This window comes from Paenibacillus radicis (ex Gao et al. 2016) (assembly GCF_014641555.1).
Taxonomy (GTDB): Bacteria; Bacillota; Bacilli; order Paenibacillales; family Paenibacillaceae; genus Pristimantibacillus; species Pristimantibacillus radicis.
Window position 1 is genome coordinate 67,009 of sequence record NZ_BMHY01000008.1, and the last position, 57,671, is coordinate 124,679.

The window sequence follows — 57,671 nt, forward strand, 5'->3', positions numbered from 1 at the left end:
CGCTTAGACTAACTTATTCGCCTTCCTCAACGTGTCATTGGACGATGAAATAGCTAGTTACTCAAACAAAATGTAAAAGTGCATGTTGATTTCACTTTTTCGACGCCAAATGGCCTTCAAAATGCAAAAGTACATTTGAAATGGCTAAAATGAGCCGAAATCGGGCTGTTTTCGCCAAACAACCTGCACTTTTGCATTTTGAGAGGGAATATCGAGCGAAATGAAGCGATCAAAATGTACATTTGCATTTTGACGCGGAGGAGGAGAGGTGTATAGCAAGTAGCTGGTTCGAATGCGGGCGAGATGAGGTGTATAGCAAGTAGCTGGTTCGAATGCGGACGAGATGAGGTGTATAGCAAGTAGCTGGTTCGTATGCGGACGTAGAGAGGCGTGCAGTAAAGTAACTTGCTCGTATGCAGACGTAGAGAAGAGTGGGTTATTTAACATCCTCGTATGCGGACTACAACCGGGCGCGGCATTTTTTTATGCGGGGTAACTCTATCAGGTCTAAACCGAACGAGAGCTGGCGACACTGGAGATAGAGTAGATCTTATACGTTCGGGAGGTAGATGAATACGATGATAGCGCCTAAGTTTAACGATATGGTTCGAGGAGAGCGGCAGCATTGGCCCGAGTCGCCGCAGGTGCTCCTGCAGCGTTTCATTCATAGAGTAGGGAGTGTACTGCTAGGCAAGAGAGAGACGATAAAGATGACGTTGACTGCGATGCTGGCGGGCGGGCATGTACTCTTGGAGGATGTGCCTGGCGTTGGTAAAACAATGCTGGCACACGCTTGCGCAAGAGCGCTCGGCGGTGAGTTCAAGCGCATCCAATTTACTTCGGATATGCTTCCCGCAGATGTTGTGGGAGGGGCGGTATGGGACAGCCGCAGCGGCGAGCTGATCTATCGCCCGGGACCAATCATGGCCAATATTGTTCTGGCAGATGAAATCAACCGGACATCGCCGCGCACCCAGTCCGCATTGCTGGAAGCGATGGAGGAGCGTCATGTGACGGTGGAGGGGGAGACGCGGGCATTGCCGAAGCCATTCATGCTTATCGCCACGCAAAATCCGCTGGATTACGAAGGTACGAATCCGCTGCCTGAAGCGCAGATGGATCGTTTTATGATGCGGTTGTCGATTGGCTACCCTGAGCAGCAGGACGAGCTGCGGCTGCTCGCCCAATATGCAGACGGTCAGCGCAAGGAGCCGCAGCAGCTAAGGCCGGCTGTCATGCCGGAGGAGTGGCTGCGTATGCAGAACGAAGCGCAGCTTGCTTATGTGCATCCTGAGCTGTTGGAGTATATCGTCAAAGTCGCTAATGCATCGAGACGCTCGCAGCAATTGCTTACGGGCTTGAGCCCGCGTGCCGGGCGCGACTGGCTGCGTGCCGCCCAAGCCTATGCTTATATCGAGGGACGCAGTTACGTGCTGCCCGATGATTTGCTGGCAACCGGTGAAGCGGTGCTGATCCATCGTCTGGAAGCTTATCCTGGCATGAATGGAATGAGCGCAGGAGCAAACGGAGGAACCGCTGAGACGCTGCGGCAATTGATGCGAGCGATCCCCCTTATGAATAAGTCGACTGCATCGGGGCTCAATCGCGCTGGAGGCCGATATGAATAAACGAGTTGGTGAGGTCGGCGGCGTAAGTGCGAAAACCGCAATGGACTATTTGGCAGCAGCTATGGAACCAGCCGCCGGACCTGGTGCCAAGCTGGCGGATTCGGCCGATATGTTTGCGGGGAGCCTGGCAATTCCGAGTTCTAAAAACGGCGAGACTGGGCAAAAAAGCAAAAACGATGGCACAGATGAGTTCGTCATTCCTCATCATCATCGCACCTACCGGACAAGATGGGTGGCGTGGTCGGTATTGCTTCTGTCTTGGGGAGGGAGCTTGAGCGCGCTTATTTTACGCGGCGGTGAGCTGGAAGCATTCATGCTCGCCGTGTTGAGCGTCATTATGATCATTGGAGCGGGAGGCCCGCTGCTTGGAGCTGCCGGGCTAGAGGCCGGGCGCGAGATTATGGCGCGGAAGGTTAGGGATGGCGGGGAGACGACGGTTCGGCTGACGATTAGACGATCGTTTCCCATTCCTTTGGTGTGGTATGCGGTTGGCGAGAATCTGGTCAATCGAACGGGAAACAAGGGGATGGAATTTCGCTATATAGCAGCCCCTCTTTTTCGCAAGGAGCTGACGATCGACTATTCGCTGCATAACGTCAGGCGAGGCGAGCATGTGTTTCGCGAGCTGACGGTTACGACGGGGGATTGGCTTGGCATGACAGCCATCACCCGACAAATAAGCTGCCCGGGCGAACTGCTCGCCTTGCCAGCTTTGCCAGAGGCCGGCACTATGCGCGTCGATCCCGAAGGCGGCATTGTTGTTGAACGCGGAGCCGGCGAGGGTATCGCCGGTATCGAAGGCGTGCCGGGCACGACGGCGTCGCGGCATAAGAAACGGATGCCGGGCGTAGGTCCGGAAAGCCGTCCCTACCGGCAAGGCGATTCGCCGCGCCATATTGATTGGAGAGCCGCGGCGAAGGGGCGCGGCCTCTATACGAAGCAGCATACGGCGGAGCAGCCCGCCGAGCTTGCCGTCATTGTCGACACGTCTGCCGCCGCATATGGCGGCGACGGTCGGTTGTTCGACGCCTGCGCGGCGTGGGCGGCGCAGGCTATTGAACGCGCGGCAGCGGCCGGCGGAGCGGTGCGGCTGCTTGCCGCGCAAGACGCCGCCGCCGGGGACGCAGGCGGCAGCAGTGGAGCGGGAGACGCGGGTGAGCGAAGCGCCCGCGTGGACGCTGTGGCGGTGCTGCAGGGCTCGCCAGAGGCTCTGCAAGATCGCCTGGCGAGGCTGCGCCTTGTTGGAGGCGACAGCAAGCCGGATGGAGGCCTGTATCGGCAGGAGCTTGGCGGACTGCGTCCAGGAGGAAAGCTGCACGCGTACACGGCGGATTGGAAAGAAGGCAAGGGCTGGACACAGCTTGCCGCATTGGCCAACGATCAAGGCTGCCGGCTGGAGCTTCATATCGTGACGAAGCAAGCTGTATTGACGTATGCGATGCGGGAACAGCAGCGGCTGCTGGAGACTTATGGCATTCAAATGCATTGGCTTCCTTTTCCCGAGCGGATGATGGAGCTGCCGTACACGGCGGAGGGAGGGGTCTCGAATGGGCGCTAATGACGACAATCGGCAAGCCGAGCACTCGCTTCGCTATCGGCTGCTGACGACGGTGCTTCTATTCGGCCTGCTGGCGGAGTGGATGATCCCGTGGGTGGACAACAGCGAGTGGGGAGCCATCTACCAACTGGGACCGCTGCTTGTTATTATCGGCTGCGTGCTGGGGGCAGGGTTGTTCCGGCCAACGTGGTATATGTCGCTAGCGTTTAATGGCGGGCTTTGTTTGATGAGCTTGATGTGGCTGTTTAAAAGCGGCGATGACACTGCACTGCAATGGCTGTCTCATTTTCCAGGGATGCTGTGGGAAGATATTCGCTTGATGATGGAGTACGGCCTGTGGACGATGTCTGGGGAGCTGCGTACGCTGCTCCTGTTCGTCGGCTGGGCGCTGCTTGCGCCGGCGCTTCAGGCGCTAATGTGGCTCCGTCAGCTCTCGCTAGGCTTCGCGGCGGCAACGGCGCTTTATTTGCTGACGCTGCATGTCTGGCTTGGTATGGATGTAACTCCGGGCTTACTGAGGACGACAGCAGAAGGGCTGCTGCTTGGCGCGCTTGTCGCGACGAGCAGAGCACAGCGTATTCATGGCGGTGTCCGGGAGAGGGGCTTGCGAAGCGGTACAGGCTGGCTGGCGGCTTCTGTATTCGTGGTAGCGATATGCGTTGGTGCGGGATTGCTGCTATCGGGCGGCAAACCGGCTTTCCAAGAACCGGCCGCATGGACGTCATCTTTGGCAAGCCGTCTGGAACAGACGATCATTTCGCTGGGCAGCGGCGGAAGCTCTGCCGTATTGCAGGCGAGTACGGCAAATGCGGGAATGACCGGCTATGGATTCGATGATCGGGAGCTGGGAGGCCCGCTTGTGCAAGACGACAAGGTTATTTTTACCGGTTTGTCACCCGTCCGCGCTAACTGGCGGGGCGAAGCCAAGAGCAGCTATGACGGGAGGGGCTGGAGCGATGCGTGGAGCCGCAAGACGCTGCTTCCGGTTGACGAGGCGGGGGCAGGTGATGCTTCAGAGGCTTCTGCAGGAGCTTCCGAGGAGGCCGAACAGGGTGAAAGCGTCGCGCAAACCGTAATACTTGCTTCACCTGGTCAAGGCTTGCCTTTATTTGCAGCTGGAGCTTCCGGCCATGTGCAAAACCTGGAGGCGTCTGACCCGCGCCGCAAGCTCAATACTTACGTGCGCAACGAAGCGACTGGCGCTTTGTTCGCTCCTTCAGATACGGCCAAGGTGGAGAAGTATACGGTGCAAAGCAAGCTGCCGGTAACCGATGAGGCGATACTGTCGAAGACAGGCAAATACGCCTTTGGCTCGGAGGCTTCTGTCGATGATAGCGAATTGGACATCTATCTCCAATTGCCCGATTCATTGCCGAGCCGTGTATCTGCTCTAGCAGCAGAAATTGCGGGCGGAGGCGTGACGAGCCGGTTGGATCAGGTTAAAGCGATTGAAACTTACTTGGAAAATAACTACACGTACTCGCTGGACACTAAGGCTCCTCCTGCCGGAGCGGATCTGGTCGATCATTTTCTGTTCGAGCAGCAAAGCGGCTATTGCGTCCATTTTTCTTCTTCTATGGTCATCCTGCTGAGAACGCAGGGGATTCCGGCTCGGTGGGTGAAGGGCTTTACGTCTGGAAATCCCGTGTACGAGGATGACAAGGGAATAACAACATATGAGGTGCGAGGGAAAAATGCACATGCGTGGGTTGAAGTATATTTTCCCGGTGCGGGCTGGGTACCGTTTGATCCGACACCGGGATTTAGCGGCACGGAAAGCGGACCAGTTGTCGCATCGGTTTCTGTTGGGGCATTAGGTGCTGATGGAGGCGGTGCATTGGTTACAACGACAGGCAGCGCTTCGAGCAGTATCGCAGGAGGCGGCAGCATGTCTATGTCTGGTAAGGCGACAGCCGCAAACATAGCCGCTAGAGCTGACAGTTTACTGGCTGCGGCCAGACAGGGTGGAGCAGCCGTCGCGGCTTCGGCAAGAAATGCAGCGCAAGCAATCGCCGAGGCAGCACCTGCGGCGCAGGCAGCGGTCGCAACGATGACGTTAGCTCTTGTCTGTTCAGTAATCGCCGTGTTTCAGCGGCATAGGCTGCAGTTGGCACTGGCTATGCGGCGATACAATACGGCGTATGCCAGAATGAACAGCGTCAAGCCTGGATTAGGCGCCGCTGCGTCGGAAGCGATAGGTGCGGTTGCAGCGGAGTATGGACGAGTCCGCTCTTTAATAGGGGGAGGTACGACCGTAGAGCAGCTGCGGACAACTTTCCCTGCGCCAGCGCCGCCTGGGCAAACAGCGTTAGCAGCGTCTGCTGCGAAAACAACGTCTGAGGCACAGGCATCTGCTGCACCAGCTGTGCTTGTTCCAACAGAGCCAGTGCCACCGGCTTCAGCAGCCTTCACCGAGTCAGGCATGCCTGCTCGAACAACCGCGTCATCTGCGTCCCAAGCTGCGCTTGAGCAGACGCAGAAGCGATTCACAGCGGTGTCAGCCGCGACGTGGAAGCTGCTCCAGAGCCGTATGAGCGAGCGGACGTCGCAGCAGACCGCGCGTGAATACGCGGCGGCGGTAACGGCTTCGCTGCCTTCCGCACGCGCCGCAGCGCTTGAACGCTTCATCGCCTGGGACGATGAAGCAAGATTCGGGAAGCGGGCCGGCTGGACCGCTCCGCCGCCTGAGGAGCTCGCGGAGGCGATTCACACGCTCCGCGCCCGCAAATAAAGAGAAGGGCCAAGCAATGCCGGTATAGCCGGACTGCTTGGCCCTTCTTTATTTTCACAGCTTAAGTCTCAATCCAAAACCGCTTGACTACACTGCCATCCGAATCCGTAAAGCTTACGTCCGGAATACCTCCGTTGCTCAGGATCGTGCGCTCGGAACCGATGTTGTCGGCATCACAGACGACAAGCGCCTTGCTGATGCCAAGCTTCTTTGCCTCGATCAATGCGAGCGCCAGAAGAGCCGTTGCATATCCCTTCCGCCTTTGCGTAGGACGGATGCCGTAACCGATATGACCGCCCAGCTGAAGCAGTTTATCTGTCAGACGGTGCCGGATGTTCACCGCGCCGAGAATTCCGCTGTTTTCGCCCAGCAGCCAAAACGTCGAATCCGGGACTTGGTCGTAGGGACGCGTCCCCTCTTTTTCATTATCGAGAAGAAATTGAACCATTGAACGGAAATCGGAAGGATCCTTGCCAATCACCCAAGGGACCAGATCCTCGCCGCTTTGTTTCCATTCCTCATAAAAATCAACATAAGGCAATTGCAGATCGACTGTTGGTTTTACTAAAAGCAGCTTTTCCGTCATCTCTGGTTCACTCCAATCTCTAATTTTGTTGTTTTGCAGCGGATGGCATGCATGTTGGCCCTGCCCGCGATTACAGTCCGGTGTTTGCCCCTTTTCCTATTTCCGTCTCAACCCTCTTCCAGCGTAAGGCGGTCCAAGCGCGCAGCACGCGTTCAATCGGGCCGATCTTGAAATAGCGAAGGTAGAGCTGGCTGGCAAAGCATTGGACGATGAAAATAGCAAACGCGAGCGCGATACCGCCGAGAATGCCGATTTTCGTAAACAGCCCAAGTCCAAAGCCGTAAAAAACAAATACGCAAACGATCGTTTGCAGCAAATAATTCGACATCGACAGCCGCCCGACGCTCTCGAACCGATTCATCCATCCCGACAGCCAACCCGGTCTTGCGCTGAATAGCAAGGCCAATCCTGACAGGTAGCCAAGTGCCAGAATCGTACCGCCCAAAGCGGCGATCGAACCGGCCCAGCCCAAATCGGGGAGCAAATACTTTGCTGATTTAAGCAGCAGCCCTGCAGGAATCAAAACTGCAGCAAGCATGATATAGTGCTTTTTCTCTTGCTCGGGCCGGTGAAACAGCTGCAGTTTGGCAGCGGACATGCCGAAAAGAAACATTGGTGCGACAACAATTGGAGAGATAAACAGGTTCAAAACCTGATAAAAGCCATACATACCAAGCGGGTCCGCCAGCGTTCGATGCTGAATAATTTCGGCAAAAGAGCCGCTCCCGTAAATGGCTATTGTTTTCTCATTAAACTTTTCCAAAGCGGACAGCGGGAGAACAGCATCGTTGTGTGCCCCATAGCTCAATAGAGCGGCGAGTACGGCGAACACCAAACCCCAAATGAATAGTGTGCGCGGCTTCGCCCGAAGGAACAGCAGCATGCCAAAGCCCGTCAAGCCGTAACTAATGAGGACATCGCCTTCCCACAGAAAAATATAATGGACAAGACCGATAACGATCAGAAACGTAAACCGTCTTGCCAAATGAGCGATCGGTTGCCCGGCCAAGCCGTGGCGGCGTTCTACATTTTCCTTTATTTTAACCATGCCAAATCCGAACAAAAATGCGAAAATCGGCATAAAGCTCGTCTCCACAACGATCTTCACGATTGTATGGGCTGCCGAATCGGCGGCTGACAGCGAGAAGAAGCTCATCTCCTGCATGCCCCACATCCCATACTGAAAACAAAACATATTGGCGAGCAAAATGCCCAGCAAACTAAAACCTCTAATGCCGTCTATATTCCTTAATCTGGGAGACGGATTGCTCATCTCAAATCACCTCGGATAATGTTTACGCACGTTTATCCGAATTGTTTCATTTTCCCAAATTCGAGCAAAATATTGGATATCCTTGAGCGGATTGCATCTTTTTAGGCGTTAAAAGCGGGTTTACAGCCGGAGGATGGCAGAACCGTGAAATTAGAGTTCGCAAATATTGTCGGAACCTGTCTCTTCACCTTGACTCGGTTTGAGCGGTATAGATATAATTACTACATTAATTGAGGGAGGCTCGGTAATGAACAAGCCAAATGAAATCATCGTTGTTCTCGACTTTGGAGGACAATACAATCAGCTAATCGCACGCCGCATTCGTGATTTGGGCGTATACAGCGAGTTGCTGCCATTCAACACACCGGTGGAGCGGATCCGCGAACTGCAGCCGAAAGGCATCGTGTTCTCGGGAGGACCGGCTAGCGTATATGAGGAAAAATCGCCGCTGGTCGATCCGGCCATTTACGATATCGGCGTTCCTATCTTTGGCATTTGCTACGGCATGCAGCTGATGGCGCATCAACTGAACGGTAAAGTAGAACGCGCAGGCAAGCGTGAGTACGGCAAGGCAGAGGTTGACTTCACGGCTGACAGCCATCTGATTCAAGGTCTGGAGCAGCGTCAAACGGTATGGATGAGCCACGGCGACCACGTTGTAGAGCTTCCTGAAGGCTTCAAAGTGGATGCAAGCACAGACCATGCTCCAATCGCTGCAATGAGCAATGCGGATCGCAAGTTCTTTGCGGTGCAATTCCATCCGGAGGTTCGCCACTCGGAACACGGCAACGAAATGATTCACAACTTCCTGTACAACGTTTGCGGTTGCGACGGCAACTGGACGATGGAATCGTTTATCGAGGACACGATCCGCGATATCCGTGCACAAGTTGGCGATAAAAAAGTACTTTGCGCGCTGTCCGGTGGCGTTGACTCCTCTGTAGTGGCAATTTTGCTGCACAAAGCGATTGGCGATCAATTGACTTGTATGTTTATCGACCATAACTTGCTGCGCAAAGGCGAAGCGGATGGCGTTATGGAAACCTTTGTCGGCAAGTTCGATATGAAGGTTGTCAAAATCGACGCTCGCGAGCGCTTTATGAGCAAGCTGAAAGGCGTAGACGATCCGGAGCAAAAACGTAAAATTATCGGCAACGAATTCATTTACGTTTTCCAAGAAGAGTCGGCTAAATTCGATGACTTTGAATTCTTGGCTCAAGGCACGCTGTACACGGATATTGTGGAAAGCGGAACAGCAACAGCACAAACGATCAAATCGCATCATAACGTTGGCGGTTTGCCTGAAGATATTAAGTTCAAGCTCGTTGAGCCGCTTAAAGCGCTGTTTAAGGACGAGGTTCGTAAAGTCGGCGAAGAGTGCGGCTTGCCGGAAGAAATCGTATGGCGTCAACCGTTCCCAGGTCCGGGCCTTGCGATCCGTGTACTTGGCGAAGTAACGGAGGACAAGCTGAAGATCGTTCGCGAATCCGATGCAATCCTTCACGACGAGATTGCCAAAGCCGGTCTGAAAAGAGAAATTTGGCAGTATTTCACCGCCCTTCCGAACATGAAGAGCGTTGGCGTTATGGGTGACGCACGTACGTATTCGTACACAGTCGGCATTCGCGCCGTAACTTCGATTGACGGTATGACAGCGGACTGGGCGCGTATCCCTTGGGACGTGCTGGAGAAAATCTCCGTCCGTATCGTTAACGAAGTTGAGAACGTCAACCGTATCGTGTATGACGTAACTTCGAAACCGCCTGCTACGATTGAGTGGGAATAGGCTGCAGACGTAAATTGAAAATGATTTCTCATTTACCTGCAACTGCTGGTATTTAAAAATGACTCTCTTTTATTTGTGTTTTATAACCAGATAAAAGAGAGTTTTTTGCGTTGAATGTGGGGATAATTCATTGTATCAGGTCGTCTTAAGTGTCCAATCGGTATATAAAATTCCTTTACCGCTAAATAAACTAGAAACGTAGTTTTATTGGGTACGTAAGAAGTATAATTAGTCTAATGACTTGATGAATAATGGATGGGAGAAGTGAGGAAGGCCAATGGTATTTTTAAGAGAGTTTTTTTCAAATCACATCGTGAAAAGGATAATGTTTTTAGCAATAGTCGCGCTTCTGCTGTACATACTTAGGCATATGATAAATTTATTGCTTCTATTGTTCCTGGTTACTTTTGTATTAGGGCGTTTAGAGGGATTTATTACGAAGCAACTTTCCCGGTTTATTCCTATATCTCCGATAGTCGTAAATATCGTAATCTATGTGCTCCTTATTTCCGGAGTCGTAATTGGCTTCCTGAATTATGTGCCTAAGCTCGTGGTTCAAGTTGCAGGAGTGTATAATTACAGTATAAATTTCCTGAATTCACCTCCACAAAATGAGACAGCCCAACTGATTGTAGATATGCTTGAAAAATTGGATTTCCAAAGTTATTGGGGCAATACAGTCAACTATATTTTAAAGCTTGGTAAATCGGTAGAAATGATTCTTTTCGTCATTGTGTTGAGTTTCTTCTATCTTATGCAAAAAAATAAAGTGGTTAAATTCACAGAGAAATTCGGCAGCAGTAAAATAGGATGGTTGTATAAGGAATTTAATTATTTCGGTAAAAAATTCACATCCTCTTTTGGTAAAGTGATTGAAGTCCAGCTTATGATTGCTTTGTTTAATACGGTTTTGACCATTGCTGGTTTATGGATATTAGGTTTTCCGTATCTATTTGCACTTACCATTATGGTGTTCCTGTTGAGTCTTATTCCTGTTGCAGGTGTTGTCATTTCCTTCATTCCAATAGGTATGATTGGATACCAAATTGGCGGACTTTCATTGGTCATCTGGGCAATCGTTTTGATTGTCGTCATTCATGGAATTGAAACCTATGTTTTAAACCCAAGACTATATGCTCAAAAAACGAAATTACCGATGTTCTATACGTTCATTATCCTTATATTTGCACAGCATTTCATGGGAATATGGGGATTGATTATCGGTATTCCGATTTTCATGTTTTTACTTGATGTACTTAATGTTGATCAATCTAGTGAGTAAAATCCCCTGTAAATGTTTGATGTGCATGGGCGACAATCGGTCTATGTCGATTGAGTGGGAATAAACTTAACTAACATAAAAAAACTCTCTTCTATTCGTATATTAACAAATAGGAGAGAGTTTTTTATGTTCAATGTCACTTAATGAAGCGAAATGTAAAATCACAAAAAATTCCAATCTATGGTACAGTTGATTCACGACCAGATAACAGATGGAGGATCATAGAATGAAGAATATGGACTATATCGTATGGATAGAAGCTGAGGAATGGTCTGGAACTATAAGTGATATCGATGATATGAACACAGATGTGACTGTTACTTTTGAGGATGAATCAAAATGGATCGCATCCTTTATTACATATAAAAATATGTATACTTTGGTTGAAAAATATAAAGGGACTGGCGAGTATTTGGGCGGGAAGTATTTTGATTCAAGCAATATGATATTTGTAGATGAATGCTCTCGCAAACGTATTGAAGAATTAATTGCTTATTTTATTCAAGAAGGTCAGTTTGATCATAAATTTAGCGAGTGTGACGACATTGATTATTTAATGAGTAATGATGTCGAACCTAATACAGATCAGACAAAAGTAATGGCGTACTTTATGATTTATGGAGATAAGTTCTTGCCGGATAATATATCTTCAAAGCTAGGCATTACACCAACCAAACAACATCTCAAAGGGGATATCATATCGCCGCATCCACAACTGAGAAATTCGAGAACAATGTACAGGAATGAAACCGTTTGGGAATTAAGCACAGGCTATCAGAATTCTTATGATATAAATGACCAGATAAATGAACTGCTGGATAGCCTTGAAAGTAAGCAGAATGCTCTACTTGAAATCAAGCGGAATAAGAGTACAAGTTTTATGTTTATGATAGTCATTCAAGTGAGAAATGAAGAAACACCTGCCACCTATTTGAAAAGTCGCTTCTTAAACTTTGCAACTGCTATTGGCGCTGAAATCCATTTTGACCTATATGTTTCCAATTAGTGCTTATTCTAAAAAAATGGGGTGAGACTCTGAACAATACAAAGCTGACAATCTCTATACTCGTAGTCATTATCGTATTGCTTATAACCGCGCTGGTCTTCCAGTTCATAACGTCACGAGATCAACGTAATCAAAAGGATGAGTTCGTCCTGCACCGGATGGATCAGGCAGATGTGAAACGCTTGGACGAAATGGTGCTGCGGCATCAAGAGGGAAAAGGGGATTTTCTCCTTGTCATACCGCCGATTGTGGACGGAGGGTATTGGATTCACGATATACACTCGAATGGAACCCGTGTGACTTGGACGATCGATAACACAAGGGACGGAATGAGCGGCGAACGGGGAAAACAGGAATTTCGTTGCGGCACTGTCAGCAAACAAGAGTCGGAATATACCTATGATTATGTACTTAACCAATGTGAGGGCATGGGTGAAGAAGCGGTTTATGCTCTCAGTGTATTAAAGGATATTGAACATAAATAAACATAAAAACGCCCGCTATTTGCATGAGATTCAGCAAATAGCGGGCGTTTCTTCAACCTAGTAAAGCTGTCGCACATGCATCTTCTTAAACGACAGCAACACAGCTGCAACAAGCAGGGCCAAGGCAACAAATACGCCAGACTCGCCTGTCCATAATAGCGCGTTCTTCCCTTGGGAGAAGGCGTCGAAAACGTCTTGGATGACGGCGTTCCAGCATGCGTGCAGAAGTACGGCAGGCCACAAGCTGCCGGTCGTCATGCGTACACGTCCGATCACGTAGCTCATCGAGGTGCAGCTGATCATAAACAATAGTGCCGATAACGCCAGGTTAGGACCGGAATAGTACAGTCCCATAAACATTACAGGAAGATGCCAGAGCCCCCAGATAATACCGCTAGTCAGCATAGGGGAAGGAATGCGGGCTTGGAACAGTCGGGTCAGCATATAACCTCTCCAGCCAAGCTCCTCGCCGAAACTAGTGAGGATTCCAATAACGGTACCAACGGCCATTTGCGCGACTAGAAGGCCAATGAATTTTACGACAGGCGATGCTTTAATAAAAGTGTCCGGCGCGACAAATTCGACGAGTCCCGTTGCCCAGGCGGTTCCATAGGCGACCAGTCCAATCATAACCGGGAATAACAGAATGAACGGAAGACTCTTAAAGAAACGGCGCCCTCCGAACCGCAAGGAAATATCGGCTGAGCCTTCGCGCATTATTATGCGGGCGAAGATTGAAGCCAAGGCCGGTGACCACATGAGCAGCAGTACCGACATTGGGGTTTGCTTCGATACTAGCATATAACTAAGAATGGAGAGCGGGATGAGCATTGCAAAAAAGTAAAGTAGTCCCTTCCGGGCTCTACGGATTTGTTCATCGTTTCCCTCCCGTGGTATGGGGGTGAAGCTGCCAGTCGTTGTGTTCATCATTGTGCTCCTTTTTTCGAGTATGTATTTCCAAGGAGTAGTATATCAATCGCCAGCCCGAGATTTGAACAACTGGAGACCAGTCTTTTGCCCCGCCCAAAGCCCAGTCCTCCGTGCGATTCGAGTCGAGGCTCTTCCTTCCGGACGGGTCGCTTTGCTATAATTAGACCATATCAGTGGCAAGGCAGATCAGCGGCAAAGGGAGGGACCGGAATGAAAGGACATCCAACCGTTATACGGGATCATATTAAGCTTCCGTCCTCTTTTCCGATACTTATATCGCAGACCGAAGGGGTGAGCCCGCCCTTTCAACGGCTGCATTGGCATACGGCTCTTGAAATCAACTATATTGTAAAAGGCAGCGGCCACTACTTAATCAACGGCAACCGCTGCGACTTCCAGCAGGGCGATATCGTACTGATTAATTCTAATGACTTGCATCGTGGCTTTGAAAATGAAGGGCTTGTCATGCTGATCGTCATGTTCGATCCTGCCTATTTAGCGTTGGAACAGCGGTATGATACGGAGCTGCTGACACCGTTCCGCGAGATGGGCAGCCGCTTTGAGAATGTTCTTGATAGAAGCCATCCGATGCTGGGGCGCATCGGCTCCGTTCTATTGGAGATGGAAGGCGAATACAAGGCGAAAGAGCCGCATTACGAAGTGGTCGTTCGTGCGCAAATGCTTCGGTTTCTCGCGTTCGTTAATCGCTACTTTGCAAAGGCGGACGGCATGGGAGCGAGCCAGTCGAGGGGGATGGAGATTATCCGCCAGACGCTGCGCCGAGTCGAGGATTATATCGGTCATCCCTGGACGCTTAAGGAGCTGGCAGAGACGGCCCATCTCAGCCCCTCTAGATTTAGCGCTTTATTCGTACAGACGGTAGGTACTTCACCGATGGACTATTTGATCCAGCTGCGGCTCTCTCATGCGGTTACACTGCTGGAGACGACGGATGCGAAAATTATCGAAATCGCGGCGGAATGCGGCTTCCGTAATTTATCCAATTTCAACAGGCTGTTCAAGCAGCATATCGGGAAATTGCCTTCGGAGCTCCGGCTTACCCTCAATTAACAGTAAGATAGTATTAGAACATCGTTCTTTATCATTAGAGAACGGTGTTTTTTTGTTTTAGAATAAAGGTATAGAAAACACGAAGGGAGCGTGGGCTTTATCCTTTTTCTAGGAATAGACGCCGGCGGAAGCAAGACGCATGCTTTGTTGACAGATGAAACAGGGCGCGTGCTTGGCCGCGGTTACGGCGGAAACGGGAATCACCAGACGGCTTATGCCGAAGCGAAAAATAGCATCGAGAGAGCTTGCGCAGAAGCGCTGCAAGCGGCTAATGCAACCAAGGAAGATATTACGTTCGCTTACTTCGGTCTTGCCGGAGCAGACCGCGAACCGGATTATGTTATTTTGCGTCCCATGATCGCTTCGCTTGGCTATGAGCGTCATGCGATTGCTTGCGATACGATGATCGGCATGCGCGCGGGAACGAAACGTTCTTATGGCGCAGTTATTATTAGCGGTACAGGCTTAAACGCAGCGGCTCGCAACGCCAAAGGCGAAGAGCTGCAATACGGCGGCTTCGGCTATTTGTTCGGAGACGGACACGGGTCGGGGAGCGATTTGGCAGTTCATGCTTTCCGCACGGCGATCCGCAGCTGGGAAAGACGAGAGCAGCCGACGATTCTGACCGAGCTTGTGCCGCATCAGCTTGGCTATCAATCGGTTCAGGAAATGTATGACGATGCGCTGGACAACGGCAAACGTCCATCCTATGAGCTTGCCAAAACGATGTTCGAAGCGGCATCCCAAGGCGACGCCGTGGCGATCCGCATTTTGGAGGAAGTTGGCTTGGAGCATGCGAATGCGGCTAATGCGCTGATCAAGCGTCTTGGCATGGAAGAGCAGACCTTTGATGTTGTGCTCGCTGGCAGCGTGATGTCGAAAGGCAGTTCCCCGCATCTAGTTGATTCGATCAAGGTTGGCATTAAAGCAGCAGCGCCAAACGCATCGGTCGTAAAGCTGACCGTAGATCCGGTTATCGGCGCGTTAATGAGTGCAATGGACAATAGCGGCATTGAAATTGATGAGCGCACAGATGCAGCGCTGCGCAGCATTACGCTTTAAATTCGAAGGAGGGCATTTCGACATGGAAAAGAAAGCATTGAAAATAGCAGTAATCGGAGGCGGCTCCTCCTATACACCTGAGATCGTGGAAGGCTTTATTAAAAAATATCCGGAAATGCCGATTCGCGAGCTGTGGCTCGTTGATATCGAGCAAGGACGTCATAAGCTTGAAATCGTAGGCGAGTTGGCAAAGCGTATGGTGGAAAAAGCGGGCTTGCCAATCGAGGTGCACCTGACGCTCGATCGCCGCGAAGCGATTGCGGGCGCTGATTTCGTCACGACGCAAATGCGCGTCGGTTTGCTTGAGGCGAGACGCCGCGATGAGCATATCCCGATCTCTTACGGAGTTATCGGCCAAGAAACGACGGGACCTGGGGGCATGCTGAAGGCACTTCGCACCGTTCCGGTTATTTTGGACATTTGCAAAGATATCGAAGAGCTAGCTCCGAATGCTTGGATGCTCAACTTCACAAATCCTGCCGGCATCGTAACCGAAGCGGTACAAAAGTACAGCAAAGTAAAAACCGTTGGCCTGTGTAACTCGCCGATCAACTTCCAGAAGTTTCTGGCGAAGCAATACGGCGTGACAGAGGGCGAGGTATTGCCTGAATTCGTCGGCATCAACCACTTGCACTGGGTAACGGCAGCTTATGTACACGGTGAAGACAAGCTGGAGGAAATGATCAACGGCGGTAAGGATTATTCGGCGACCAACGTTACAGCATTTGACTGGGACGCGGATTTCCTCACCTCGCTTAATGCAATTCCGACCTACTACCTTCGTTACTTCTATATGACGAATACGATGTTTAACGAAATGAAAACCTCACTGGAGAAAAACGGTACACGCGCAGACGTTGTCAGCCGCGTGGAGACGGAGCTGTTCGAGCTGTACAAAGACGTGAATTTGTCGGAGAAGCCGAAGCAGCTGGAGCAGCGCGGCGGAGCTTACTATTCCGAAGCAGCTGTCAACCTGATGCACTCGCTGTATACGGATAAAAAAGACATCCAGACGCTGAACGTCCGCAATAACGGCATTCTGGACTTCTTGCCGGATGACGCCAGCATTGAGGTGAACTGTGTCGTTACGGGACAGGGTCCAATCCCAATCCCGCCGCAACGCGTTCCAGAAGGCATCAAAGGGCTGATCCATGCGGTGAAAACCTATGAGTCGCTGACGATTGAAGCGGCTATAAGCGGCGATAAAGGCATAGCGCTGCAAGCGATGGTTCACCATCCGCTCGTTCCGGACGTTGCCGTAGCGAAGCCGATGCTGGAAGAAATGCTGGAAGCGAACCGCAGCTATCTGCCCCGTTTTTTTGACGGGAAATAAGCAGAACGATTGAAGACGGCCAGTGCAGCCGGGGAGTACAAGAAATCCCAGGTTGCACAGACGACTTCAATTATTTTTAAAGCTTGACAACATCTTCTTTCCAGCCTATTGTTTAATTAAGTTTCCTAATTAATGAACGGGTTGAATGAAATGGGGTTTCCTTTTGGCAAAGAAATCGGCAAAGCAGCAATTTGTACGCATTACGAACCAAAATTTAATTATAGATACGATCCGGCAGCGGGAGAGCGCGACACGAAGCGAGCTGTCGAAGCTGCTGAATCTGAGTGTACCAAGCGTATGCACCAACGTAGATCAGCTTGTGGAGCTTGGCATTGTCCGGGAAACGGAGGACGCATCATCAGGGGTTGGCCGAAAGGCGAGCCGATTGCGGTTGAATGATCAGTTCGGTTATATTATTGCGGTCGATCTGAGCAATCCGTGTGTGACTGTAGCGATTGCGAACTTGAAGCCCGAAATTGTGCAGGAATTGAAATTTGATATCGAGCAATACGAGTTAGGGCAACTGATGGAGCTGCTGACAGGCAAAATCGAAGAACTGCTGACCCATGCAGGCGTTAGCCGTGAGCAGCTGTTGATGATCTCGATCTCGGTACCTGGACAGGTAGATGGCGAGAGCGGGCTGGTGAAATGCGGTTCCTACCTGGAATCGCTAGGAACGGTCAACTTCAGAGAACCGTTGTCCGATCGTTTTCTGACGAAGGTGCTCCTGCAAAAAGATATTAATGCCGCCATTATTGGCGAGATGAGCTTCGGTTCCGCTCAAGGCTGCAGCAACGCTGTATTTCTAAGCGCAGATGTTGGTCTTGGACTCGGCATTGTGCTGGATGGCAGGCTTTATCCCGGCAGCTTTCATGCATCGGGTGAAATTGCCGGTTATCTGATCAGAACGAGCGATGCTGCTCCGGTTCGCCTGCAGGATCAGGTATCGATCGGCGCGCTGGTACGCGACGTTCGGGCTGAACTGGCAGCTGGCGCGGCCAGCAGCTTACATCAGATTTCTGCGAGCAAGCCGGTTGGCTTCAACGACATTATGGCGGCTGTATTCGCCGGTGACGATCTGGCAGTCCGGCAGGTGAAGAAACGTGCGCAAATGCTGGCAGCAGTTGTCGTGAACCTGCTTCAACTGCTCGACCTCGATACAATCGTTCTAGGGGGCGGGTTCGTATCATTGGGGCCCGCATACACCGACACGCTCAGGGAGGAAGTAAAGGCGCTCATGCCTTTCTCGAAGGCAGCAATCGTGCACACAGCTTTGAAAACAAAAGCGGTTTTGATTGGCGGCGTGGCGATCGGTTTGGAGATGATTTTCAACGAGCTTCTGGAGGAAGCGGAATCTAATTGACTTGCTCATTAGATTTTGTTTAATTAATTAATAAAGTTAATTAATTATAGATTATGGTTGGTTCCCGGCAAGAGTATCGCCTCATTGGATACTCTACGGGTTTCAATAGATGAATGAACGAAAAGGGAGAGTTGAGCGATGAAGAAAACGGGGAGCAAGGCAACAACGGTCTTATTGGTATTAGTCGCGGTTATGGTATTCATGGCGGGGTGCGGGGGCAGCAACGGTACCGGAGGGAATAACAAGGGAGAAAACAAGAGCAAAGGTAAAGAGATTACACTCCGCGTAGCGACAAGCTTTGCGGGCTCCGACCCTTGGGTGCCGGCGTGGACGAATGCACTTCAGCAGTTCAAAGACAAACATCCCAATGTGAAAATCGTCGACGAGTCGACTCCGGTCAACAACGAAGCGCTCCGGACGAAGGTAAAGGCTGATGCCGCGACGGGCAATCTGGCGGACGTAATGTTCTACTTCAACGGCAGCGAGACGGCGATTTTGACCGAGTCTGGCGAAATCGTATCGTGGGAAGATGAGCTGGCGAAAGACCCGGAATGGGCGAAGCAATTCAATAGCGGCATTATGGATAAAGTCAAATACAACGGCAAATTGTATGCGCTTCCTTACATCGGTTTTTACGAAGGGCTGTTCTGGAACAAAACCTTGTTCGACAAGTATCAGCTGGAAGCTCCTGCAACCTACGATGCATTTATGAAAGCGGTAGATACGTTTGCGGCCAATGACATTATTCCTTTCGCGACGTCGCTGACGACCCCGTATTTGCAGGAAGCCCTCGTGCTCTCTCAAGTGGGACCTGAAGGCCAGCAAAAGGCTTACGATGCTTCGTGGGCGCCAGCATTGAACATCTTCCGCGAGCTTAGCGAGAAAAAAGCGTTCCCGAAAGATGCGCTGACGCTGGATGACGAGAAAGCGCAGGCTTTATTCTCCGGCGGCAAGGCGGCGATGATGTTCAACGGCTCGTGGACGGCTGCTGGCAACAGCAAGATTGAAGGGATTGAAATCTTGCCGTTCCCGCTCGTACCGGGCGGCAAAGGCGAGAATATGATCGTGTCGGGCTTCGGCTCGGGCTGGTATATGAAAAACAACAAGGATCAAGACAAATACGCGATGGCGCTTGAATTCATTAAGTTCATTACGTCCCCGGAGGTTGCGGGTAAATTCGCTGAAATCGGCGGCACCTATGCGGTTCAGGCGACCGCAACGAATGAAACGGCTAAGTTGTTGACCGACGGTAATGCGATGGTCGCTGCGGCGAAGGATTTCGTAATGCCGATTGACTCTTACGTGACGCGCGAATCGTATACGGAATTCACCAAAGGATTGGCCTACCTCTCCGGCGGCAAGAAGACAGCCGAGGAAGTGCTGGCCGAAGCGAAGAAGTTGAACGATAAAGCGACCAAATAGGCTGCGCTCCGAGTTCCGCTCCGGGAACGTCGTCGCGTTCCCGGACGGCACGAGGAATGATAGAAAGGGAGGCGTTCAGCCGTGATTTTCCAAGATAAACGATATATCGTACTGTTTCTGGCGCCAACGATGCTGCTGCTGGCTATATTTTTGCTGTACCCGCTGGGGCAGTCCGTCTATTACAGCTTCACAGACTGGTACAATTTCTCGAATACGAAGCATTTCAACGGTTTGGCCAACTATCGGCAATTGATTGCGGACCCGGTTGTCGGTATTGCGTTCAAAAACACATTTATCCTCGTTATTGGTGCAGTTCTGCTTCAAGCGGGGGGCGGTCTGGTGCTAGCGCTGCTGACCGACAGCATCAAGCGCGGCTTTAAGTTTTTCCGTACGGTATTCTTTTTCCCGATCGTCATTTCCGGTACAGCCATCGGTTTGATGTTCTCCTTAATTTATAACTACGATTATGGCTTGCTGAACGCGGTTATGCGGGTCTTTGGCTGGGGAGAGCAGGTATGGCTGACGGAAAAGAGCGCGATCTACCTCGTATTGATTCCGATTTTATGGCAATATGTCGGCTTTTATTTCGTTATTTTCCTGACGGGGATGTCCAAAATCCCAGAGGAAATCTATGAATCTGCTACGCTCGATGGCATTACCGGCTATCGCCGTTCGATCTACATTACGATTCCGCTTTTACGGGATGTCATCGCTTCTTGCTTGACGCTCGCAACCGCTGGGGCGCTGAAGGTGTTCGACGTTGTCTATATCGTGACGAAGGGCGGGCCGCTTAATTCGAGCGAGCTGCTCAGCACCTATATGTATACGAAAGCATTCAACGGCCAAAACGCCGGTTATGCGAGTACGATCGTCATTGCCATGATGGTACTGGGCATTGTGATTACAGTAGCGCTCAATCGGCTCGTCAAAAAAGATGCCGTCGGCTAGCCTGCTTAAGAAGGGGATACGGATATGGTGAATATGGGGCTTCGGCCAAGCGGAGCAAAGCTTGCGGTCTATGCGCTGCTCGTCCTGTGGGCGTGCACGACGATCTTGCCGCTGTTATGGGTACTGCTGAACAGCTTTAAAACGTCGGATGAAATCTTAATGCAGTCCTTTGCACTGCCGCAACACTTTAGTTTTACGAACTATTTGAAGCTGAACGAGTATGGCAATATCAATATCGTCAAAGGCTTCGTCAACAGTTTGATCATATCGGGATCTGTCGTACTGGGCGTATCGCTGTTCGGCGGATTGGCCGCTTTCATATTAGCGAGATTCAAGTTTGGACTTAAACCGTATTTCAATTATGTATTTGTCGTTTGCATGCTGCTGCCGCAATTTGCCGTCATTATACCCAACTTCGTCATTATCGAGAGGCTTGGCTTGAACGGAACGTATTTATCCGTCATCTTGCCCCAAATCGCAGGCAATTTGAGCTTCGCAATTATGATGATGACGGGCTTTATGGCTTCCTTGCCGGGCGAGCTGGAGGAGGCGGCGGTAATGGATGGAGCGGCGATTTGGAAAATTTTCTACCGCATCACGCTGCCGTTGTCGCTGCCGATCTTCGCTACAGTATCGATCATGGTCTTTCTGTGGTCGTACAACGAGCTGCTGCTGCCGCTCGTCTACTTGCCGATTCGCGATATGCAGCCGATCTCGGTATTGCTATCGCTCGTATCGAATGCTTACGGCACCGATTACGGGGCGATGATGGCGGCAATCGCGATATCCATTTTGCCGCTGCTCGTGCTTTATATTTTTTCCCAGGAAACGGTTATTAAAGGGTTAACGGCTGGCGCAGTGAAAGGTTAAGAGAAGGCTGAGAGAATCGAATGCACCCATTATTACAAACGAAGCACAATGAGGAGACACGGACAATGACAACACCAATTAACGTAATTATTATCGCGGCTCATCCAGACGAAGCGGAGATTTATGCAGGAGGGACATCGGCACTGTTCGCAGAGCTTGGACACCGGGTGAAGTTCGTCTCGCTGACGAATGGCGATTGCGGCCATTATGCGATCAGCGGACAAGAGCTGGTGGAGCGTAGAGCGGCGGAGGCTGTGGAGGCGGCGAAACGGCTCGGAGTGCTGGCCTACAGCATATTGCCGATCTCCGACGGCAGGCTGACGACCGGATTTGAGGTGCGGGAGGAGGTCATCCGGCAAATTCGCGATTGGCAAGCAGATATCGTCATTACCTTCCATCCCGAGGGTACCGGACATGTGGACAATCGGAATGCAGGAAGACTTGTACGTGATGCCGCGGATTTCATAGCGAAGGTTCCAAATACGGTGCCGGATACACCGCCGCTGGAAAGCTCGCCGTTGTTCCTGTTAATGCCGGACTATGGCAAACGCGCCTCTTACACCGCGGATATCGTCGTAGACATTGGCCCCGTACTGGAGAAAAAGCTGCTAAGCTGCGATGCCCATGCTTCCCAGTTCTATGAGTTCGCGCCTTGGCAGCGGGGCTTGCTGGATCAGGTTCCGCAAGGCTGGGAGGCAAAACGGGAATATATTCTGGAGCATTGGAGCAGCTTCTTGGACGTGTCGCCGGAGATGACTGCGACTTTAGACCGAGAATACGGCGCGCATGCCGCAAAGGTCCGATATGCCGAACCGTTCGAAATCGCGGATTATGGCAGACGCCCCGATCATGATGAACTTCGTGCCTTATTGCCAATGCTTGGTTAAAACCGAATAATACAGTAAGTTATGATGGTAACGTTCGTGAAATCTATTGACAAAAGGAATCGTTGATCTTTAGAATAAGAGACGGCAAACATATAACTTTATAACTCTTTTCGTATAATCTCAAGAATTGGCTTGAGAGTCTCTACTCGATCACCGTAAATGATCAGGCTACGAAAGGCGAGGGAAAGTCCGTCGGTCCACGGAATACTTTTCCGCGTTTTGCAGAGCCTAGGAGATGAGATTTGCGGTAGTCCGCATGTCCCAATTCCTAGGCTCTTTGTACTGCTTGCACACATTTTTGGGGGGTTATGTTAATAATGGAACGTTTCTTTAAGCTAAAGGAACACGGTTCTAACATCAGAACGGAAATTATGGCCGGTCTGACGACATTTATGACGATGGCTTATATTTTGGCCGTCAACCCGATTATTCTGACGCCAGCCGGCTTGGATTGGACGGCCGTATTTTTGGCGACGGCGTTGTCAGCGGGTATTTTCTCGATCGCAATGGGCTTGTTCGTGAACTTCCCGGTAGCGCTTGCACCTGGGATGGGGCTTAATGCGTATTTTGCATCGGTCATCATTTCATCGGCGGCGACAAACAAGCCGATCTCGATTGAAATGGGTCTGACTGCCGTATTTATTTCCGGTATCATATTCATTATTCTCACACTGACGCAAATTCGTCAGATGATGATCACAGCGGTACCAGACAGCTTGAAGCATGCCATTACCGTTGGTATCGGCTTGTTTATCGCCATTATCGGTCTGAAAGGCAGCGGCCTGATGACGATTGCGGCTACAACGTTTGGCGATGTGAAAGCAGGCGCCTACACAGACTTGGCTGGTCCTGAAACGGTTATTCACTTGGGACATCTTGCTTCGCCTGATGTGTACATGACGATTGTTGGTCTCGTTCTGATCGCAGTTCTGATGGTGCTGCGTGTACCGGGCGCCATTTTGTTCGGTATCGTCGGCACAACCGTTATTTCCTTACTTACGGGTCAAACCAATGTGAAAGAAACACTGACAGGCAAAACATGGGTTCCTGATTTCGGTAAATTGAATTTTGTACATTTCGATTTTGCAGGTGTTATTGAAGTAGGTCTGGTAACGGTTATTCTAACCTTCACGTTCGTTGAGCTGTTCGATACGTTCGGAACGCTTGTTGGTACAGCAAACCGTGCCGGTCTAATGAAAGATAAAGAAGAAGGCAAGAAACGCGTCGGCAAAGCAATGTTCGTCGATGCGATCGGCGTAAGCGGCGGCGCAATGCTGGGTACGAGTACGGTAACGGCATTCGTAGAAAGCTCTGCAGGTGTGGCGCAAGGCGGACGGACAGGCCTGACGTCAGTTACGACAGGCATTTGCTTCCTGATCGCGATCTTCGTAGCACCGGTCATTGCACTCGTTCCGGGTTCGGCAACGAATGCAGCTTTGATCATCGTCGGCGTACTGATGATGCAATCGATCAAAGAGATCGACTTCTCCGATATGGTTTATGCGATTCCTTCGTTCTTGACGCTGGCGCTGATGCCTTTCACTTACAACATTGCGAACGGCATTTCGTTTGGTGTAGTGACTTACGTATTGCTTGCAACGGTTGCTAACGTAACTGGCAAAGGCAAATACAAAGTTCACTGGCTGATGTGGATTATCGCAGCGCTCGTGCTGGGACGCTTCATTTTCCTCGGCGGAGAATAAGCGAAGCTCTAGCATAGAAGAGAATAAGCTGGAGGCGGATTGGACCGGCGCCCCGGCAGTAGAAAGAAGCGGCACCCTTCGGGCCAATGTCATTAAGTTAACTTAGCTTAATGACATTGGCCTCGGGCGCCGCTTCTTTGTTTTATAAGGAATAAATGAGGCCATACCTATTATTTGAAGAATAAAAAGTTAGTCGGCAGCTTGCGAAGCTGACCGTCCGACGGTTTGTTAATAACGCGTCCGTTCCAGACAAGAGAGGATGAACCGCCGCCGTCCAGGTTGTAGCCGTCTACCGCGCCATAACGGCGAAGGAGCAGTTGCAGCTCGGCCAGCGTAGCGCCGGAGCTTCCGCCTTCATTGCGTCCGTCCACAACGAGGACTAGCAATTGATCGTCTTTGTAATTGGCGATGACGGTACGAGGAGCACGAGCCGGACTGGACTGCCATTTCGGCGGAATCGTCGTTGACATGCCATTTTTCAACAGCACGGGAACGAAGGATGCACCGAATTTGACGTTCTTGTTATCAAGCTCCTGACGGTTAGTGAACTTGCCGCCGACTAATTCATTGCTTTCATTCAATCCGACGAAGAACAGGTCGGAATATGATGGCTCAAAGCCTCCTACATACTCTCCGTTAAGCATCGTTGTGCTGAGCGGGTAACGGCTTCCGCTGCCGTCGGCAAATCCCCCTGCATTGACACCCGCAAAGGCTCCTGTTCGTTTGACGGCTGCCAGCGTCGTCTCAGCGCCGCCGTAACGGTCGCCGCCAAGCGCCATTTGCATGGCTTCCCCGGTCTTCAGCTTCAGCTTCAACGCATAGGCTTTGAAGTAATCCGCCTCTATGTAGAACAATTGCGCTCTTATGTTCTTCGTATCGATCGTCCCGGAAGGCTTGCCGAGCTTGGAAGTAATGATCCGGTCATAGATTTCATAAGGCCGTTTGGCTTGAGTTGTCGCCTTATTGACGATTTGCTTCATTTCTTCATTCGTTTGGTTATACAGCTTAATTTGCTTTTTGATCGACTGGCTCGTCTCGGAAGCCGTCTCTTGCGCTTTGCTCAGTCCCTCTACCGCGTTAGCGGCTGGCTGAGGAGCTTGCCCTTCAGCAGCGCTTGATTCTAGCTTAGGAAAGGCGCTCTCGCCCATTACGACGGCCACGTCGGCGAACAATAGCCAGACCAGCACGCCTAGAAAGGGCGTGCAAGCAAGCAGCAGCGTACGATTTAGGTAGCGGACACTGTTGTTGTTCATTTCAGCACATCCAAGCTTTTTTGCAGTTCGTTCAGCTTCTTCTTCACTTCATTTAACTGGCTATACAGCTTATTACTATTATCCGTTTTGACATCGGCGTTATCTTTTGTAAAGGTAAGCAGCTCATTAAGCGCGTCGACCTTTCCTTCCAGACTGGCGAGGTCCTCTTTATAGCTGGCTTCCAGCTTGTCCAGGCGTTCCTCGTACTGCTTCTGCATATCGGCGATTTGCGAAGCGGTCTGGCGTTCCAGGTCGGCGGCTACTTGCCGCTGAATATGATCGCTGTAAAGCTTGGCGCCGGCGATGCCGATTAAAATCAGCATGAGCCAGACCATTATAAATAAGAAGAAATACCTTTTGCTCCTCCGAGTCCTGGGCGATCGCTCGTAGATCGAGGATGCGGCCGGCTCCAACGGTGCATGATTAGACATGTTATGCGTTCACCTCTTCTGTGTCGTGATTAGTTAGGAAGATGGGAAGTGAACGAACTGCGTTCAACCAATAGCTATACAATAAAACGGTCGAATGATGGCGAATGTTGCGGGTGTCACTACATTGTAACAAAGAAAAGCGTCCAGGTCTGCCCAGCAGTTTGTGGGATTGACTAGATGCGTTATAATAGGAGTCAACAGAGCTTGAAGGATGAGCTTATGAAGCAAGTTTGGCTTCCGTAAAAACGGGGTATATGCTTGCTTAGGTGCTTCCGTATAAACGGAGCACAGGCGTATGGTGCTTCACGAAATAACTACAAGACTTAGCATGCTTACGAAGTAAGTTTTGCTTTACAAAACTAAGCAGATGCTTACGAAGTAAGTTTTGCTTTACAAACCTAAGCAGATGCTTACGAAGTAAGTTTTGCTTTACAAAACTTTTTAGGAGGGTTCGATATATGAGTCAGCAAGTGGAACAAGCGATGTTTGCAGGCGGTTGCTTCTGGTGCATGGTACAGCCGTTTGAGGAGACGCCAGGTATTTTGTCTGTTGTATCCGGCTATAGCGGAGGACATACGGAAAACCCGACTTACGAAGAGGTATGCTCAGATACGACAGGTCATGCCGAAGTCGTTCATATTACATTTGACCCGCAAGTTTTCTCGTATGAGAAGCTGCTGAACGTTTATTGGCGCCAGACCGATCCTACCGATGCAGGCGGACAATTCCATGACCGGGGCGAATCGTACCGGCCGGCAATCTTTTACTATACAGAAGAGCAACGGGTGAAAGCAGAGGCTTCCAAAGCGGAGCTTCAGGCAAGCGGTCGTTTCGATCGTCCTATCGTGACGGAGATCGAGCCTGCGAAGCCTTTTTATCCGGCAGAGGACTATCATCAGGGCTATCACCATACCAATAAGCTACGTTATAAAATGTATCGCAAAGGCTCAGGACGTGACGCATTTATTGAGCAAAATTGGACGGTTAACAAAAATAAAGACGAGCTGAAAAGCCGCTTGACGCCGCTGCAGTATGAAGTGACGCAGAACAATGCGACGGAGCGCGCTTTTACGGGCGAGTTCTATGATCACAAAGAAGAAGGGCTGTACGTCGATATCGTCTCTGGCGAGCCTCTATTCAGCTCCCGTGAGAAATACGATTCAGGCTGCGGCTGGCCAAGCTTTACGAAACCTTTGAAAGAATCGGCCGTTAAAGAACTGACCGACACGAGCCACTTCATGGTTCGTACGGAAGTTCGCAGCACGGAAGGAGACTCGCATTTGGGTCATGTGTTTAATGACGGTCCTGGCCCGAACGGACTTCGCTACTGCATTAACTCTGCATCGCTGCGGTTTATTCCGCGGGCTGATCTGGAGAAAGAAGGATACGGGGAGTACGCGAGCTGGTTCAATTAAAGTTGGACACAGAATGAAATAAGTGTGAAATAAGTGCCATAAGGGAGAGGTTGTCGTGAATTTAGAAGAAGCTATTCGCACCAGAAGATCAATTGGGCGCCTGAAGAAAGACCCGGTTGATCGGGCTGTAATCGAAAAAATACTGGAAGCCGCAACATGGGCTCCAAGTCATTTCAATACGCAGCCATGGAAATTTATCGTCATGACTGGCGAGGGCAGATCGAAGCTGGGCGAGGGCTATGCCCGCGTTGCACTTGCGTCCTTGGACACTGGAATCGGTGCAGCGCTGGAAGAGCGTCTGGAGAAGGAACGTGCGAAAGCATTCCGCAGCCCGGTCGTGATCGCTGCTGTATGCTCGCCTTCCGACGATCCGCGGGCAACGCTGGTTGAAGAGATCGCCGCTTCTCATGCGGCCGTCCAAAACCTGCTGCTGTCGGCACATGATAACGGCTTGGCAGGCGTATGGCGTTCCGGAGATCCGATGTATCATCCGCTTATGAAGGATACGTTTGGACTTGATGCGGAGGAGCAGCTTGTCGGTTTAATTTATCTTGGTTATCCCGATATGACTCCGCCGGACGGCAAAAGAACGCCAGCTTCGGAGAAAACAGTTTGGATTGATGCATAAAACGGTGCGATAACGAGCTTTATCAAGATTAAAGCCTTCTGCAAGGGAATATGCCGACGTCAGACGTCTGCAGCCCTGCGGAAGGCTTTTTTTGTCAATTGACTGCTTCACGAAATAGATATATAGTAGTAAATACTTTGCTGTTAATTGTTTTAGTTCTAAAGTAATTCGCCCGAGCGTAAATGATAAATTAGGCTCCTGCAAATGCGAAAGGGGGGGATTGGGATGGACAGAAGCGCTGAGCTGATTGCATTCTCAGGGCAGTTCCGCAGTGTGCTTCGTTCAATTAATCAAGAATGGAACAAACGAATGACGCACAATTTATCCTATACGCAATTCAAGATGATGTACCGCCTTCATTTGGAAAAAAGGCTTAAAGTTTCCGAGCTGGCCGAATCGATGGGACTCACATCTGGCGCGATTACTGGTGTAGCTGATAAGCTTGTTGCCGAAGATTACGTCGTACGCGAGCGGGCAACAGATGACCGGCGAGTTGTCTACATTGAAATCACGTCAAAGGGCAAATTAATGATTGAAGAGCTGCTCGAATCGCAAAGCGAGACCATTTTATCATTATTTACAAGTTTGCCGGATGAAGACATTCAGCATTTGAAGCGCATTTTTGCGCAGCTGATTGCGAATATAGAGAAATTATAATCATAAGGAGAAAAGACAATCATGGAGCACTTATCAAGCAAGCGCAAGTTAACCATTATGGTCGCTATTATGGTCGCGATGTTCTTCGCAGCCATCAACCAGACGATCGTTAGTACGGCAATGCCTCGTATCATTGCAATTTTGGATGGGATGGAGCTGTACACCTGGACGATTACGATTTACATGTTGACCTCCACAATCGCAACGGTACTGGTCGGCAAGCTGTCCGATATTTATGGTAGGAAGCCGTTCTTGCTCGTCGGTATATTATTGTTCGTTATCGGCGCTTTCACTTCCGGCTTGGCTACTGACGTTTATCAGTTTATTACATTCCGCGGCATTCAAGGTGTAGGTGCCGGTATTATTATGGCAACTGCTTTTACCGCAGTAGGCGATTTGTTCCCGCCGCGTGAACGTGGTAAATGGACCGGTCTAATGACCGCTGTATTCGGCTTTTCCAGTGTTATTGGACCAACTCTTGGCGGTTACATCATCGACCATCTCGCATGGCACTGGGTATTCTGGATCTTCCTGCCGCTGGGTGTTGTCGCTTTTGCGATGATCCTGTTCCTGTTCCCGAAAACGGAACACAAAAAAGGCGAGTCGATCGATTATCTTGGTTCTTTGTTCCTGACGACGACTATCGTTCCGCTTCTGCTTGCGTTCACTTGGGCAGGCTCCAAGTACGAATGGGCTTCGACTGAAATTATCGGCCTGTTCGGTATTACGCTTGTATCATTAATCATTTTCCTTCTGATCGAAAGATCGGCTAGAAATCCGGTGCTTCCGCTTCAGATGTTCCGAAACAAAACCGTTACGCTGTCCAACGTAATCGGCTTTATTATGAACTTCGGCATGATGGGCGCACTCATCTACCTGTCGTTCTTCGTACAAGGCGTATTGGCAATCTCGCCGACACATGCCGGCTATGTCACAATGCCGATGTCGATCGGTATGGTTATTACGAGTGCAATCGGCGGCTCGCTTATTAGCAAAACAGGCAAGTACAAACGTTTTGCTTTGATCGGTATGCCGATCATGCTTGCGGGCATGGTTATCATGGTATTTATGAACAGCGTATGGATGGCCGTTCTGGCGATGATTATTTTCGGCTTAGGACTTGGTCTGGGTATGCCGGTGTTCTCGCTGACGATCCAGAACGCAGTACCGCATAAAGAACTGGGTGCGGCTACAGCAACGATGCAACTATTCCGTAACCTTGGCGGTACGATCGGTATCGCAGTAATGGGTACGGTATTGGCTTCAAGCCTGAAGCATAACTTGACCGACCTGGCTAAAACCGGACACGGTGCAGACTTGTCGAAGCTTGATCCGGCCGTTGCGGAGAAATTCGCGAAGTTCGCGAACCCGCAAATGCTGACGGACCAACCTGCGCTGAAAAGCACGATGGAAAGCTTGCCAGCTGACGTTCAGCCCATTTTCCAAAAGGTCATCGAAATGCTGCGCGATGCGCTTAGCTCCTCGTTGTCGACCGTGTTCCTTACAGGCGCACTGATTCTGGTAGTCGCGGTTGTACTGACATTCTTTATTAAAGAAATTCCGCTTCGCACATCGAATAAAGCGCCTGAAGAAGGTTCAGCCGAAGGCGACAAGCTTGTGAATGGCAAGCTTGCGAGCCAAGGCGAGTAAGAGGCAAGTAAGAATGACATTAAGGCAGTAAGGCAGTTAGAATAGTAAAGCCCGGCAGTTATCATCGCGTGCGATGATGGCTGCCGGGCTTTTTGTGTTGTCAGGCTGTTGACTGGGGGAGTGGATTGGAGTGCTTGATCGTGTTGCGAAAATAATTCCGCTATTATGTCGCCCGTTTTCTCTAAATGGAGCAAATTTCGTTCAATCGACGGCCATTTTACGATATAAGTGAAGTTTTTTCTCTATTCAGAAATCCGTTTCCGCTGTTGTGAACTTATTGACCTTAATGCAGATAAAGCGCCAAAGTGGCTGAAAATAAGGAAAGAAGACGACACTATTGCGAAAAAACGTGCCGATCGTAGCTCTACACCTACAAATAAGTGCCGATTTGCGAGCTGCTACTCAGTACCTGCAAACAAGTGCCGGTCGGCGGGAGAGCCAACGTGAATGAAATGGATGGCAGATGCGGATATAGCAGCAGCTACAGCAGCTTCTTGATCCGGAAGTTTTCCTTGAGTACATACCAGTTCTGCGGAAACGGAACGCCGAGCACCCAGTAGCTGACACCTCGGAGATTGAACAGCTTTACGATATTGAACTTGGCTTGTACGCTGCGCGCATCCTCGTACCAGACCACATGCTCATGCCCTTGCTCATCGTAGTAGTGATAATATGGCGATTGCGATTCGGGATCATAATGAATTTCTGCGCCGAACCTGGCGGCTTGAGCAACCGCTTCCTGAGGGCTGATGGAGGGTGCCCACTTATTGCCCTTTGCGTAAGGCAAAGTCCAGTCATAGCCGTACAGGGGCATGCCCATGACGATTTTGTCCGGCGGAATAACGGAAAGGGCGTATTGCAGTACTTTGACGACCTCGTTCAGCGGAGCAACGGCTAGCGGTGCTCCGCCGGACCAGCCCCATTCATAGGTCATCAGTACAACGAAGTCGACAATGCGGCCATGTGCCTCATAGTCATGCGCTTCGTAGAGCGTCCCTTTCTGATCGCCTGTCAGCTTAGGCGCAAGCGCCGTAGAGACAAGATAGCCGTGCGGGTGGAGCGTATAGACGAGCCGCTGTAAAAAACGGTTGTATAGCTCGCGCTCTGCTGGCGCAACATATTCAAAATCAACATTGAGCGTCATGTAGCCCTTATACCGCATCGTTCCGAGAATATTGGCGACAAGCTGGTTTTGAACGGTCTGATCTGTAAGTACGGCATGGGCAATGGCGGTGCTGAAGCTGCCGTCTTCGAAGTTGGTAATCACCATCGTCGGAGCCGCTTTTTGTCCATATGCCGCTTGTATAACCGCAGCATCATCCAATGCGCTTAAAGAGCCGTCAGGCTGAACGCGATAGCTGAATGGACTTATGTATGTGAGGTAGGGAGCGATATCATTCGTTATAGCGACGCCCTGCTCATTGAATTTCTCCGTGTAACCGTTAACCTCAATGACCGGCTTGACCGGTTGTGGTATACGGATGATTTGACCGGGGTAGATAAGGGCGGGATTGCTCAGCCCGTTCACGATGGCAAGCTCCTGCAGCGTTGCTCCATATCGCTGAGAGATGGACCACAGCGTCTCACCGGGCAATACCGTATGGCTGCCGGCGCTTGTCGAAATGATGACAGCCTGGCCGATTACGAGCCTGTTCGGATCTTCCAATCCGTTCACCCCGGCAATGGCCTCCACGCTCACCCCGTATTGTCTGGCGAGCTGCCAGACGGATTCTCCTCTTCGTACGGTATGTATTTGCACCCGCCGATACCTCCCGACTTGTCAATCTACTTCTACTCTATTCGGCGGGTGCGCATAATTTAACCAATATCCGAATTATTCGTTGTCTTCGTTAGGGTTCAGTTCGTCTCCAATTGATACGCCCATAAATACCCCTTTGATTCCAGCAGCAGTGCATCCGAACGTTCTTTTGGCTGCAGGATGACGCTGTTGTTGGCATTCATGATATACCCGTCGTTTATGCGCTCAATGGCGATAGGCACATCGAGCTCCATGAACAACTGCCGCATGCGGTAAATTGTATTGTACAGGTTAGGGAGAGCACGGCTTTCCTCAATATTCGGCCATAGATCATCAATGATCCGCCACTTTAAGCAAAGTTTATTTTCATGCAGCAGAAAATAGTAGAACAGCTCCTCCGTAATACGAGTCGGCCATTTCACAAGCTGCCCGCTTTTCTTGACGGATGCTTCTCCGTACAGCTGAACGTCAAGCTCTTTCTTAAGGGCAGGCTTCTCTTTCTTCCCGTAATATTTCTGAAGGCGCTCGTCAAGCTGCTTCACCGTATTAGGAGTCATTGGCTTCAAGAGATAATCGAGTGCTTGGACACGAAAGGCTTGCACGGCATATTGCTGGTGGGCCGTTGTGAATATGACCGGTACGTCAATGCCGCTCTCCACTAAGCTTTGAGCAAGCTGAAGACCTGTCATTCTCGGCATCTCAATGTCGAGGAGCAGTGCGTCTACAGTCAGCCTCGGAATTTCCTGCAGCGCCTCGAATGGCGATTCGAAACGGCCAACAATTTCAAAGGGACCGTAGGTTTCAAGCAATCTGGCATGCAGACCTAGTATCGGCTTCTCATCCTCAACGAGAATAACTTTCCACATCATGCAGTCCCTCCTTGATCGGAATCGTAATTTGAATGGTTGTTCCCTTGCCTGGCAATGCTTCGATGTCCAGACTGCCTTGAGTAAGATCAAGCACGCGCCGGCGCACATTCGTAAACCCAATGCCGACGTTAGCTGTTCCTCCCTCCATTAATTGAGCCCGGCGTTCTGTTGTCATGCCTACGCCGTCATCGGAGACCTGAATATGTAACAACGACTCATGCTTATAGATGGATACCTGAACATGTCCCGGGCCTTCTTTGTCGAATAAGCCGTGGCGAATGGCGTTTTCAACTAAAGGCTGCAAGAGCAGGCTAGGAATCCGAATGCTCTCGGCGGTGATAAGCGGATCGATGTCATAGGCGAACGTTAGCCGCTCTCCAAATCTGGCTTTCTCCACCTCAACATAAGCCTCAATGATCTCCAGTTCCTTTTGCACGGTAGAGAATTGTCCGTCCCGGCTTGTCTCAAAGATATAGCGGAGGAAGGAACTGAGCATCGTCAGAAGGTAAGCGGCACGTTCCCCATCGGTGTAGCAGAAGGAGATGATGTTGCTTAACGCATTATATAGAAAGTGCGGTTTAATCTGGGTTTGTAAAAACGCCATTTCATATTCGATCGCTTTCTGCATCGATTGCTTCGTTTGTTCGACAGCGTTCAGCCTCGCCATCAATGTCTCTTTCGAGAAAGGCTTAATAATGTAATCATTAGCGCCCGAGGCAAAGATGGTCTCAATATGTCTTGGATATTCCGAAGAAATCATCATCAGAATCGGAAGCTCCATCAGGGACGACTGTAAACGGATTTTCTGAAGCAATTCGAGACTGTTCATGCTGCCTGGGATAATATCATCAATCATAATCATTGAGATGTCCGGGTGGTTGCTGTAATAGTCGAGCGCTTCTTGCGCGGTATAAGCAATTCGTATTTTGTAGGTATCGCTCAATATGCCCCGCATCACTTCCCCGTGTATCACATCGTCGTCGACAATGAGCAGCGTCTGCAGTTCACGTTCTTCTGCAGATGCGGCAGCTTGTAAATGGTAGTTATGCCCCGTGAAGGTATCCGGCTCCTTGTATTCGCTGAAAGCCAGCTTGAGTGTGCAGGTGATGCTGTTCTCGGTACGCTTATATTTGATGCTTCCATTCATTTGTTGAACAAGCTCCACCGTCATCATGAGCCCTGAAGAATGCTGCCGGTCCCCGCTTGTCGCGATGGCCTTGCGGGTCGTCTCCACATGAAGCAGGATATCCGTTCCAGCCCGCACGGCTTCAATGGTCAGGCTGTCTTCCGCAGTATCTTGAGCAATCTCGGTCATCATACGCAGGAGCACTTGCGCCAAAGCCTGCTCGTCCGCCCATACATAAAGCTGCTTCGATATCTTCTCATCGATGTGAATCTTTTTCTTCGCGAATGTAAGCTGCATTAGCTGAAGGGCATGGTGCATGACCATCTGGAGATTGGTGGACCTCAGCTGAATCGCGTAATCGTCAAATCGAATGCGGGTAAAATCATTCAAATCTCTCAGCACATACACCATGTTGCCAATAAGCTGTTCGGCTAAGTATAGCTGCTCGCCCTGTTTATGGTGATTGCGCTCTCGGGCAATCGATTTAATCAAATGGATGGCATCATGCAATGGTTTCTGCAAATCCTGCGTTGCGACTTTCAAGAAATCATCCTTCGTATCGTTGGCCTTCTGCAATCGGACGGTCAGCCGCTCTGATTCCTCTGTCCGGTTCATGAGACGGATGCCGAGAAATACGTTCATCGACAATACGCTTCCGATCAATCCGATGCGGTTCCAACTGTTGCGGCCAGAGAAGAATAAGCTGTCCGACGAGCCGCTTATTGCGAAAATCGCCAGAAACAGCAGCATCGAGATGAGAATGACGGCTTCGTTTCTGCGTATTGAAATGCGATTTTTAATCGTCAAATAACCGATGCGAGCGATAACGACGAGAAATAATACGTCCATATAGTAAAAAAACGGATACTGAATACCCGACAAGGTTCTTGCCGGAAGAATGACATTTAATGATGCATAGACGAGGAGCGGTAGCAAAAGCAGAATGAGTGTCCTTCGCTTCATAGCGGAAGGAATCATTTTGACAATAAAGTAAAGCAGCAAGATGGGGCTCAAGTATGTAATGGCGTCTTGCAGTCGAAAGTACAGCTCGAAAGGAAACGACGGGAACTCGCGCAGAAGCATCCGCTCTCCACGGAAGGCGATAACGAATGCCAGCACCAGAAAATATAATCCGCTGTATAAGAAGGCCTCGTCCTTCGTACGCAGCAAGTAGATCGTTAAATGGTACATGCCGAATAACAGCAAGCATAAGACTGCAGCCCATTCCAGGGCAAGATCCCGCTCTACGTCTTTCTTAATAGATTCGGCATCGCCGATGTCGATCGGCAGCACGATTCCGCCTCTTGCATTGTAGAAGTTGGAGGCATGAATGGTAATTAGAATCTGCCGGCTGTCCGGTTTAAAGTACGCCTCATAGGACGGGTTGCTCGGAACCGTTTCTTGTTTAGTGACGGCCGTTTTTCCTTGTTCCGCAACGATTTCGCCATCGATGTAGATCGTATGAGCGGACCAAATGTTTCGTACGCGAAGACCGACATCGGACCAGTGATCAGGCAGATATACGGTGAGCTGGTAGGAGCCCCACTGTGTATTCGGTGTCCAGGGCCCAGGAACGGGCAAATCATCCGCTTTTTTCGAAAAATCATCCGGAGCGACGAACGAGTTGTCCGTGAATTTCCAATCGCCGGCTAACGATACGAATGGAGAATCGGACATTTCTCGCAAGTCGAGTATGCCGTCTGCCGCTTTGATATGGACGGAGCTTGTATCCTTGTCGCTAAAAATCATATAAAGAATGGCGATTAAAGCGCATGCCACGCCCAAATAGCCGATCCATTTCTTCATTTGCGGTCACATCCCTATACCTACTACTATACGTGAAAAATCTCTCAAAAAACTACCAATTTCCGTACCATGCGACAGGAGGCGCGCTTGGTACGGGTGGACATGTCGAATAAAGAAGAATTTGAGAGATTTTTGAGAGAAGCCTCTGCTAAGTTGGAACTAACATCTTCAATAGTTTGGAGGGGTGTGGGGTTTCGCAAGGTGCTTAACGCTTAATTTGGGTGGTTCTATCGGCATGTGTAGTTGATTGCTGGAGAATGAGACATTGTTGCTAATCTTACAGAATGGGTGGATCAGATGAAGAAGAAAATGATTGCAATGGCAATGGCTTTTCTATTGCTTGTTACAAATGCGTCAATGACGTACGCGCTAGCGCCAGTGGCCGAGGTTTACTATAATCTCGGTGAAAGTACAAAAACTTATGACACGAATATGCTTGAAGGCTTTTTAAATGATGCGGTTAAAGCCAAGCTGGCAGCAGCGGGTGTCAATCCTAAGTATGTATCGATTATGGACGCGAGTGCAGATCCGGCAGATGTTTCGGATTCCCACGTACATTCCGGCTATGACAGCTGGTACATCAATAATGGATACACAATTACTCCGTCCGTTGAAACGGCGGATTACAATCACGTTCAAGTGTCCAATAACGGCAAGACGCTGACTTTCTATGGGTACACCCAGCCGGCCTATAAGGACTACATGCTGACGAGCGGAACGCCATCCGGCAAGAAGATCATTACCTTCGATATGGATGAGTCCAAAGTAGATTATCACAGCATGGAAGGCGGCGGCTTTCTTTTTAATACACAGATCGATGGAGCGGGCAAATTAAGCGGCTACGCTATTCTATATGTACAAGGCGCTATCAAGGTTTACAGCATAAACGGTGTGGACGCAGCGGCTTTGCACAACGAGACAGGAAGAACTTTATCCTCGATCCCAGGCGTTACGCCAATCGGAAGCTATCCGAAGGGTACTTCTACCCATCATACAATTAAAATTAATGTAACAGAAACGAAACTGAATATGTGGGATAACGGAGACCAGCTCATTAAGGATCTCACACTTCCAGCCGCTTACGGCAATGACTTTGGTCCAATTGTCAGCTATACAAGCCATAGCTGCGAGATCATCTCGATTTTTGCTTTTGACAATATGAAATTGTTCTCCACGTCCACCAAGACTTTAGACAAAGCCGTTGACGATATTGTATGGGATACGCATGCTCCATTGCGCTATGTCGTGAATATTAGTGACGACCCGCAATCGAGCCTGGATGGAGGTCCAAACCAGTCCAAGCTGAAGGACACATTAAATAATAACGGCGCACAATATGTAGGCGTTACCGCCTCGGTTTATTCGGACACTAACCAACGCTTTATCGATGAGCTTGTAAACGGCGGAATTCATGTAGATTCCGGCCAAGATATTCCTGATATCATTGATGAAATAGCCGAGCGTGTTGCGAACCAGATCATTGCGGACTATAAGGATGCCATTCTGGCTATTGAAAAGGCAGAAGACAACACGGATATCCAGTTTACTGCTGGCGATTATAAAAACTCGGTGAAAAACAATATCACCTTAAAGCAAGACGACGATGTAACCACCATCTGGTCCTCCGATCAGCCTTGGATTATCGCACCGGACGGAACGGTTACGAGACCCGTTACGTCACAGCCTGGCGTCTATGTCAACCTGAAAGCGACGATTATTAAAGACGGGCTTACAAGCGAGAAAGTCTTCACCGTATATGTAAGTGCAGCGGAGCCAGGTCCTTTGACCACTCTGACGGCCGTGTCAGAGGACGGACAAGTGACACTGAAATTCCCGGAACTGACGGATACTGCGGACGGAGATATCGTAGTTGAACAGTCTGCGGACGGTACCAACTTTACACCCGTTATTCCGCAAGAGATTTTGAACAGTATTTCAAAAAGCGCCACGATTGGCGGTTTAACGAACGGTGAAAACTACTTCTTCCGTCTGGTGGTTAAATCGGGTTTCTATAAAGGAACATCCAATGTAGTTCAAATTTCTCCAGCTGAGAAGCTGACAGCTTTGACGGCGACTAGAGGCAGCAGTAAAGCGACTCTGACGTTCCCTGCTTTAACGGGAGCAACGAATATTGTAGTTGAGCAGTCTACGGACGGCGTTAACTTTACTCCTGCAACGACAACGGAAACATTGAATGACACTTCAACAAGCGCTACTATTACCGGCTTGACCAATGGCACAACGTATTATATTCGTTTGTCTATTGAGTCGGGCAAATACGCGGGTGTGTCTACTGTCGTTACAGTTACGCCTGCTGTACCTTATACACCGCCAACACCTGAAATTGAGCAGCCGATGAATACGAAAGTGACGGTGTCCGATGGCGGTAAAACGGTTCAGGACAAAATCACCAAGCTGGTCGGCGAAAACTTGAAGGTATCGGGTAAAATCAAGTCGGCCAGCGGTCAAGAAATAAATGTGCCGAACATTGTAATGAATGCAGACGGCAGCTTTACGCTTCCGAAAGTTCCTGCAGGCGAGTACAAGCTTGTGTTGAACGTAATTGCACCATATGGTGAAAAACTAGCTGGTCCTACAGGCAAGCTCGTAGTGGACAGCAACGGAAATGCAAGCTTGACGGTTGATCTGGTTGATCCGTACGGCACGATTCTGGATACGATCACGAATGAGCCTATTGCAGGCGTCAATATGAAATTGTACTGGGCAGATACCGAACTGAACCGCTCCAAAGGCAGAACGCCTGGAACGCTTGTCAATCTGCCGGAGCTGCCGGATTTCGCACCTAACAAAAACCACAATCCGCAAATCAGCTCCGACAAAGGCGAATACGGCTGGATGGTATACGCCAATGCCGATTACTACTTCTTGGGCGAGAAGGACGGCTATGTTGTGTTCGACAGCCGCAACGATAAGCGCGAAGAGAAATTTGGTGATGACAGCTTTATTAAAGGCGGAGTTATTCATGTCGGCGAAACAATCGTGAAGTTCAGCTTCTCGGCGCAGCCGAAAGTGAAAGCTTCGGGCACTCATAACCCGTACATGATCGGTTATCCGGATGGAACGTTCAAGCCGGACCGCGGTATTGTCCGTGCGGAGATCGCTACGATCCTTTCCCGTCTGTACAAGCCAACCACGAATTCCAAAAAAATATCGTTTACCGATGTGGACTCCAAATACTGGGGAGCGGATGCGATAGCAATCGCTACGAATAACAAATGGATGGTCGGCACTGGCAAAAATACGTTTGAGCCGACCAAACAAATTACGCGTGCGGAATTTGCGCAATTGCTGACGAACTTATACAAATGGGACGTCGAGAGGGAAAGCAGCTACACGGATATCTCCGGACATTGGGCGGAGAAAGCCATTGCAACGGTTGAGAAGCAGGGCTTGCTGTTTGACTTTACGGATAAGGCATTCAATCCGAACCAGCCGATTACAAGACTGGAGGTTGTCCGCATCTTCAACCGCCTGCATGAACGCAAACCATGGCATGTTGAAGTTGACGCGAAATGGTCCGACGTTCCGGCAAGCCATGCGTACTATTCAGATATTATGGAAGCCTCAGTTCAGCATCCGTTCGAGCAGTTTGAGACCGGAATCGAGAGCTGGAAGAAATAAAATAAGTTATTGAAACAAAGCGACCGTAACCGGCAATGTCATTAAGTTAAGCAAACTAATGACATTGCTTTGACCGGTCGCTTTTTTTGCAGCAATGTATTATAGAAACGATAATCTGTAAAAATATTCCTATGCGGACAGCGGATTACAGGTTAATATGCTGCCCCTTTGCGTGGACAACCTTAATATTTTGATACATCTTGACACAAAAACGAACTTTTTTAAAAAGAACTCTTATTAATGTTCGTATTTTATTCTTATTTCATTGACAGCTATGGAGGGATTGGATAAACTAGAATAGGTTAAGGCGGAACATTCCGCCGCAATAGTCGAAGACTCGTATATCCTCGGGATTTGGCCCGAAAGTTTCTACCCGAAAACCATATTTTCGGACTACGAGCATGCTGGAACAATTGAAACAGGTTGCCCTTCCAAGGGCAGCCTTCTGCTGTCTTTGCGTTATCGCATTAGCGAAGTAAAGCCAATTGTTGCCAGTAAGTCATCGAATCACTTTCTCATTCAGAGAAGGTGTATACGATGCTCCGCTCGGGTCCGGTCAAGCAATCGTGAATGTTCAAACGGCTGCTAGCCGGGCTTTTTGTGCGTTTAGGGCCAAGTGCCGGGAATATCAATTTATAGATGAAGGAAGGTTTAGCGCATGTCTGCGAAGGTTGGCGTTATCATGGGCAGCAAGTCCGATTGGGACACAATGAAATTAGCTTGCGACGTGTTGGAAGAACTGCAGGTTCCTTATGAGAAAAAAGTAGTCTCCGCACATCGCACCCCGGATTTAATGTTTGAGTACGCAGAAACGGCCGCTGAACGCGGATTAAAGGTCATTATTGCAGGAGCGGGCGGCGCGGCTCATCTTCCAGGGATGGTAGCGGCCAAAACGCTGCTGCCGGTCATCGGAGTGCCCGTCAAGTCGTCGAACTTGAACGGGCTTGATTCGCTTCTCTCGATCGTGCAAATGCCGGGCGGCATTCCGGTAGCGACGGTTGCAATCGGCAATGCCGGCGGCACGAACGCTGGATTGCTGGCGGCGCAAATGCTGGGCGCATTTGATCCTGAGCTGCTGGCCCGGGTCGAAGCTCGCCGTGCGCGCATTCAACAGGAAGTGCTGGAAAGCAGTGAAACGTTATGACAACAGAAGCAGACAAGCGTAAGAACGCTGAACGGACAATTGCGCCGGGAAGCACGATTGGTATTTTGGGCGGCGGCCAGCTGGGCCGGATGATGGCACTCGCCGGAAGCGCGATGGGCTACCGGTTTGTAGCACTTGATCCGACACCGGACGGGCCTTGCGGTCAAGTGTCAGATCAGATCGTAGCCGCTTACGATGACCGCGATGCCGCAAGAGAGCTGGCGAAGCGGTCGGACGTCATTACTTACGAATTTGAGAACGTGGATGCAGGCGTAGCTGCGATGCTAATGGCCGAATCGTACGTGCCGCAAGGAAGCGAGCTGCTCTATACGACGCAGCATCGCTTGCGGGAGAAGCGGGCGATCGAAGCATCAGGCGTTCGAGTGGCTCCATACAGCGAGATTCGCAGCGCTGAAGAGCTGAGAGCGGCAGCCGAGCGATTTGGCTTGCCGTGTGTACTTAAGACGGCTACCGGCGGCTACGACGGTAAAGGCCAATGGGTTATTCGCAGCTTCGACGAGGTAGAGGAAGCGTACGAGACGTTGAGCCGCAGCGGTGCGGAGCTGGTGCTGGAGCAGTTCATCCGGTTTGAGAAGGAATTGTCCGTTATTGCGGCGCGAAGCCCGCAGGGAGAGATTAAAGCATTCCCTGCTGCGGAGAATATTCATATCGACAACATCCTGCATCTGTCCATCGTGCCTGCCCGCATTTCGGAAGCTGTACAACAGGAAGCCGAAAAGCTGGCGATGCGAATTGCCGAAGGGCTTGGCGTTGTAGGTCTGATCGCCGTCGAGCTGTTCTTGACGACAGACGGCGAGCTTTACGTCAATGAGCTTGCGCCTAGGCCGCATAACAGCGGTCACTATACGATGGAGGCATGCCGCACCTCGCAGTTCGAGCAGCATGTGCGGGCCGTGTGCAACTTGCCGCTTGGCGATACCTCGTTGTTGACGCCGGTTGTCATGGTCAATGTATTAGGACAGCATGTTGAACCGCTCCTTGCCCGCGTGCAAGAGCATGATGAGGCGGCAGAGCGGTTGAAGGTAGCCCCGAAGCTTCACTTATATGGAAAGAAAGATGCGGTGCATAAGCGGAAGATGGGCCATGTGAACGTGCTGGCCGACAACGTGGAAGCAGCGCTGCAATGGATAGAAGAGACTACAATTTGGAAGGTGTGACCCGTACATGTTAGAGCGTTACAGCAGACCGGAAATGAGAGCAATTTGGACGGAGCAGAACAAATTTCAAGCTTGGCTTGAGGTGGAATTATGCTCTTGCGAGGCGTGGGCCGAGCTTGGTGTTATCCCGAAGGAAGATGTAGAGGCGCTGCGCAAATCGGCAAGCTTCAATATTGACCGCATTTACGAAATCGAGCAGGACACCCGTCATGACGTAATCGCCTTTACGCGTGCCGTATCGGAAACGGTAGGCCCTGAGCGCAAATGGGTGCACTACGGCTTGACTTCGACGGACGTCGTCGACACAGCGACTGGCTACTTGCTGCTGCAAGCAAATGCCATTCTGAAAAAAGACATCGAGCGCTTTATCGGCATTCTTCGTGAGAAAGCGATTCAATATAAAGATACGCCAATGATGGGACGTACACACGGCGTTCATGCGGAGCCAACGACTTTCGGTCTGAAAATGGCGCTGTGGTACGAGGAAATGAAGCGGAACCTGGAGCGGTTTGAGCATGCGGCAAACGGCGTACAGTTTGGTAAAATCTCCGGCGCTGTAGGCACTTACGCCAACATCGATCCTTTCGTTGAAGAATTCGTATGCAACAAGCTTGGCATTACGGCTGCCCCGATCTCCACGCAAACGCTGCAGCGTGACCGTCATGCCGAATATATGGCGACGCTGGCGCTGGTTGCAACTTCGCTTGATAAGTTCGCAACTGAAATTCGCGCCCTGCAAAAATCGGAATTCCGTGAAGTGGAAGAGCCGTTCGCAAAAGGCCAAAAGGGCTCTTCGGCAATGCCGCATAAACGCAATCCGATCGGCTGCGAGAACATCTCCGGCTTGTCCCGCGTTATTCGCGGCCATATGCTGACTGCTTATGAGAACGTGCCATTGTGGCATGAGCGCGACATCAGCCATTCGTCCGCAGAACGCGTTATTTTGCCGGATGCTACGATGCTGCTCAACTACATGCTGAACCGTCTGGGCAACATCATCGGCAACTTGACCGTGTTCCCGGAAAACATGAAACGCAACATGCAGCGCACGTTTGGCGTACCGTTCTCCGGCCGCGTTATGACGAAGCTGATCGACAAAGGACTCAGCCGCGAGCAAGCGTATGACACGGTTCAGCCGCGCGCGATGCAAGCCTGGGAAGAGCAGCGCCAATTCCGCGACATTATCGAATCTACGCCGGAAATTACGGGCCTGCTGTCCTCGGAAGAAATCGATGATGCCTTCAACCCTTCGTGGCACCTGAAGCATGTCGATACGATTTTCACACGTCTTGGATTGAACTAAGCCTGGATAGAACGAAGGGGGATAAGAGGAGAATGACTGCGCAATCGCAAGCATTGTCTACCGCTGCGGAGTATGTAAAAGCGCCGCTGCTCTATAAAGGAAAAGTACGCGAACTGTACGATCTCGGCGAGTACTACCTGATTGTCGTCACAGACCGCATCTCCGCGTTCGACTATGTGCTGGACCCGGCTGTGCCGGAGAAGGGCAATGTACTGAACCGGCTGTCGGCGTTCTGGTTCGAGCAAACCGCTTCGATTCAGCCTAACCATGTCATTCATACGGATGTGGAGAAGCTGGGGGATCTCGTTAGCGAGCCCGAGCTGCTGAGAAACCGCATTATGGTGACTCGCAAAGCAGAACGGATCGACATCGAATGCGTTGTCCGCGGCTATATCACAGGCGGAGGTTGGAGACAATACCAGCAAACGCAAGCGATCAACGGCATCGCGCTTCCGGCTGGCATGCGCAAAAACGAACGTTTTGCGGAGCCGATCTTTACACCGGCAGCGAAAAACGACGTGGGCCATGACGAGGACATTCCATTCGAGCGGATGCAGGAAATGGTGGGGGCCGAGCTCGCTGAAGAGCTTCGCGACCGCAGCATCAAGCTTTATGAATTTGCACATGCGTATTGCGAGGAGCGCGGCATCATTCTTGCCGATTGCAAATTCGAATTTGGACTTGTTGACGGCAAAGTCATTCTAATCGACGAGATCTTCACACCCGATGCTTCCCGTTTCTGGGCCGAGGGCAATTATGCGCTCGATATCGAGATCGACAGCATGGACAAGGAACCGGTTCGCACGTATCTTCTCGGCTCCGACTGGGACCGCGACAGCAAGCCAGCTCCGCTGCCAGAGTCAGTCGTGGATGAAACAACGAATCGTTATCTAGACATCTATCGTCGTTTAACTAAATAAGACGGTTCAAAAAGCTTGAAAGCCGACTTTTTGAACTTTGATTATATAAACAGCATGGCACTGGCCGCGGACAAAGCGGCCGGGCCACCCTTTCTTCACCGACCACCCGGGATGCTTTTAGAACAAATCGCTGTGAGCGAATTGAAGCGCGGGTGTCCGATCTGAAAGCCGAAGGCGTTCGCTTTTGAACAATTGAAAAATTTCCACGATCCTGTGGAATCAGAATTTTTCAATGTTCAACGCGATGAAGACGGACACCCGCGCGGAAAGAGCGGTATCAGCTGATCATGTCTAACTGCCATCTCGGAAAACTCACATTTCCAGGAGGCCACAATGAAAGCAATCGTCTACGTTACTATTAAAGAAAATGTATTGGACCCGCAAGGAACAGCCGTTCAAGGCGCACTGCACACGATGGGCTTTGGCGATGTAGGCAAAGTGCGCATCGGCAAATATTTGGAGCTGACGCTTGATACGACGGACCGCGCTCAAGCGGAAGAGCAAGTTAAAGCGATGTGCGAGAAGCTGCTCGCGAATACGGTCGTAGAAGATTACCGTTTCGAACTGGAGGGTTAACACGATGAAGTTTGCGGTTCTGGTATTTCCCGGCTCCAACTGCGATATCGACTGCTTTAAAGCCGTTGAAGCAATTGGCGAGCAAGTCGAATACGTATGGCATACAACGACGGACCTGAGCGGCTTTGACGCCATCCTCGTTCCTGGCGGATTCTCTTATGGCGATTACTTGCGCTGCGGCGCGATTTCCCGTTTTGCCCCGGTTATGAATGAAGTGAAGAAAGCGGCGGACGAAGGCAAATTCGTCCTCGGCATCTGCAATGGTTTCCAGATCCTGACGGAAGCGGGCCTGCTGCCAGGCGCACTGATCCGCAACAACGGACTGAAATTCCGCTGTCACCAGACGCCGCTTGAAGTGGTTAACAGCGCTACGGCGTTCACGAATCAATATTCGCAAGGCGAAGTGATCAGCATTCCGATCGCGCACGGTGAAGGCAACTACTACTGCGACGACGAGACGCTTGCTAAGCTTCAAGCGAACAACCAAATTGTATTCCGCTATGCGGGCGATACGAACCCGAACGGTTCGGTCTACAATATCGCTGGCGTAAGCAATGAGCGCGGCAACGTGGTCGGCATGATGCCGCATCCGGAGCGTGCGATGGATCAATTGTTCGGCTCGGAAGACGGCAAACGGATGTTCACATCGATTTTGAATGCATGGAGGGAACAACATGGCGCAGCAGTTAACGGCTAAGGAGCCTACAGCGGAGCAAATCGCGGATCAGCGTATTTACACGCAGTTTGGCGTTACGGATTATGAATTTGAGCTTATTTGCGGATTTCTCGGCCGCAAGCCTAACTATACAGAGATCGGCGTATTCAGCGTTATGTGGTCGGAGCATTGCTCGTACAAAAACTCCAAGCCTATCCTGAAAAAATTCCCGATCACAGGCCCTCGCGTCCTGATGGGACCAGGCGAAGGCGCTGGTATCGTTGATATCGGCGACAACCAAGCGGTCGTATTCAAAATCGAATCGCATAACCATCCATCCGCCGTTGAGCCTTATCAAGGCGCAGCAACAGGTGTAGGCGGCATTATCCGCGACATCTTCTCGATGGGTGCGCGCCCGGTTGCTCTGTTGAACAGCTTGCGCTTTGGCCGTCTGGAAAATGACCGCGTTAAATATTTGTTTGAGAACGTCGTAAGCGGCATTGCAGGCTACGGCAACTGTATCGGCATTCCGACGGTTGCGGGCGAAGTGATGTTCGACGAAAGCTACGAGGGCAACCCGCTCGTTAACGCAATGTGCGTAGGCTTGATCGATCACGACAAAATCCAGCGCGGTGTAGCTAAAGGCGTTGGCAACCCTGTATTTTACGTTGGACCGGCAACAGGCCGCGACGGCATCCACGGTGCAACGTTCGCTTCTGTTGAGCTTTCCGAGGAATCCGAAGAGAAGCGTACAGCGGTACAAGTCGGCGATCCGTTCATGGAGAAGCTCGTTATGGAAGCAACGCTTGAGCTGATCGATTCCGGTATCGTGCTTGGCATTCAAGATATGGGCGCAGCAGGCCTCACTTGCTCGAGCGCGGAGATGGCTTCCAAAGCAGGCAACGGCCTCGAGCTGTACCTGGACGAAGTTCCGCAGCGCGAGACGGACATGACACCTTATGAGATGATGCTTTCTGAATCGCAAGAGCGCATGCTGTTCGTCGTTGAGCCGCAGCATGAAGCGCAAGCGAAAGAAATTTTTGACCGTTGGGGCATTATTTGTGCCAAAGTCGGCAAAGTAACGGATGACGGACGTCTCCGCTTATTCCATAAAGGCGAAGAAGTGGCGGATATGCCGGTTAAAGCGCTCGTTGACGAGTGCCCGGTTTATGAAAAACCATCGCAAGAGCCAGCTTCCTTCGCAGCAAGCGCATCGATCGATACAGCTGATTTCACTGAAATCAATGATCTGACTGGCGCGCTTGAAAAAGTATTGGCTTCCCCAACTGTAGCCAGCAAAGAGTGGGTTTACAGCCAGTATGACTACATGGTCCGCACATCGACAGCCGTTCAACCAGGCTCCGACGCTGCTGTCGTTACGATTGACGGCACGCGCAAAGGTCTGGCGATGACGACGGACTGCAACGGACGTTATGTATTCCTCGATCCTGAAGTCGGCGGCAAAATTGCAGTAGCCGAAGCGGCGCGCAACATCGTATGCTCCGGCGCAGAGCCGCTTGCGATCACGGACAACCTGAACTTCGGCAGCCCGGAGAAGCCGGAAGTGTTCTGGCAGCTGGAGAAATCGGCAGACGGCATGTCCGAAGCTTGCCGCGTGCTGGATACGCCGGTTATCGGCGGCAACGTCAGCTTGTACAATGAGAATGCCAAAGGCGCGATCTATCCGACGCCGGTTATCGGCATGGTCGGTCTCGTACATGATACAGATCACATTACGACACAAGGCTTCAAAAAAGAAGGCGACGTAATTATTCTTGTCGGCGAGACGAAAGCGGAATTCGGTGGCAGCGAGCTTCAATACGTGCTGACGGGCGAAGCGAAAGGCCGTCCACCGGTTATCGATCTGGCAACGGAAAAAACATTGCTGAACACGGTGCTTGGCGCGATTCAGCAAGGACTTGTCGCTTCGGCACATGACCTGTCCGAAGGCGGCCTGGCGGTTGCGCTTGCGGAATCCTGCATCAGCGGCCGCATCGGCGCTGAAGTGAACGTAGCGACAGAGCTTCGCGCGGATCACGCGCTGTTCAGCGAATCGCAATCCCGCATTCTGCTGTCGGCGAAGCCGGAGCAAGCGGCTGCGCTGCAATCGCTGTTGAATGAGCAAGGGCTGGCTAATGCAGCTATCGGTACGGTAAAAGGCGGCAGCCTGACCATTAACATTAACGGCAAGTCCGGCGTTGCTGCGCCGGTACAACAACTGGAGAAGGTCTGGAAGGATGCGATTCCATGTCTGATGAAATAAAACAGCTAACGCTGTGGACGGGAAGCCATTATAACGAAGGCATCGGCCGTGACGATATTTTCGATAAATTGCGTGAGGAGTGCGGTGTGTTCGGGGTATTCAATGTCCCGAACGCCTCCTCGCTTTCTTATTACGGCCTTCACGCTTTGCAGCACCGCGGCGAGGAAAGCGCGGGCATCTGCACAGTGGATACGGAAGACCATAACCGTTTTGCTTATCATCGCGGCATGGGTCTTGTGAAGGAAGTTTTTGATAAAGACAAGATCAACTCGCTGAAGGGCGACCGCTCCATCGGTCACGTTCGCTATTCGACGGCGGGAGAGAGCAAGCTGGCGAATGCGCAGCCGCTTATTTTCCGCTATCGGGACGGCGACCTTGCGGTTGCTACCAACGGCAATATCGTAAACGCGCCTGAAATTCGCAAGGAGCTGGAGAGCCAAGGCTCGATCTTCCAGACATCCAGCGATACCGAGGTTATCGCTCACTTGATCGCCCGCTCGCCGAAAGATTTCGAGACGGCGGCTAAGGAAGCTTTGCAGCGGATCGTTGGCGGCTTCGCATTCCTCATCATGACGAATGATAAGCTGCTGGTGGCATCCGACCCGAACGGCCTGCGTCCGCTCGTGATGGGCAAGATCGGGGACGGCTACGTGTTCTCTTCCGAATCCTGTGCGTTTGAATCGATTGGCGCCGAGTATGTGCGCGACGTTCAACCGGGCGAGCTGCTGTATCTCGACGAGAACGGCCTGCGCGAGGACCGTTATGCCGAAGTGGAACGCAGAGCAACCTGTGCGATGGAATACATTTATTTTGCAAGACCCGACAGTGACATTCATACGATCAATATCCACTCTGCCCGTAAACGGATGGGCAAGCAGCTGGCGATGGAAGCGTTCGTAGACGCGGATATCGTAACCGGCGTACCGGATTCCAGTATTTCGGCAGCGATTGGCTATGCGGAGCAGACTGGTATTCCTTACGAGCTTGGCCTCATTAAAAATAAATACACGGGACGGACCTTTATCCAGCCTTCGCAGGAGCTTCGCGAGCAAGGCGTAAAAATGAAGCTGTCCGCCGTTCGCAAAGTGGTAGAAGGCAAACGCGTCGTCATGATCGACGATTCCATCGTTCGCGGCACGACGTCGCGCCGGATCGTCAACATGCTGCGCGAAGCGGGAGCAACGGAGGTTCATGTACGGATTACTTCGCCGCCATTTCAAAACCCTTGCTATTACGGCATCGATACGCCGGACCGCAAGGAGCTGATCGCTTCCTCCCGTACGGTAGAGGAAATCCGCGAAATGATCAATGCAGACTCGTTGTCGTTCTTGACCAATGAAGGCTTCATCGACTCGGTAGGCGGCAATGACGGCGCTTATAACCGGGGCATGTGCCTGGCTTGCTTCGACAATGACTACCCGACTCCGGTCAACGAAGAATCGGATAAAAGCTGCAGCTGTTAAAATGCAACAACCATATATAAAGGAGATGACTTGTAGTGGCAGAAGCGTATAAAAAAGCCGGCGTCGACATTGCGGCAGGCAATGAAGCGGTTGAGCGGATGAAGAAGCACGTCAAGAAGACGTTCCGTCCCGAAGTGCTGACCGACCTCGGCGGCTTTGGCGGATTGTTCGGCTTGAACAAGGACAAATACGAGGAGCCGGTGCTCGTATCCGGTACGGACGGCGTAGGCACGAAGCTGAAGCTTGCTTTTGCGATGGACAAGCATGATACGATCGGCATCGACGCGGTTGCGATGTGCGTCAACGACATTATCGTACAAGGCGCAGAGCCGTTGTTCTTCCTGGACTATCTGGCATGCGGCAAAGTCGTTCCGGAGAAGATCGAAGCGGTCGTAAAAGGGATTGCTGACGGCTGCGTACAGTCCGGCTGTGCGCTGATTGGCGGCGAGACGGCAGAAATGCCTGGTATGTACCAAGGTGACGAATACGATATCGCAGGCTTTACAGTTGGCGTTGTCGACAAGAAAAAAATCATCGACGGTACGACGATTGCTGCCGGCGACGCAGTTCTCGGCTTTGCTTCCAGCGGCATTCACAGCAACGGCTTCTCGCTCGTTCGCCGTCTTCTGCTTGAAGAATGCGGCTATGCGCTGGACCAGCGTCTGCCGGAGCTTAACGACGCCGTACTTGGTGACGTTCTGATCGAGCCTACACGCATTTACGTGAAATCGGCGCTGAAGCTGATTGAGCAAGTGAATGTGAAAGGCATGGCGCACATTACAGGCGGCGGCTTTATCGAGAACATTCCGCGCGTATTGCCGGAAGGCGTTAACGTCGACATCGAATACGGCTCGTGGCCGATTTTGCCAATCTTTCAGCTGATGCAGGACAAGGGCGAGATTACGAACCGCGATATGTTTACGACTTTTAATATGGGCATCGGGTTAATCGTGGTTGTTCCTGCCGAGCAGGCAGAGCAAGCGCTTCGCATTGCAGCTGAGCTTGGCGAGCAAGCTTACCGCATCGGAACCGTAACGGAAGGAAGCAAAATCGTTACGTTCACGGGAGCGGAAGTGTAATGGGAGCATTGCGGTTAGCTGTTTTCGCGTCAGGGCAGGGAACGAACTTCCAGGCTCTGGCCGATGCGGTGCAACAAGGAGGGCTCGATGCGACCATCGAGCTCCTTGTTTGTGATAAGCCATCCGCACCTGTTGTTGAGCGCGCGAAGAAGGCTGGTATAGAGGCGTTTGTATTCAAGCCGAAGGATTATCCGTCCCGCGAGGCGTATGAGACGGAGATTCTTGCGGAGCTGGAGCGCCGCGGTGTTGATTTGATTGTACTTGCCGGCTACATGCGTATCATTACGCCGGTGCTTGTGGAGCCTTATTATGGACGAATGATCAATATTCATCCGTCACTGCTGCCGTCATTCCCCGGCGTGAACGGCATTGGCCAAGCTTTGGAGTACGGCGTGAAGGTGACAGGCATTACCGTGCATTACGTTGACGGAGGGTTGGACAGCGGGCCGATTATTGCACAGCGCGTCGTTGAGGTGCTGGAAGGCGATACGGAAGCTTCGCTCGCCGAACGTATTCACGCGGCGGAGCAGCAGCTGCTGCCGCAGGTGACGCAACTGATCGCACAAGGTAAAGTCGAACTGAACGGCCGTCATGCAGCCGTGAGCAAGTAGCGTAATTCTTTATTAATCGATTCATCAGGGCTCCAATCGGAGCGTTAACGATAAACTACTTTTTAACTCATAAGGAGGATAATCGCGTGGCTATTCGCAGAGCGTTAATCAGTGTATCGGACAAGACGGGCATCGTAGAATTTTCTCGTGAACTTGCCAATCAAGGCGTGCAAATTATTTCGACAGGCGGTACGTTCAACCTATTGGAAAAGGAAGGCATTCCGGTTATCGGCATCTCGGACGTAACAGGCTTCCCTGAAATACTGGACGGACGCGTGAAAACTCTGCACCCGGCGGTGCACAGCGGCTTGCTCGCAGTTCGTGACGATGAAGAGCATCAGAAGGTAATGAAAGAGCTTGGACTCGACTACATCGATCTGGTTGTCGTCAACCTGTATCCGTTCAAGCAAACGATTGCCAACCCGGATGTTGCTTATGCAGATGCGATCGAAAACATCGATATCGGCGGTCCGACGATGCTCCGTTCGGCAGCGAAAAACCATAAGTTCGTAACCGTCGTTGTTGATGCTTCGGATTACGCTGCGGTTATCGAAGAAGTGAAGGCAAGCGGCGATACGACGCTGGAGACGCGCAAACGTCTGACCGCGAAAGTATTCCGTCATACAGCAGCTTACGATTCCCTCATTGCCGACTACCTGTCGAAGCAAGTGGGCGAGCCTCTTCCAGAGAGCTACACCGTTACTTATGAGAAAGTACAGGATCTTCGTTACGGTGAAAATCCGCATCAGAAGGCTGCCTTCTACAGCAAACCGCTTGCAGCTGCAGGCAACATTACGACGGCTGAGCAACTGCACGGCAAAGAGCTTTCCTACAACAATATCAATGACGCAAACGCGGCGCTTGCGATCGTCAAAGAATTCGACGAGCCGGCTGTCGTAGCGATTAAACATATGAACCCTTGCGGCGTAGGCATCGGTGCTAACATCCATGAAGCTTATCAAAAAGCGTACGCAGCCGACCCGACGTCGATTTTCGGCGGCATTGTAGCAGCTAACCGCACGCTTGGCGCAGAAACGGCTGAACTGCTTAGCCAAATCTTCTTGGAAATCATTATTGCACCGGACTTTACGCCTGAAGCATTGGAAATCTTGTCGAAAAAGAAAAATATCCGTCTGCTCAAGCTGGGCGAGCTGTCGGTAGCAGCAGCTGAGCGTCAGCCGGAATGGCTCGTGACGACTGTAGACGGCGGCATGCTTGTACAAGAGAGCGACGTTCGCAGCCTGACGGAAGCGGATCTGCAATTTGTTACAGACCGCAAGCCAACGGCGGAAGAGCTGAAGCAATTGCTGTTCGGCTGGAAAGTCGTGAAGCATGTGAAATCGAATGCGATCGTTGTCGTGAAAAACGATATGACGATCGGCGTTGGCGCAGGCCAAATGAACCGCGTTGGCTCCGCACGAATTGCGCTTGACCAAGCGGGCGAGCAAGCTGCAGGCGGCGTATTGGCGTCGGATGCTTTCTTCCCGATGGGCGATACGGTTGAACTGGCTGCCAAGCATGGCATTACAGCGATCATTCAAACAGGCGGCTCCGTGAAGGATGCGGAATCGATCGCAGCGGCAAACGCGAACAATATCGCAATGGTACTCACAGGCGTACGCCATTTCAAACATTAGAATAAAAGCTTAGCGGGGGGAGGCAACAAGCATGAGAATATTAGTCATTGGCGGCGGCGGACGCGAGCATGCGGTCGTATGGGCGCTGAAAAAAAGCGAGAAGGTCAAAGAAGTTTTTTGCGCTCCGGGCAACGCAGGTATTGCACAGTTGGCTGAATGCGTACCGATTGCGGTTAATAAATTCGATGAACTGGTGCAGTTTGCGAAGGATGCAGCGATCGACCTTGTATTCGTAGGCCCGGATGATCCGCTTGCCGAAGGCATCGTAGATGCTTTTGAAGCGCATCAAATTCCGGTGTACGGACCAAACAAAGCGGCGGCTGAAATTGAAGGCAGCAAAATTTTTATGAAAAATCTGCTCAAAAAATACAATATTCCGACCGCTAAGTATGAGACGTTTACCGATTATGAGAAGGCTTCGGCATACTTGCGCGAGCAAGCGATTCCGATCGTAATTAAAGCGGACGGTCTTGCTGCTGGCAAAGGCGTAACGGTTGCTTATTCCATGGAAGAAGCTGAGCGTGCTTTGCGAGAAGCGATGGTCGACAAGGTGTTTGGTGAAGCCGGCAATCAGATCGTTATCGAGGAATTCCTAGAAGGACAGGAAATGTCGATTCTTGCATTTGTAGACGGAGAGACGGTTCGCGCGATGGTTCCGGCACAGGATCACAAGCCGGTCTATGACAACGACAAAGGCCCGAATACGGGCGGCATGGGTACGTATACGCCGCTTCCGCATATTCCGCAATCCATTGTCGACGAATCGATCACCAACATTATCATTCCGACGGCGAAAGCGATGGTTAGCGAAGGCCGTCCATTCCGCGGCGTGCTGTTCGCAGGTCTGATGATTACGAAGGACGGTCCGAAAACGATTGAATTCAATGCTCGAATGGGCGATCCAGAGACGCAGGTTGTATTGCCGCGACTGGAAACCGAATTGATTGATATCGTACTGGCATCGCTCAACGGCAGGCTGGATCAGTTGGATATCGTATGGAAAGACGAAGCGGCTGTGTGCGTCATTGTTGCTTCGGAAGGCTATCCGGCGTCGTATCCGAAAGGCCGTGTCATTAGCGGTCTGGAAGCGGCAGAAGCGCAAGGCGCGCTCGTGTTCCATGCAGGAACAGCTGAGAAAGACGGCAGCATCGTTACAAACGGAGGACGCGTGCTAGGCGTCGTCGGCCGCGGCCGGGACATTGCCGAAGCTCGTGCTCGTGCATACGAGGCAGTCAGCGTCATTCATTTCGACGGCATGCACAGCCGGACGGATATTGCTGCGAAAGCGCTGAAAGGTCTTTAAGCTAAAAAGCGCGAGTGACAGGGGGGAAATGACCCTGTTACTCGCGCTTTTTTCAGTAATAGTGAAACAGGCACTGTCTCATACAGTTGGGGATTTACTTATGGGACAGCCTTTTAATGGAAGCCACCGGTTAAGTCAGTGGGTATGACTGCGGTCTTTGAATACCAGACCTGTTGTTTAACAATCTCATGTACGCTCTGTAAGAAACAATGCCTCAAACTTCGCTTTTCCTTGTTTTTCCACCCAGGTATTGAAATCCGTAAGTTCCGGGTATACCTTGCGCACAACAGAAATATCGACCTCGTGGCCTTCTTCGTTTAACCATTGAAACACGCCGGCCAAGATATCATTATGCTGGCGCAACGTTTCCAGCGGAATTTGAACGTAAGGGATGGTACGGTTGGTTATACGGCCTATAACATCGGCAATTTGCAAGGGTGTTAACTTGTCGCCAGCAATTTCGATAGTTTTACCCAAATAGTCAGCTGGGTATCTAAGTGCTAACGCGACGAAAGCGCCAATGTCGTCCACAGCTACGAGCGGGATTACTCCATCAGGCTTGAAGGCTTGTGCGATTGTTCCGTTTTGCACGCCGGCGGACATCGGGTCTGCGAAGTTTTCCATGAAGGTGGCGGGACGCAATATGGTAGCCGGCAAATCTAGTGAATGAATGTACTGCTCAATATCCCATTTCTGCATGTCGCGATATCGGGATTGCGCATCTGCACCACCAACAGATGTATAAACGAAGTGCTGGATGTTCGCCTTTAAGGCAGCGTCCGCTACAGCCTTCCCAATACGTCTTTCTTCGGCGTTGGATTCGAGAGTAGGGTCCCAGCCTGACGCCTGAACACTGAATACGCCATAAACCCTATGCATAGCGGCATCGAGCGAGGCAAGATCGCCCATGTCACCTAAAAAAAGCTCGGCTCCCAATTGGGATAATTTCAGGGCCTTATCGCTTGATAAATCGCGAACAAATGCACGAACCTTCCAGCCATCGGCGATTAAATGCCTAACGGCCGCACCTCCTTGTTGTCCGGTTGCTCCCAAAACCAATATCTTTTTATCACTCATATCACAGGCTCCTCTCTAAGCTTTATAAGACTATCTCTGCTTAAGCTAAAACGTGGCAGTTAAATAAGTCCTGTTGTTATTTTAAAACACTAACTATATAATTTAAAGTAGACACATTATTTTTATATAACTTCAAAAAGTAGACTAGCTTTACTTTAGTTAGGAGTGATTTCTGTGGATGTACGCAAAGAAGACGAACTATGCCTCATCTCTATTCGTGAAGCTCTGGAGGTTGTTCGTGGAAAATGGTCTTTTTTGGTGCTTTCCTTACTAAGTCTGGGTCCGCAACGATTTAATCAAATGCGAAGAAATTTGGACAACATCAGCATCAAGTCTTTAACGGATGTCCTGCGTCATTTGGAGCATTATAAAGTCATCAATCGTCAGGTGTTTCCTACCGTACCTGTAGCCGTTGAATACTCGCTAACGGATAAAGGACGGGAGTATATACCCGTGCTTGCGCAAATGCGCAAATGGGGTGAAAACTGGGGGGAACATCCGCAACTCGTCGATGGTCGCGAACATCGTTGCAGCACAAACAGGAGAGCACTGAAAAATTCTCCTAATCGGCAACTTTCTTGATTATAAAGAAGGTTGTCTATTTTTATTCGCGGCTGATGCCCGACGGGCCGAATACCGGAATCATGATACGTCTCTTTGAAGCTAAGAGAACGAAGGAGCAGGCTGGACGCTCCATTTGATTTGTGAAGGCGGCAGCCTTACACTATTTAGGTCAGTAGAAATCAATTTGGAGGTATCCTACCATGTACGCAACCGTTCAAAGCTTCATCCAAGACTATACGCAAGAATCAGCTTCAACACAACGGGTTTTTGACGCGTTGACGGACGAGTCTCTCGCACAGGCGGTCGCTCCGGGTTATCGGACAATTAGTCAATTAGCATGGCATTTGGCCGAAAGCGGCGGTATGCTGAGTTCCGCTGGATTCAACCTGGACAGACACTCCGGCCGTTCCGAATCCGCTGTTGCATTAGCCGAAGCTTACCGTGCAATCTCGCAGTCGATTATTCGCAGCGCAGGAGAAGTACTCACTGATGAGAAGCTCTCGGAGCCGCTGACTGTATTCGGCAAGCCATTCACTTATGGCTCGCTGCTAGGCATGTTTGTAAAGCATGAGGTTCATCATCGCGGTCAACTGACGATTCTGATCCGCCAAGCGGGAATACAGGCGCCGGGAGTATACGGTCCATCGAAAGAGGAATGGGCATTGAACGGAATGGAAGCTCCGCAATAACACAATTCTTATAATAAAAGAGCTGTGAACGGCATTTTGCGATGCCGTTTCCCGGCTCTTTTTTTGTATAAACAATGACTTGGAAAAAACTGCTGGAAGATGTCGAAAGCATGTAACTAATTTGTAACACCCTCTCTCTCTTATTCCGGTACTATGAAACTATCAACCGGGGAAGTAGAAAGGTGAATTAGGATGGGAAATAAACGTAGAAATCGTCGTCGTTGGCTAGCAGCAGCGGTCTTGCTTGTCGTTATTAGCATTATTATTGGGGGCTGCGGTACAGGCTTAGGCCTCTCAATAGCAGAAATTACAGGAAAAGTTGTAAAAGCAGATGAAACCGATCAGAATAACAGTAAACCCGGTGCAGTCGAACAAGGGGATCTTGTCGATTATCCGCGGCCGCCGGAAAAACCTGGCATCGAAAACGGAAATACAAGCAAGGGCGACGATCATACGGCACCACCATCCGAACAACCGAATGAACCGGGTACAACGAAACCGGATAAGGGACAGGGACATGAACCTGAAGCTCCGCCTGCGGAGCTTCAGCACAAGGATAAAATTATCGCGTTAACGTTTGATGATGGGCCGGATAAGAAGTATACACCGGCCATTCTCGATATTTTGAAGGAGAAAGGCGTAAAAGCGACATTTTTCGTCGTGGGCCAGCAGGTGAAGAAGGAACCCGAGGTACTGCAGCGAATTGTAGACGAAGGCCATGCGATCGGCAATCATTCCATGAATCATAAAAATATGGCCAAGCTCAATGCGGAGCAAATCCAACAAGAAATTGATGAAGCGGATAAGCTCATTAAAGAGGCTGTCGGTTTTAAGCCGAAGATGTTCCGCGCGCCATACGGCGCCGTATCGGATACGCTCAAGAGCATTTTGGAAGACGATGACCGTGAGTTAGTTAGCTGGAATATCGACACCCGTGATTGGGCGGGAACACCGGTATCGGAAATGCAGGAAATGATTCATAAGAAAGCAAAGCCTCACGCGATTATTCTTATGCATTCATTCGGCAGCAAAAATATTAAGCATACGGTGGAGATGCTTCCGCATGTTATTGATGATTTGAAGAAAAAGGGCTATACGTTCGTAACTCCTGATGAAATGGCGGGATAAGGAGGTTTATCGTTCCTTGAATATAAGCATGTTAGGCAGGGCGGCGCTTATAGCCGCCTTTCTGTGTATGTTTGCGACCGGTTGCAAGTATACCGCTGCCCCGGCCGATCTGCTGACAAAGCCGTCGCAGACAGCGGACAAGCAGGCATTAATGAAGGCGGTTGAAGCGGCAATGCCCGCGTATTCCAAGCTGACATTGCCGCTTCGCGATGATGGAGAGGGCGCGATTCGCCAAGTCGATCTGAACGGCGACGGTACGCCGGAGGCTATCGTATCGCTTTACAATGAATATAACGTTCCAGAGCTTGTGGTATTCCGGATGACATCGGGTGTCTGGCGCTCCTGGTTTATTATTCAGCAGCCCATGGCAAGGCAAATCGACTGGATTAAAATCGATGATTTCGACCAAAATGGCAAAGTGGAGCTTGCCATCGGCTGGGTAGGCTCGTTCGAAAGCCCAAGTCTGGCGGAGTTTTATTCATTTCAATCGAAGCCGGTACGGAATGAGGAAGGCAAACTGGTGCTTCAGCCGGTGGATTCTATTCCTTATGCGTATGCTGAAGTGGGAGACGTCGATGGAGACGGCAGGCTGGAAATTGCGATTATTCAAACGGACGGCTCCTATCAGGAGACGAGTCTGCCTTCTTACACGTTGAATCTGTACAATTGGGAAGGCGCTGAGCTGACGCTGTTGCAGCAGCTGGAATTGTATGACGGCGTCAATATGTACGACCGGATGATCATCGGCCGCGTCTCGCCGGAACAAAACGGGGTCGTCGTAGAAGCTTCTATGGGTGCACACTCTATGTACACAGCCATGTACGCTTGGGAGAACCGCCGTCTTCAGCTCGTTTATCCGAAGCTGGCGGCGTCAGCAGGGCCAGAGGATGTCGTCTTCACCGAGACGCCGGTCATGAGCGA

46 protein-coding genes and 2 riboswitches (1 of these 48 running past the window's edge) are annotated in these 57,671 nt (G+C 50.7%); of the genes, 37 read left to right on the top strand and 9 right to left on the bottom strand.

What is annotated here, in order from left to right; translation table 11 throughout:
- Positions 1-569 precede the first annotated feature (569 nt).
- Genes IEX98_RS19400 through IEX98_RS19410 form a run of 3 tightly spaced genes read left to right on the top strand, consistent with a single transcriptional unit; the run spans position 570 to position 5,917 of the window.
- Positions 570-1,628 carry an AAA family ATPase gene (locus IEX98_RS19400; RefSeq protein ID WP_229692269.1) on the top strand — a complete coding sequence of 353 codons (1,059 nt, stop codon included), beginning with the start codon at positions 570-572 and terminating at the stop codon, positions 1,626-1,628.
- Positions 1,621-3,186, top strand: a complete 1,566-nt coding sequence (locus IEX98_RS19405) for a DUF58 domain-containing protein (RefSeq protein ID WP_188890858.1) — start codon at positions 1,621-1,623, stop codon at positions 3,184-3,186. Before IEX98_RS19400 ends, IEX98_RS19405 begins: the two co-directional genes overlap by 8 nt.
- Positions 3,176-5,917, top strand: a complete 2,742-nt coding sequence (locus tag IEX98_RS19410; protein WP_188890859.1) for a transglutaminase domain-containing protein — start codon at positions 3,176-3,178, stop codon at positions 5,915-5,917. Before IEX98_RS19405 ends, IEX98_RS19410 begins: the two co-directional genes overlap by 11 nt.
- Before the next feature lie 61 nt (positions 5,918-5,978).
- Here the strand turns inward: IEX98_RS19410 and IEX98_RS19415 are convergent, their stop codons facing one another.
- Together IEX98_RS19415 and IEX98_RS19420 are read right to left on the bottom strand one after the other, a co-directional pair.
- Positions 5,979-6,503, bottom strand: a complete 525-nt coding sequence (locus tag IEX98_RS19415; RefSeq protein ID WP_188890860.1) for a GNAT family N-acetyltransferase — start codon at positions 6,501-6,503, stop codon at positions 5,979-5,981.
- Positions 6,504-6,573: 70 nt separating this feature from the next.
- Positions 6,574-7,776, bottom strand: a complete 1,203-nt coding sequence (locus tag IEX98_RS19420; protein ID WP_188890861.1) for a DUF418 domain-containing protein — start codon at positions 7,774-7,776, stop codon at positions 6,574-6,576.
- Between the two features lie 247 nt (positions 7,777-8,023).
- Between IEX98_RS19420 and guaA the strand changes: the two genes are divergently transcribed.
- From guaA to IEX98_RS19440, 4 genes are all read left to right on the top strand, one after another.
- A complete protein-coding gene (gene guaA, locus IEX98_RS19425; RefSeq protein ID WP_188890862.1) occupies positions 8,024-9,562 on the top strand; it encodes a glutamine-hydrolyzing GMP synthase in 1,539 nt (512 codons plus the stop codon).
- 277 nt (positions 9,563-9,839) lie between these two features.
- Positions 9,840-10,844: an AI-2E family transporter gene (locus IEX98_RS19430; RefSeq protein ID WP_188890863.1), complete on the top strand. Its 1,005-nt coding sequence runs from the start codon at positions 9,840-9,842 to the stop codon at positions 10,842-10,844.
- A 226-nt stretch (positions 10,845-11,070) separates the two neighbouring features.
- Positions 11,071-11,850, top strand: coding sequence for a DUF4279 domain-containing protein (locus IEX98_RS29250; RefSeq protein ID WP_229692270.1), 780 nt, complete (start codon positions 11,071-11,073; stop codon positions 11,848-11,850).
- The gene (locus IEX98_RS19440; RefSeq protein WP_188890864.1) at positions 11,850-12,335 is read left to right on the top strand and encodes a DUF4362 domain-containing protein; all 486 of its coding nucleotides are present in this window, start codon (positions 11,850-11,852) and stop codon (positions 12,333-12,335) included. The genes IEX98_RS29250 and IEX98_RS19440 overlap by 1 nt, the downstream gene beginning before the upstream one ends.
- A gap of 57 nt (positions 12,336-12,392) precedes the next feature.
- Here IEX98_RS19440 and IEX98_RS19445 read toward each other — a convergent pair whose 3' ends face one another.
- Complete coding sequence (locus IEX98_RS19445; RefSeq protein WP_229692271.1) at positions 12,393-13,265, bottom strand: type II CAAX endopeptidase family protein; 873 nt, start codon at positions 13,263-13,265, stop codon at positions 12,393-12,395.
- A gap of 210 nt (positions 13,266-13,475) precedes the next feature.
- Between IEX98_RS19445 and IEX98_RS19450 the strand changes: the two genes are divergently transcribed.
- The 9 genes from IEX98_RS19450 (at position 13,476) to IEX98_RS19490 (ending at position 23,924) form a co-directional block, all read left to right on the top strand.
- Positions 13,476-14,336, top strand: a complete 861-nt coding sequence (locus IEX98_RS19450) for a helix-turn-helix domain-containing protein (RefSeq protein ID WP_188890866.1) — start codon at positions 13,476-13,478, stop codon at positions 14,334-14,336.
- A gap of 90 nt (positions 14,337-14,426) precedes the next feature.
- Positions 14,427-15,398, top strand: coding sequence for an N-acetylglucosamine kinase (locus tag IEX98_RS19455; protein ID WP_229692272.1), 972 nt, complete (start codon positions 14,427-14,429; stop codon positions 15,396-15,398).
- Positions 15,399-15,420: 22 nt separating this feature from the next.
- Entirely contained in the window at positions 15,421-16,731 is a 1,311-nt protein-coding gene (locus tag IEX98_RS19460; protein ID WP_188890867.1) for a 6-phospho-beta-glucosidase, read from the top strand.
- Positions 16,732-16,894: 163 nt separating this feature from the next.
- The gene (locus IEX98_RS19465; protein WP_188890868.1) at positions 16,895-18,094 is read left to right on the top strand and encodes an ROK family transcriptional regulator; all 1,200 of its coding nucleotides are present in this window, start codon (positions 16,895-16,897) and stop codon (positions 18,092-18,094) included.
- 138 nt (positions 18,095-18,232) lie between these two features.
- Complete coding sequence (locus tag IEX98_RS19470; RefSeq protein ID WP_188890869.1) at positions 18,233-19,516, top strand: ABC transporter substrate-binding protein; 1,284 nt, start codon at positions 18,233-18,235, stop codon at positions 19,514-19,516.
- A gap of 81 nt (positions 19,517-19,597) precedes the next feature.
- The gene (locus tag IEX98_RS19475; protein WP_229692273.1) at positions 19,598-20,464 is read left to right on the top strand and encodes a carbohydrate ABC transporter permease; all 867 of its coding nucleotides are present in this window, start codon (positions 19,598-19,600) and stop codon (positions 20,462-20,464) included.
- A 24-nt stretch (positions 20,465-20,488) separates the two neighbouring features.
- On the top strand, positions 20,489-21,334 hold the full coding sequence (locus IEX98_RS19480; RefSeq protein WP_188890870.1) for a carbohydrate ABC transporter permease: 846 nt from the start codon (positions 20,489-20,491) through the stop codon (positions 21,332-21,334).
- Between the two features lie 65 nt (positions 21,335-21,399).
- A complete protein-coding gene (locus tag IEX98_RS19485; RefSeq protein WP_188890871.1) occupies positions 21,400-22,221 on the top strand; it encodes a PIG-L deacetylase family protein in 822 nt (273 codons plus the stop codon).
- Between the two features lie 90 nt (positions 22,222-22,311).
- Positions 22,312-22,412, top strand: a riboswitch (purine riboswitch).
- Positions 22,413-22,538: 126 nt separating this feature from the next.
- Positions 22,539-23,924 carry an NCS2 family permease gene (locus tag IEX98_RS19490; RefSeq protein WP_188890872.1) on the top strand — a complete coding sequence of 462 codons (1,386 nt, stop codon included), beginning with the start codon at positions 22,539-22,541 and terminating at the stop codon, positions 23,922-23,924.
- A 170-nt stretch (positions 23,925-24,094) separates the two neighbouring features.
- On the opposite strand, the gene IEX98_RS19495 is transcribed toward IEX98_RS19490, so the two are convergent.
- Both IEX98_RS19495 and IEX98_RS19500 read right to left on the bottom strand, forming a co-directional pair.
- Positions 24,095-25,177 (bottom strand): phosphodiester glycosidase family protein, encoded by a 1,083-nt coding sequence (locus tag IEX98_RS19495; RefSeq protein ID WP_188890873.1) that lies wholly within the window; start codon positions 25,175-25,177, stop codon positions 24,095-24,097.
- A complete protein-coding gene (locus IEX98_RS19500; protein ID WP_188890874.1) occupies positions 25,174-25,608 on the bottom strand; it encodes a hypothetical protein in 435 nt (144 codons plus the stop codon). Before IEX98_RS19500 ends, IEX98_RS19495 begins: the two co-directional genes overlap by 4 nt.
- A 458-nt stretch (positions 25,609-26,066) precedes the next feature.
- On the opposite strand from IEX98_RS19500, the gene msrB reads away from it, so the two are divergent.
- The 4 genes from msrB to IEX98_RS19520 all read left to right on the top strand — a co-directional run bounded on the left by msrB (position 26,067) and on the right by IEX98_RS19520 (position 29,958).
- Entirely contained in the window at positions 26,067-27,023 is a 957-nt protein-coding gene (msrB, locus tag IEX98_RS19505; protein WP_188890875.1) for a peptide-methionine (R)-S-oxide reductase MsrB, read from the top strand.
- Between the two features lie 55 nt (positions 27,024-27,078).
- The gene (locus IEX98_RS19510) at positions 27,079-27,651 is read left to right on the top strand and encodes a nitroreductase family protein (RefSeq protein WP_188890876.1); all 573 of its coding nucleotides are present in this window, start codon (positions 27,079-27,081) and stop codon (positions 27,649-27,651) included.
- A gap of 225 nt (positions 27,652-27,876) precedes the next feature.
- Positions 27,877-28,308 carry a MarR family winged helix-turn-helix transcriptional regulator gene (locus IEX98_RS19515; protein WP_188890877.1) on the top strand — a complete coding sequence of 144 codons (432 nt, stop codon included), beginning with the start codon at positions 27,877-27,879 and terminating at the stop codon, positions 28,306-28,308.
- 21 nt (positions 28,309-28,329) lie between these two features.
- Entirely contained in the window at positions 28,330-29,958 is a 1,629-nt protein-coding gene (locus IEX98_RS19520; protein ID WP_188890878.1) for an MDR family MFS transporter, read from the top strand.
- Positions 29,959-30,439: 481 nt separating this feature from the next.
- Here IEX98_RS19520 and IEX98_RS19525 read toward each other — a convergent pair whose 3' ends face one another.
- The 3 genes from IEX98_RS19525 to IEX98_RS19535 all read right to left on the bottom strand — a co-directional run bounded on the left by IEX98_RS19525 (position 30,440) and on the right by IEX98_RS19535 (position 35,518).
- Entirely contained in the window at positions 30,440-31,717 is a 1,278-nt protein-coding gene (locus tag IEX98_RS19525) for a LysM peptidoglycan-binding domain-containing protein (protein ID WP_188890879.1), read from the bottom strand.
- 98 nt (positions 31,718-31,815) lie between these two features.
- Positions 31,816-32,583 (bottom strand): response regulator, encoded by a 768-nt coding sequence (locus IEX98_RS19530; protein WP_188891017.1) that lies wholly within the window; start codon positions 32,581-32,583, stop codon positions 31,816-31,818.
- Positions 32,561-35,518, bottom strand: a complete 2,958-nt coding sequence (locus tag IEX98_RS19535; protein WP_188890880.1) for a histidine kinase — start codon at positions 35,516-35,518, stop codon at positions 32,561-32,563. Before IEX98_RS19535 ends, IEX98_RS19530 begins: the two co-directional genes overlap by 23 nt.
- 297 nt (positions 35,519-35,815) lie before the next feature.
- Here IEX98_RS19535 and IEX98_RS19540 point away from each other — a divergent pair, with 297 nt between their 5' ends.
- From IEX98_RS19540 to purD, 13 genes are all read left to right on the top strand, one after another.
- Positions 35,816-39,160 carry an S-layer homology domain-containing protein gene (locus tag IEX98_RS19540; RefSeq protein ID WP_229692274.1) on the top strand — a complete coding sequence of 1,115 codons (3,345 nt, stop codon included), beginning with the start codon at positions 35,816-35,818 and terminating at the stop codon, positions 39,158-39,160.
- A gap of 317 nt (positions 39,161-39,477) precedes the next feature.
- Positions 39,478-39,576, top strand: a riboswitch (purine riboswitch).
- 242 nt (positions 39,577-39,818) lie between these two features.
- Complete coding sequence (gene purE, locus IEX98_RS19545) at positions 39,819-40,304, top strand: 5-(carboxyamino)imidazole ribonucleotide mutase (RefSeq protein WP_188890881.1); 486 nt, start codon at positions 39,819-39,821, stop codon at positions 40,302-40,304.
- Positions 40,301-41,482, top strand: a complete 1,182-nt coding sequence (gene purK, locus IEX98_RS19550; protein WP_188890882.1) for a 5-(carboxyamino)imidazole ribonucleotide synthase — start codon at positions 40,301-40,303, stop codon at positions 41,480-41,482. Before purE ends, purK begins: the two co-directional genes overlap by 4 nt.
- Positions 41,483-41,489: 7 nt before the next feature.
- Entirely contained in the window at positions 41,490-42,785 is a 1,296-nt protein-coding gene (purB, locus tag IEX98_RS19555) for an adenylosuccinate lyase (protein ID WP_188890883.1), read from the top strand.
- 32 nt (positions 42,786-42,817) lie between these two features.
- Positions 42,818-43,705 carry a phosphoribosylaminoimidazolesuccinocarboxamide synthase gene (locus IEX98_RS19560; protein WP_188890884.1) on the top strand — a complete coding sequence of 296 codons (888 nt, stop codon included), beginning with the start codon at positions 42,818-42,820 and terminating at the stop codon, positions 43,703-43,705.
- A gap of 333 nt (positions 43,706-44,038) precedes the next feature.
- Positions 44,039-44,281 carry a phosphoribosylformylglycinamidine synthase subunit PurS gene (gene purS / locus IEX98_RS19565; RefSeq protein ID WP_042167190.1) on the top strand — a complete coding sequence of 81 codons (243 nt, stop codon included), beginning with the start codon at positions 44,039-44,041 and terminating at the stop codon, positions 44,279-44,281.
- Positions 44,282-44,285: 4 nt separating this feature from the next.
- Positions 44,286-44,978 carry a phosphoribosylformylglycinamidine synthase subunit PurQ gene (gene purQ / locus IEX98_RS19570; protein ID WP_188890885.1) on the top strand — a complete coding sequence of 231 codons (693 nt, stop codon included), beginning with the start codon at positions 44,286-44,288 and terminating at the stop codon, positions 44,976-44,978.
- Positions 44,956-47,199 (top strand): phosphoribosylformylglycinamidine synthase subunit PurL, encoded by a 2,244-nt coding sequence (gene purL / locus IEX98_RS19575; RefSeq protein WP_188890886.1) that lies wholly within the window; start codon positions 44,956-44,958, stop codon positions 47,197-47,199. Before purQ ends, purL begins: the two co-directional genes overlap by 23 nt.
- Entirely contained in the window at positions 47,184-48,662 is a 1,479-nt protein-coding gene (gene purF / locus IEX98_RS19580) for an amidophosphoribosyltransferase (protein WP_188890887.1), read from the top strand. The genes purL and purF overlap by 16 nt, the downstream gene beginning before the upstream one ends.
- 35 nt (positions 48,663-48,697) lie before the next feature.
- Positions 48,698-49,741, top strand: coding sequence for a phosphoribosylformylglycinamidine cyclo-ligase (purM, locus tag IEX98_RS19585; RefSeq protein ID WP_188890888.1), 1,044 nt, complete (start codon positions 48,698-48,700; stop codon positions 49,739-49,741).
- Positions 49,741-50,352 (top strand): phosphoribosylglycinamide formyltransferase, encoded by a 612-nt coding sequence (purN, locus tag IEX98_RS19590; RefSeq protein ID WP_188890889.1) that lies wholly within the window; start codon positions 49,741-49,743, stop codon positions 50,350-50,352. The genes purM and purN overlap by 1 nt, the downstream gene beginning before the upstream one ends.
- An 86-nt stretch (positions 50,353-50,438) precedes the next feature.
- On the top strand, positions 50,439-51,989 hold the full coding sequence (gene purH, locus IEX98_RS19595) for a bifunctional phosphoribosylaminoimidazolecarboxamide formyltransferase/IMP cyclohydrolase (protein WP_188890890.1): 1,551 nt from the start codon (positions 50,439-50,441) through the stop codon (positions 51,987-51,989).
- A gap of 31 nt (positions 51,990-52,020) precedes the next feature.
- Positions 52,021-53,292: a phosphoribosylamine--glycine ligase gene (purD, locus tag IEX98_RS19600; RefSeq protein ID WP_188890891.1), complete on the top strand. Its 1,272-nt coding sequence runs from the start codon at positions 52,021-52,023 to the stop codon at positions 53,290-53,292.
- Between the two features lie 186 nt (positions 53,293-53,478).
- Here purD and IEX98_RS19605 read toward each other — a convergent pair whose 3' ends face one another.
- Complete coding sequence (locus IEX98_RS19605; RefSeq protein WP_188890892.1) at positions 53,479-54,369, bottom strand: NmrA/HSCARG family protein; 891 nt, start codon at positions 54,367-54,369, stop codon at positions 53,479-53,481.
- A 174-nt stretch (positions 54,370-54,543) separates the two neighbouring features.
- Here IEX98_RS19605 and IEX98_RS19610 point away from each other — a divergent pair, with 174 nt between their 5' ends.
- The 4 genes from IEX98_RS19610 to IEX98_RS19625 form a co-directional block, all read left to right on the top strand.
- Positions 54,544-54,951: a winged helix-turn-helix transcriptional regulator gene (locus IEX98_RS19610; RefSeq protein ID WP_188890893.1), complete on the top strand. Its 408-nt coding sequence runs from the start codon at positions 54,544-54,546 to the stop codon at positions 54,949-54,951.
- 182 nt (positions 54,952-55,133) lie between these two features.
- On the top strand, positions 55,134-55,622 hold the full coding sequence (locus IEX98_RS19615; RefSeq protein WP_188890894.1) for a DinB family protein: 489 nt from the start codon (positions 55,134-55,136) through the stop codon (positions 55,620-55,622).
- 192 nt (positions 55,623-55,814) lie between these two features.
- Complete coding sequence (locus IEX98_RS19620) at positions 55,815-56,750, top strand: polysaccharide deacetylase family protein (RefSeq protein ID WP_188890895.1); 936 nt, start codon at positions 55,815-55,817, stop codon at positions 56,748-56,750.
- Between the two features lie 16 nt (positions 56,751-56,766).
- Positions 56,767-57,671 carry the 5' portion of a hypothetical protein gene (locus IEX98_RS19625; RefSeq protein WP_188890896.1) on the top strand. It continues 520 nt past the right edge of the window, so the window shows 905 of its 1,425 coding nt (coding positions 1-905); its start codon is at positions 56,767-56,769; the stop codon falls past the right edge of the window.

Bases quoted from the DNA above. Each gene is read 5' to 3' on its own strand.
- IEX98_RS19405 (WP_188890858.1), top strand. From the start codon at position 1,621: ATGAATAAACGAGTTGGTGAGGTCGGCGGCGTAAGTGCGAAAACCGCA.
- IEX98_RS19540 (WP_229692274.1), top strand. From the start codon at position 35,816: ATGAAGAAGAAAATGATTGCAATGGCAATGGCTTTTCTATTGCTTGTT.
- IEX98_RS19535 (WP_188890880.1), bottom strand. From the start codon at position 35,518: ATGAAGAAATGGATCGGCTATTTGGGCGTGGCATGCGCTTTAATCGCC.
- purF (WP_188890887.1), top strand. From the start codon at position 47,184: ATGTCTGATGAAATAAAACAGCTAACGCTGTGGACGGGAAGCCATTAT.
- IEX98_RS19495 (WP_188890873.1), bottom strand. From the start codon at position 25,177: ATGAACAACAACAGTGTCCGCTACCTAAATCGTACGCTGCTGCTTGCT.
- IEX98_RS19400 (WP_229692269.1), top strand. From the start codon at position 570: ATGAATACGATGATAGCGCCTAAGTTTAACGATATGGTTCGAGGAGAG.
- IEX98_RS19620 (WP_188890895.1), top strand. From the start codon at position 55,815: ATGGGAAATAAACGTAGAAATCGTCGTCGTTGGCTAGCAGCAGCGGTC.
- IEX98_RS19530 (WP_188891017.1), bottom strand. From the start codon at position 32,583: ATGTGGAAAGTTATTCTCGTTGAGGATGAGAAGCCGATACTAGGTCTG.
- IEX98_RS19450 (WP_188890866.1), top strand. From the start codon at position 13,476: ATGAAAGGACATCCAACCGTTATACGGGATCATATTAAGCTTCCGTCC.
- IEX98_RS19410 (WP_188890859.1), top strand. From the start codon at position 3,176: ATGGGCGCTAATGACGACAATCGGCAAGCCGAGCACTCGCTTCGCTAT.
- IEX98_RS19430 (WP_188890863.1), top strand. From the start codon at position 9,840: ATGGTATTTTTAAGAGAGTTTTTTTCAAATCACATCGTGAAAAGGATA.
- IEX98_RS29250 (WP_229692270.1), top strand. From the start codon at position 11,071: ATGAAGAATATGGACTATATCGTATGGATAGAAGCTGAGGAATGGTCT.
- IEX98_RS19445 (WP_229692271.1), bottom strand. From the start codon at position 13,265: ATGATGAACACAACGACTGGCAGCTTCACCCCCATACCACGGGAGGGA.
- IEX98_RS19500 (WP_188890874.1), bottom strand. From the start codon at position 25,608: ATGTCTAATCATGCACCGTTGGAGCCGGCCGCATCCTCGATCTACGAG.
- purB (WP_188890883.1), top strand. From the start codon at position 41,490: ATGTTAGAGCGTTACAGCAGACCGGAAATGAGAGCAATTTGGACGGAG.
- purL (WP_188890886.1), top strand. From the start codon at position 44,956: ATGGCGCAGCAGTTAACGGCTAAGGAGCCTACAGCGGAGCAAATCGCG.
- IEX98_RS19520 (WP_188890878.1), top strand. From the start codon at position 28,330: ATGGAGCACTTATCAAGCAAGCGCAAGTTAACCATTATGGTCGCTATT.
- purS (WP_042167190.1), top strand. From the start codon at position 44,039: ATGAAAGCAATCGTCTACGTTACTATTAAAGAAAATGTATTGGACCCG.
- IEX98_RS19460 (WP_188890867.1), top strand. From the start codon at position 15,421: ATGGAAAAGAAAGCATTGAAAATAGCAGTAATCGGAGGCGGCTCCTCC.
- guaA (WP_188890862.1), top strand. From the start codon at position 8,024: ATGAACAAGCCAAATGAAATCATCGTTGTTCTCGACTTTGGAGGACAA.
- msrB (WP_188890875.1), top strand. From the start codon at position 26,067: ATGAGTCAGCAAGTGGAACAAGCGATGTTTGCAGGCGGTTGCTTCTGG.
- IEX98_RS19615 (WP_188890894.1), top strand. From the start codon at position 55,134: ATGTACGCAACCGTTCAAAGCTTCATCCAAGACTATACGCAAGAATCA.
- IEX98_RS19480 (WP_188890870.1), top strand. From the start codon at position 20,489: ATGGTGAATATGGGGCTTCGGCCAAGCGGAGCAAAGCTTGCGGTCTAT.
- IEX98_RS19560 (WP_188890884.1), top strand. From the start codon at position 42,818: ATGACTGCGCAATCGCAAGCATTGTCTACCGCTGCGGAGTATGTAAAA.
- IEX98_RS19515 (WP_188890877.1), top strand. From the start codon at position 27,877: ATGGACAGAAGCGCTGAGCTGATTGCATTCTCAGGGCAGTTCCGCAGT.
- purD (WP_188890891.1), top strand. From the start codon at position 52,021: ATGAGAATATTAGTCATTGGCGGCGGCGGACGCGAGCATGCGGTCGTA.
- purQ (WP_188890885.1), top strand. From the start codon at position 44,286: ATGAAGTTTGCGGTTCTGGTATTTCCCGGCTCCAACTGCGATATCGAC.
- IEX98_RS19470 (WP_188890869.1), top strand. From the start codon at position 18,233: ATGAAGAAAACGGGGAGCAAGGCAACAACGGTCTTATTGGTATTAGTC.
- IEX98_RS19420 (WP_188890861.1), bottom strand. From the start codon at position 7,776: ATGAGCAATCCGTCTCCCAGATTAAGGAATATAGACGGCATTAGAGGT.
- IEX98_RS19485 (WP_188890871.1), top strand. From the start codon at position 21,400: ATGACAACACCAATTAACGTAATTATTATCGCGGCTCATCCAGACGAA.
- purE (WP_188890881.1), top strand. From the start codon at position 39,819: ATGTCTGCGAAGGTTGGCGTTATCATGGGCAGCAAGTCCGATTGGGAC.
- IEX98_RS19605 (WP_188890892.1), bottom strand. From the start codon at position 54,369: ATGAGTGATAAAAAGATATTGGTTTTGGGAGCAACCGGACAACAAGGA.
- IEX98_RS19490 (WP_188890872.1), top strand. From the start codon at position 22,539: ATGGAACGTTTCTTTAAGCTAAAGGAACACGGTTCTAACATCAGAACG.
- purN (WP_188890889.1), top strand. From the start codon at position 49,741: ATGGGAGCATTGCGGTTAGCTGTTTTCGCGTCAGGGCAGGGAACGAAC.
- IEX98_RS19415 (WP_188890860.1), bottom strand. From the start codon at position 6,503: ATGACGGAAAAGCTGCTTTTAGTAAAACCAACAGTCGATCTGCAATTG.
- purK (WP_188890882.1), top strand. From the start codon at position 40,301: ATGACAACAGAAGCAGACAAGCGTAAGAACGCTGAACGGACAATTGCG.